Annotated in this window: 60 protein-coding genes, 4 tRNA genes and 1 pseudogene (1 of these 65 only partly in view); 32 read left to right on the top strand and 33 right to left on the bottom strand. The window is 66.9% G+C overall.

From position 1 onward, the window contains the following. Positions 1-171 precede the first annotated feature (171 nt). Positions 172-2,316, bottom strand: a complete 2,145-nt coding sequence (locus tag A5790_RS12190; protein WP_066844197.1) for a 3-hydroxyacyl-CoA dehydrogenase NAD-binding domain-containing protein — start codon at positions 2,314-2,316, stop codon at positions 172-174. Between the two features lie 28 nt (positions 2,317-2,344). Then, on the bottom strand, positions 2,345-3,556 hold the full coding sequence (locus A5790_RS12195; RefSeq protein ID WP_066844200.1) for an acetyl-CoA C-acetyltransferase: 1,212 nt from the start codon (positions 3,554-3,556) through the stop codon (positions 2,345-2,347). A gap of 203 nt (positions 3,557-3,759) precedes the next feature. On the opposite strand from A5790_RS12195, the pseudogene A5790_RS12200 reads away from it, so the two are divergent. Then, a pseudogene (locus tag A5790_RS12200) lies at positions 3,760-5,240 on the top strand (FGGY-family carbohydrate kinase). Positions 5,241-5,265: 25 nt separating this feature from the next. Then, positions 5,266-6,462, top strand: a complete 1,197-nt coding sequence (locus A5790_RS12205; protein WP_066844202.1) for a pyridoxal phosphate-dependent aminotransferase — start codon at positions 5,266-5,268, stop codon at positions 6,460-6,462. Here the strand turns inward: A5790_RS12205 and A5790_RS12210 are convergent. The 4 genes from A5790_RS12210 to A5790_RS12225 are packed head-to-tail and all read right to left on the bottom strand — an operon-like array spanning position 6,455 to position 8,966. Further along, positions 6,455-6,895, bottom strand: a complete 441-nt coding sequence (locus A5790_RS12210) for an SRPBCC family protein (RefSeq protein ID WP_064397507.1) — start codon at positions 6,893-6,895, stop codon at positions 6,455-6,457. The two genes, A5790_RS12205 and A5790_RS12210, sit on opposite strands and share 8 nt — an antisense overlap. Positions 6,896-6,953: 58 nt before the next feature. Continuing rightward, positions 6,954-8,033 carry a CaiB/BaiF CoA-transferase family protein gene (locus A5790_RS12215; protein ID WP_066844203.1) on the bottom strand — a complete coding sequence of 360 codons (1,080 nt, stop codon included), beginning with the start codon at positions 8,031-8,033 and terminating at the stop codon, positions 6,954-6,956. A gap of 10 nt (positions 8,034-8,043) precedes the next feature. Continuing rightward, complete coding sequence (locus A5790_RS12220; RefSeq protein WP_066844205.1) at positions 8,044-8,487, bottom strand: SRPBCC family protein; 444 nt, start codon at positions 8,485-8,487, stop codon at positions 8,044-8,046. A 38-nt stretch (positions 8,488-8,525) separates the two neighbouring features. Further along, positions 8,526-8,966 carry an SRPBCC family protein gene (locus tag A5790_RS12225; RefSeq protein WP_066844208.1) on the bottom strand — a complete coding sequence of 147 codons (441 nt, stop codon included), beginning with the start codon at positions 8,964-8,966 and terminating at the stop codon, positions 8,526-8,528. Between the two features lie 31 nt (positions 8,967-8,997). On the opposite strand from A5790_RS12225, the gene A5790_RS12230 reads away from it, so the two are divergent. From A5790_RS12230 to A5790_RS12240, 3 genes are all read left to right on the top strand, one after another. Beyond that, positions 8,998-9,441 (top strand): nuclear transport factor 2 family protein, encoded by a 444-nt coding sequence (locus tag A5790_RS12230; protein WP_066844210.1) that lies wholly within the window; start codon positions 8,998-9,000, stop codon positions 9,439-9,441. Between the two features lie 66 nt (positions 9,442-9,507). Further along, entirely contained in the window at positions 9,508-9,861 is a 354-nt protein-coding gene (locus A5790_RS12235) for a UBP-type zinc finger domain-containing protein (RefSeq protein ID WP_066844212.1), read from the top strand. A gap of 29 nt (positions 9,862-9,890) precedes the next feature. Further along, positions 9,891-10,079 (top strand): hypothetical protein, encoded by a 189-nt coding sequence (locus A5790_RS12240; protein WP_066844215.1) that lies wholly within the window; start codon positions 9,891-9,893, stop codon positions 10,077-10,079. A 1-nt stretch (position 10,080) separates the two neighbouring features. Here A5790_RS12240 and A5790_RS12245 read toward each other — a convergent pair whose 3' ends face one another. Genes A5790_RS12245 through A5790_RS12255 form a run of 3 tightly spaced genes read right to left on the bottom strand, consistent with a single transcriptional unit; the run spans position 10,081 to position 13,314 of the window. Then, entirely contained in the window at positions 10,081-11,067 is a 987-nt protein-coding gene (locus A5790_RS12245) for an NAD-dependent epimerase/dehydratase family protein (protein WP_066844218.1), read from the bottom strand. Between the two features lie 39 nt (positions 11,068-11,106). Then, the gene (locus tag A5790_RS12250; protein WP_066844221.1) at positions 11,107-12,669 is read right to left on the bottom strand and encodes an NAD(P)/FAD-dependent oxidoreductase; all 1,563 of its coding nucleotides are present in this window, start codon (positions 12,667-12,669) and stop codon (positions 11,107-11,109) included. A gap of 48 nt (positions 12,670-12,717) precedes the next feature. Continuing rightward, positions 12,718-13,314, bottom strand: a complete 597-nt coding sequence (locus A5790_RS12255; RefSeq protein ID WP_066844223.1) for a TetR/AcrR family transcriptional regulator — start codon at positions 13,312-13,314, stop codon at positions 12,718-12,720. Positions 13,315-13,385: 71 nt separating this feature from the next. Here A5790_RS12255 and A5790_RS12260 point away from each other — a divergent pair, with 71 nt between their 5' ends. Genes A5790_RS12260 through A5790_RS12270 form a run of 3 tightly spaced genes read left to right on the top strand, consistent with a single transcriptional unit; the run spans position 13,386 to position 15,149 of the window. Beyond that, positions 13,386-13,880 carry a DUF2834 domain-containing protein gene (locus tag A5790_RS12260; RefSeq protein WP_066844226.1) on the top strand — a complete coding sequence of 165 codons (495 nt, stop codon included), beginning with the start codon at positions 13,386-13,388 and terminating at the stop codon, positions 13,878-13,880. A gap of 25 nt (positions 13,881-13,905) precedes the next feature. After that, entirely contained in the window at positions 13,906-14,364 is a 459-nt protein-coding gene (locus A5790_RS12265; RefSeq protein WP_066844230.1) for an ester cyclase, read from the top strand. After that, complete coding sequence (locus A5790_RS12270; RefSeq protein WP_066844233.1) at positions 14,361-15,149, top strand: MBL fold metallo-hydrolase; 789 nt, start codon at positions 14,361-14,363, stop codon at positions 15,147-15,149. The genes A5790_RS12265 and A5790_RS12270 overlap by 4 nt, the downstream gene beginning before the upstream one ends. Here A5790_RS12270 and A5790_RS12275 read toward each other — a convergent pair whose 3' ends face one another. Beyond that, entirely contained in the window at positions 15,150-15,989 is an 840-nt protein-coding gene (locus A5790_RS12275) for an SDR family oxidoreductase (protein ID WP_066844236.1), read from the bottom strand. A 251-nt stretch (positions 15,990-16,240) separates the two neighbouring features. Here A5790_RS12275 and A5790_RS12280 point away from each other — a divergent pair, with 251 nt between their 5' ends. The 3 genes from A5790_RS12280 to A5790_RS26205 all read left to right on the top strand — a co-directional run bounded on the left by A5790_RS12280 (position 16,241) and on the right by A5790_RS26205 (position 18,222). Then, entirely contained in the window at positions 16,241-16,990 is a 750-nt protein-coding gene (locus A5790_RS12280; protein ID WP_066844468.1) for a cysteine hydrolase, read from the top strand. Further along, positions 16,975-17,676 (top strand): AmiS/UreI family transporter, encoded by a 702-nt coding sequence (locus A5790_RS12285; RefSeq protein WP_156656373.1) that lies wholly within the window; start codon positions 16,975-16,977, stop codon positions 17,674-17,676. Before A5790_RS12280 ends, A5790_RS12285 begins: the two co-directional genes overlap by 16 nt. Positions 17,677-18,117: 441 nt before the next feature. Further along, positions 18,118-18,222 (top strand): DUF2510 domain-containing protein, encoded by a 105-nt coding sequence (locus A5790_RS26205; RefSeq protein WP_231987777.1) that lies wholly within the window; start codon positions 18,118-18,120, stop codon positions 18,220-18,222. Positions 18,223-18,546: 324 nt separating this feature from the next. On the opposite strand, the gene A5790_RS12290 is transcribed toward A5790_RS26205, so the two are convergent. The 3 genes from A5790_RS12290 to A5790_RS12300 all read right to left on the bottom strand — a co-directional run bounded on the left by A5790_RS12290 (position 18,547) and on the right by A5790_RS12300 (position 18,845). Beyond that, positions 18,547-18,620, bottom strand: a tRNA-Phe gene (locus A5790_RS12290). 42 nt (positions 18,621-18,662) lie between these two features. Then, positions 18,663-18,739: transfer RNA gene (locus A5790_RS12295), tRNA-Asp, on the bottom strand. A 33-nt stretch (positions 18,740-18,772) separates the two neighbouring features. Next, positions 18,773-18,845, bottom strand: a tRNA-Glu gene (locus A5790_RS12300). 122 nt (positions 18,846-18,967) lie between these two features. On the opposite strand from A5790_RS12300, the gene A5790_RS12305 reads away from it, so the two are divergent. Beyond that, positions 18,968-19,040: transfer RNA gene (locus A5790_RS12305), tRNA-Lys, on the top strand. 18 nt (positions 19,041-19,058) lie between these two features. Then, positions 19,059-19,409 carry a hypothetical protein gene (locus A5790_RS12310; protein ID WP_082961691.1) on the top strand — a complete coding sequence of 117 codons (351 nt, stop codon included), beginning with the start codon at positions 19,059-19,061 and terminating at the stop codon, positions 19,407-19,409. A gap of 64 nt (positions 19,410-19,473) precedes the next feature. On the opposite strand, the gene A5790_RS12315 is transcribed toward A5790_RS12310, so the two are convergent. Further along, positions 19,474-20,508 carry an oxygenase MpaB family protein gene (locus A5790_RS12315; protein WP_066844239.1) on the bottom strand — a complete coding sequence of 345 codons (1,035 nt, stop codon included), beginning with the start codon at positions 20,506-20,508 and terminating at the stop codon, positions 19,474-19,476. 70 nt (positions 20,509-20,578) lie between these two features. Here A5790_RS12315 and A5790_RS12320 point away from each other — a divergent pair, with 70 nt between their 5' ends. Then, a complete protein-coding gene (locus A5790_RS12320; RefSeq protein ID WP_066844241.1) occupies positions 20,579-21,163 on the top strand; it encodes a TetR/AcrR family transcriptional regulator in 585 nt (194 codons plus the stop codon). A 6-nt stretch (positions 21,164-21,169) separates the two neighbouring features. Here the strand turns inward: A5790_RS12320 and A5790_RS12325 are convergent, their stop codons facing one another. The 3 genes from A5790_RS12325 to A5790_RS12335 form a co-directional block, all read right to left on the bottom strand. Beyond that, the gene (locus A5790_RS12325; protein WP_066844243.1) at positions 21,170-21,586 is read right to left on the bottom strand and encodes a PASTA domain-containing protein; all 417 of its coding nucleotides are present in this window, start codon (positions 21,584-21,586) and stop codon (positions 21,170-21,172) included. A gap of 158 nt (positions 21,587-21,744) precedes the next feature. After that, complete coding sequence (locus A5790_RS12330) at positions 21,745-22,167, bottom strand: hypothetical protein (protein WP_231987774.1); 423 nt, start codon at positions 22,165-22,167, stop codon at positions 21,745-21,747. A gap of 121 nt (positions 22,168-22,288) precedes the next feature. Then, positions 22,289-22,747: a hypothetical protein gene (locus A5790_RS12335; protein WP_066844245.1), complete on the bottom strand. Its 459-nt coding sequence runs from the start codon at positions 22,745-22,747 to the stop codon at positions 22,289-22,291. 212 nt (positions 22,748-22,959) lie between these two features. On the opposite strand from A5790_RS12335, the gene A5790_RS12340 reads away from it, so the two are divergent. From A5790_RS12340 to phoU, 4 genes are all read left to right on the top strand, one after another. Next, a complete protein-coding gene (locus tag A5790_RS12340; protein WP_066844248.1) occupies positions 22,960-23,958 on the top strand; it encodes an acyl-ACP desaturase in 999 nt (332 codons plus the stop codon). Further along, positions 23,955-25,115 carry a tRNA dihydrouridine synthase DusB gene (dusB, locus tag A5790_RS12345; RefSeq protein ID WP_082961692.1) on the top strand — a complete coding sequence of 387 codons (1,161 nt, stop codon included), beginning with the start codon at positions 23,955-23,957 and terminating at the stop codon, positions 25,113-25,115. Before A5790_RS12340 ends, dusB begins: the two co-directional genes overlap by 4 nt. Positions 25,116-25,300: 185 nt before the next feature. Beyond that, positions 25,301-27,418 carry an LCP family protein gene (locus A5790_RS12350; protein WP_066844251.1) on the top strand — a complete coding sequence of 706 codons (2,118 nt, stop codon included), beginning with the start codon at positions 25,301-25,303 and terminating at the stop codon, positions 27,416-27,418. Between the two features lie 94 nt (positions 27,419-27,512). Continuing rightward, the gene (gene phoU, locus A5790_RS12355) at positions 27,513-28,181 is read left to right on the top strand and encodes a phosphate signaling complex protein PhoU (RefSeq protein ID WP_066844254.1); all 669 of its coding nucleotides are present in this window, start codon (positions 27,513-27,515) and stop codon (positions 28,179-28,181) included. Between the two features lie 17 nt (positions 28,182-28,198). On the opposite strand, the gene pstB is transcribed toward phoU, so the two are convergent. The 6 genes from pstB to A5790_RS12385 form a co-directional block, all read right to left on the bottom strand. Beyond that, positions 28,199-28,975 (bottom strand): phosphate ABC transporter ATP-binding protein PstB, encoded by a 777-nt coding sequence (pstB, locus tag A5790_RS26210; protein WP_066844257.1) that lies wholly within the window; start codon positions 28,973-28,975, stop codon positions 28,199-28,201. A 9-nt stretch (positions 28,976-28,984) separates the two neighbouring features. Beyond that, complete coding sequence (gene pstA / locus A5790_RS26215) at positions 28,985-29,899, bottom strand: phosphate ABC transporter permease PstA (protein ID WP_066844260.1); 915 nt, start codon at positions 29,897-29,899, stop codon at positions 28,985-28,987. Then, the gene (pstC, locus tag A5790_RS12370) at positions 29,896-30,939 is read right to left on the bottom strand and encodes a phosphate ABC transporter permease subunit PstC (protein WP_066844263.1); all 1,044 of its coding nucleotides are present in this window, start codon (positions 30,937-30,939) and stop codon (positions 29,896-29,898) included. The genes pstA and pstC overlap by 4 nt, the downstream gene beginning before the upstream one ends. Positions 30,940-30,987: 48 nt before the next feature. Next, complete coding sequence (pstS, locus tag A5790_RS12375; RefSeq protein WP_066844481.1) at positions 30,988-32,121, bottom strand: phosphate ABC transporter substrate-binding protein PstS; 1,134 nt, start codon at positions 32,119-32,121, stop codon at positions 30,988-30,990. A 124-nt stretch (positions 32,122-32,245) separates the two neighbouring features. Further along, complete coding sequence (gene mshD / locus A5790_RS12380; protein ID WP_066844269.1) at positions 32,246-33,139, bottom strand: mycothiol synthase; 894 nt, start codon at positions 33,137-33,139, stop codon at positions 32,246-32,248. Then, positions 33,136-33,915: a response regulator transcription factor gene (locus A5790_RS12385; RefSeq protein WP_066844484.1), complete on the bottom strand. Its 780-nt coding sequence runs from the start codon at positions 33,913-33,915 to the stop codon at positions 33,136-33,138. The genes mshD and A5790_RS12385 overlap by 4 nt, the downstream gene beginning before the upstream one ends. Before the next feature lie 178 nt (positions 33,916-34,093). On the opposite strand from A5790_RS12385, the gene lmeA reads away from it, so the two are divergent. From lmeA to A5790_RS12420, 8 genes are all read left to right on the top strand, one after another. Further along, a complete protein-coding gene (lmeA, locus tag A5790_RS12390; RefSeq protein ID WP_066844487.1) occupies positions 34,094-34,891 on the top strand; it encodes a mannan chain length control protein LmeA in 798 nt (265 codons plus the stop codon). Next, entirely contained in the window at positions 34,888-35,310 is a 423-nt protein-coding gene (locus tag A5790_RS12395) for a thioredoxin family protein (protein WP_066844272.1), read from the top strand. Before lmeA ends, A5790_RS12395 begins: the two co-directional genes overlap by 4 nt. A gap of 29 nt (positions 35,311-35,339) precedes the next feature. After that, positions 35,340-35,432, top strand: coding sequence for an Ms5788A family Cys-rich leader peptide (locus tag A5790_RS26515; RefSeq protein ID WP_369816201.1), 93 nt, complete (start codon positions 35,340-35,342; stop codon positions 35,430-35,432). 107 nt (positions 35,433-35,539) lie between these two features. Beyond that, complete coding sequence (locus A5790_RS12400) at positions 35,540-36,016, top strand: DUF4395 domain-containing protein (RefSeq protein ID WP_066844275.1); 477 nt, start codon at positions 35,540-35,542, stop codon at positions 36,014-36,016. A 36-nt stretch (positions 36,017-36,052) separates the two neighbouring features. Next, positions 36,053-36,886 (top strand): sulfurtransferase, encoded by an 834-nt coding sequence (locus tag A5790_RS12405; RefSeq protein WP_066844278.1) that lies wholly within the window; start codon positions 36,053-36,055, stop codon positions 36,884-36,886. 1 nt (position 36,887) lies between these two features. Then, positions 36,888-37,190, top strand: coding sequence for a DUF1416 domain-containing protein (locus A5790_RS12410; RefSeq protein WP_059098314.1), 303 nt, complete (start codon positions 36,888-36,890; stop codon positions 37,188-37,190). A gap of 225 nt (positions 37,191-37,415) precedes the next feature. Beyond that, positions 37,416-38,045, top strand: coding sequence for an FABP family protein (locus A5790_RS12415; protein WP_066844281.1), 630 nt, complete (start codon positions 37,416-37,418; stop codon positions 38,043-38,045). Beyond that, a complete protein-coding gene (locus A5790_RS12420; RefSeq protein ID WP_066844284.1) occupies positions 38,045-38,353 on the top strand; it encodes a hypothetical protein in 309 nt (102 codons plus the stop codon). Before A5790_RS12415 ends, A5790_RS12420 begins: the two co-directional genes overlap by 1 nt. Here A5790_RS12420 and A5790_RS12425 read toward each other — a convergent pair. Together A5790_RS12425 and A5790_RS12430 are read right to left on the bottom strand one after the other, a co-directional pair. Continuing rightward, positions 38,350-39,195: an ABC transporter substrate-binding protein gene (locus A5790_RS12425; RefSeq protein ID WP_094294728.1), complete on the bottom strand. Its 846-nt coding sequence runs from the start codon at positions 39,193-39,195 to the stop codon at positions 38,350-38,352. The genes A5790_RS12420 and A5790_RS12425 overlap by 4 nt on opposite strands. Before the next feature lie 331 nt (positions 39,196-39,526). Further along, entirely contained in the window at positions 39,527-40,414 is an 888-nt protein-coding gene (locus A5790_RS12430; protein WP_066844287.1) for an aminodeoxychorismate lyase, read from the bottom strand. Between the two features lie 51 nt (positions 40,415-40,465). On the opposite strand from A5790_RS12430, the gene A5790_RS12435 reads away from it, so the two are divergent. Then, positions 40,466-41,545, top strand: a complete 1,080-nt coding sequence (locus A5790_RS12435) for a folate-binding protein YgfZ (RefSeq protein ID WP_066844290.1) — start codon at positions 40,466-40,468, stop codon at positions 41,543-41,545. Positions 41,546-41,667: 122 nt separating this feature from the next. Beyond that, on the top strand, positions 41,668-41,847 hold the full coding sequence (locus tag A5790_RS12440; protein WP_064395225.1) for a DUF3073 domain-containing protein: 180 nt from the start codon (positions 41,668-41,670) through the stop codon (positions 41,845-41,847). A 3-nt stretch (positions 41,848-41,850) separates the two neighbouring features. Here A5790_RS12440 and purM read toward each other — a convergent pair whose 3' ends face one another. Further along, on the bottom strand, positions 41,851-42,924 hold the full coding sequence (gene purM, locus A5790_RS12445) for a phosphoribosylformylglycinamidine cyclo-ligase (protein ID WP_066844292.1): 1,074 nt from the start codon (positions 42,922-42,924) through the stop codon (positions 41,851-41,853). Positions 42,925-43,032: 108 nt separating this feature from the next. On the opposite strand from purM, the gene A5790_RS12450 reads away from it, so the two are divergent. Both A5790_RS12450 and A5790_RS12455 read left to right on the top strand, forming a co-directional pair. Next, positions 43,033-43,476: a cupin gene (locus A5790_RS12450; protein WP_066844295.1), complete on the top strand. Its 444-nt coding sequence runs from the start codon at positions 43,033-43,035 to the stop codon at positions 43,474-43,476. Positions 43,477-43,501: 25 nt separating this feature from the next. Next, positions 43,502-44,458 carry an NAD(P)H-binding protein gene (locus A5790_RS12455; RefSeq protein WP_066844491.1) on the top strand — a complete coding sequence of 319 codons (957 nt, stop codon included), beginning with the start codon at positions 43,502-43,504 and terminating at the stop codon, positions 44,456-44,458. Positions 44,459-44,484: 26 nt separating this feature from the next. Here A5790_RS12455 and purF read toward each other — a convergent pair whose 3' ends face one another. Beyond that, the gene (purF, locus tag A5790_RS12460) at positions 44,485-46,014 is read right to left on the bottom strand and encodes an amidophosphoribosyltransferase (RefSeq protein WP_064348064.1); all 1,530 of its coding nucleotides are present in this window, start codon (positions 46,012-46,014) and stop codon (positions 44,485-44,487) included. Positions 46,015-46,202: 188 nt separating this feature from the next. Between purF and A5790_RS12465 the strand changes: the two genes are divergently transcribed. Continuing rightward, positions 46,203-46,760, top strand: coding sequence for a hypothetical protein (locus tag A5790_RS12465; RefSeq protein WP_156656374.1), 558 nt, complete (start codon positions 46,203-46,205; stop codon positions 46,758-46,760). Between the two features lie 9 nt (positions 46,761-46,769). On the opposite strand, the gene A5790_RS12470 is transcribed toward A5790_RS12465, so the two are convergent. Then, on the bottom strand, positions 46,770-47,156 hold the full coding sequence (locus A5790_RS12470) for a sterol carrier family protein (protein WP_066844301.1): 387 nt from the start codon (positions 47,154-47,156) through the stop codon (positions 46,770-46,772). Positions 47,157-47,172: 16 nt separating this feature from the next. Between A5790_RS12470 and A5790_RS12475 the strand changes: the two genes are divergently transcribed. Continuing rightward, positions 47,173-48,381, top strand: a complete 1,209-nt coding sequence (locus A5790_RS12475; RefSeq protein WP_066844305.1) for an MCE family protein — start codon at positions 47,173-47,175, stop codon at positions 48,379-48,381. 5 nt (positions 48,382-48,386) lie between these two features. On the opposite strand, the gene A5790_RS12480 is transcribed toward A5790_RS12475, so the two are convergent. From A5790_RS12480 to A5790_RS12500, 5 genes are all read right to left on the bottom strand, one after another. Continuing rightward, positions 48,387-49,178, bottom strand: coding sequence for an SDR family NAD(P)-dependent oxidoreductase (locus tag A5790_RS12480; RefSeq protein WP_066844308.1), 792 nt, complete (start codon positions 49,176-49,178; stop codon positions 48,387-48,389). Next, positions 49,175-49,798 (bottom strand): CPBP family intramembrane glutamic endopeptidase, encoded by a 624-nt coding sequence (locus tag A5790_RS12485; RefSeq protein ID WP_066844310.1) that lies wholly within the window; start codon positions 49,796-49,798, stop codon positions 49,175-49,177. The genes A5790_RS12480 and A5790_RS12485 overlap by 4 nt, the downstream gene beginning before the upstream one ends. Then, positions 49,798-51,522 (bottom strand): alpha/beta-hydrolase family protein, encoded by a 1,725-nt coding sequence (locus A5790_RS12490; RefSeq protein WP_066844313.1) that lies wholly within the window; start codon positions 51,520-51,522, stop codon positions 49,798-49,800. The genes A5790_RS12485 and A5790_RS12490 overlap by 1 nt, the downstream gene beginning before the upstream one ends. Further along, positions 51,519-53,825 (bottom strand): phosphoribosylformylglycinamidine synthase subunit PurL, encoded by a 2,307-nt coding sequence (gene purL / locus A5790_RS12495; protein ID WP_197696777.1) that lies wholly within the window; start codon positions 53,823-53,825, stop codon positions 51,519-51,521. The genes A5790_RS12490 and purL overlap by 4 nt, the downstream gene beginning before the upstream one ends. A gap of 69 nt (positions 53,826-53,894) precedes the next feature. Then, a protein-coding gene (locus tag A5790_RS12500; protein ID WP_156656380.1) for a serine hydrolase crosses the window boundary here: on the bottom strand, positions 53,895-54,924 show its 3' portion. Its footprint extends 5 nt past the window's final position; 1,030 of the gene's 1,035 nt are visible here — the last part of the coding sequence; its start codon lies off the right edge, out of view; it ends in the stop codon at positions 53,895-53,897.

Here is a 54,924-nt window from a genome sequence, read left to right on the forward strand (position 1 = left end):
CCAATCTAAGAGCCAGACACCAGGTGAAAAGGATTCAACCACCGCACTACGCGGCACCTCACCTTCACACTGACGCCAATCTAGCGAATCACCCACCCGTCAAAGCGGCGAGCGCCCACCGTTGCACGAAATCCGTACAACAGTGAGCGCTCGGCCCGATGGAGTTATGCGTCAGGTCAGCGACGCCGGCGGGTTGAACCGCTCGCCGTACTTGGCCGCGAGTTCCTTGGCGCGGGCCACGAAGGCCTCCTTGCCGACACCGCCAGGACCCTGGTAGCCGACGATGAACTGCGCCGAACCACCGGTGTAGGGCGGGAAGCCGATACCCATGATCGAGCCGATGTTCGCGTCAGCGGTCGACGTGAGCACGCCCTCGTCAAGGCACTTCTGGGTCTCCAGCGCCTCGGCGAACAGCATGCGATCGATCATGTCCTGCAACGGGATCGACGTGTTGCCGGAGTTGAAGGTCTCCTTCAGACCCGGCCACAGCCCGACGCGCTTGCCGTCGGCGTACTCGTAGAAGCCCGCACCCTTCAGCCGCGACGGCCGTCCGATCTCGATCATCTTCTCGACGACCGCCTCGGCCGGGTGCGGCTCGTACGTGCCGCCCGTGCTCTCGACGCCCTTGCGGGTGGCGACGGCGATCTTGTGCATCAGCTCGAGGTTGAGCTCGTCGGACAGCTGCAGCGGCGGCGCCGGGTAGCCCGCCTGCGAGCCGGCCTGCTCGATGCTCGCGGCCGCAACGCCCTCACCGAGCATCGCCAGCGCCTCGTTGACGAACGTGCCGATGACACGGCTGGTGAAGAACCCGCGGCTGTCGTTCACCACGATCGGGGTCTTGCCGATGGCCAGCGTGTAGTCGAACACTCGGGCCAGCGCCTCGTCAGAGGTCTTCTCGCCCTTGATGATCTCCACCAGCGGCATCTTGTCGACCGGCGAGAAGAAGTGGATGCCGATGAAGTCCTCCTGGCGCTTCACGCCGGTCGCCAAACCGGTGATCGGCAGGGTCGAGGTGTTCGATCCCAGCAGCGCGTTGGGCTCGACGATGTCCTCGATCTCCTGGAACACCTTGTGCTTAAGGTCCTGATCCTCGAAGACCGCCTCGACGACGAAGTCGACACCCTTCAGGTCCGCAGGATCGCCCGTCGGCGTGATGCGGGCCAGCAGCGCGTCGGAACGCTCCTGGGTGGTCTTGCCCCGCTCGAGCGCCTTAGCCTCGAGCTTCTCCGAGTAACCCTTACCCTTCTGGGCGGCTTCGAGGCTGACGTCCTTGAGCACCACGTCGAACCCGGCCTTGGCCGACACGTAGGCGATGCCGGCGCCCATCATGCCCGCGCCCAGCACGCCGATCTTGTTGATCTTGACGGGCTCGATACCGTCGGGCCGCGACGCACCGCCGTTGATGGCCTGCAGGTCCAGGAAGAACGCCTGGATCATGTTCTTGGCGGTCTGGCCCGTGACCAGCTCCGTGAAGTAGCGGCTCTCGATGCGGCTCGCGGTGTCGAAGTCGACCTGCGCGCCCTCGACGGCGGCGTTGAGGATCGCCCGCGGCGCAGGCATCGGCGCACCCTTGAGTTGCTTGCGCAGCAGCGCCGGGAACGACGGCAGGATGCTGGCCAGGCCAGGCGATGTCGGAGTGCCGCCGGGCATCTTGTAGCCCTTGACATCCCAGGGCTGGGTGTGCGCCTCGGGGTTGGCCTTGATCCACGCCTTGGCGGCGGGCACCAACTCCTCGACCGTGGGCAGCACTTCGTCGACCAACCCGGTGTCCTTGGCCTTGCCCGGCTTGAACCGGGTGCCCTGGCTGAGCACCTCCATGAACGCCTTCTGGATGCCGAACATCCGCACGGTGCGGGTCACGCCGCCACCGCCGGGCAGCAGACCCAACGTGACCTCAGGCAGACCGATGACCGAACCCTTGACGTCGGCGGCGATCCGGTGGTGACAGGCCAGCGCGATCTCCAGGCCACCGCCCAGCGCGGCGCCGTTGATGGCCGCCACGACCGGCTTGCCCAGCGTCTCGAGCTTGCGCAGGTCGGCCTTGATGGACTCGACCTCTTCGAACGCTTCGGCGGCGTTGTCCGGGCCGACGTTCATCATGCCCTTGAGGTCACCGCCGGCGAAGAAGGTCTTCTTCGCGCTGGTGATGACGACGCCGGTGATCGAATCCTTTTCCGCAACAAGCTTTTCGACGGCATTGTGCATGGATTCCTTGTAATGCTCGTTCATCACGTTGGCCGAGCCGGTCGGATCGTCGAGCGTCAGGGTGACGATGCCGTCGGCATCCTTGTGCCACTGAATGGTGTTCTCTGCCATGTTTTTTCCTTAAACCCTCAGACTCGTGCTAGACGCGCTCGATGATGGTGGCCACGCCCATGCCGCCGCCGATGCACAGCGTGATCAGCGCACGCCGTGCGTTGCGACGCTCGAGCTCGTCGACCATGGTTCCGGTGATCATGGCGCCGGTGGCGCCCAGCGGGTGGCCCATCGCGATGGCGCCACCGTTGACGTTGAGTTTCTCGTCGGGGATGTCGAGGTCCTTCTGGAACTTCAGAACCACCGAGGCGAACGCCTCGTTCAGCTCGAACAGGTCGATGTCGTCGACCGTCAGGCCGGCACGGTCGAGCACCTTGCGAGTGGCCGGCGTCGGACCGGTGAGCATGATGACCGGATCGGCGCCACTGGTGGCGGTGGCCACGATGCGTGCCCGCGGGGTCAGACCCTGCGACTGGCCCGCCTTTTCACTGCCCACGAGCACCAGCGCGGCGCCGTCGACGATGCCGGAGCTGTTGCCGCCGGTGTGGACGTGGTTGATCTTCTCGACGAAGTGATACTTCTGCAGCGCCACGTCGTCGAACCCGCCCATGGCGCCGACGCCGTCGAACGCGGTCTTGAGCTGACCGAGGCCCTCGAGCGTGGTGTCGGGGCGCATGTGCTCATCGTGGTCGAGAATCATCAGGCCGTTCTGGTCGCGCACCGGCACGACGGACTTGGCGAAGTAGCCGCCCGACCAGGCCGCGGCGGCTTTCTCCTGGCTGCGCAGCGCGTAGCGGTCGACATCCTCGCGGGAGAAGCCCTCGATCGTCGCGATCAGATCGGCGCCGATGCCCTGCGGGACGAATCCGATGCGGTAGTTCGTCTCCGGGTCCGAAGCCCATGCGCCGCCGTCGGAGCCCATCGGTACGCGGCTCATCGACTCGACACCGCCGGCGAGCACCAGGTCGTCCCAGCCGGACCGCACCTTCTGGGCGGCGGTGTTGACGGCCTCGAGACCCGAGGCGCAGAACCGGTTGAGCTGGAACCCGCCGGTGGTCTCGGGCAGCTTGGCCACCAGCGCCGCGGTCCGGGCGATGTCGCCGCCCTGGTCGCCGACGGGGGACACACAACCGAGGATGACGTCGCTGATCAGCGTCTCGTCGAGGTCGGGGTAGCGGCTGCGGATCTCCTCGATCAGGCCGACGACCAGGTTGACGGGCTTGACCTCGTTGAGTGCGCCGTTCTTGTTCTTGCCGCGAGGCGTACGAATCGCCTCGTAGATGAAGGCTTCTTCAGACATGAAGATATTTCCTGTTCAGATTGGGTTGCGGGATGCCTGTCCATCCGGACGGTAGTCCTCTGTCCCGCAGCCTAACAGCCTCGGCCAACCTGTTGGTTGGGCAACCTAGCACCGGTAACCCCGCGGGGCGTACCGTGCGGTCCCCGGCCAGGGCGTGACAGAAGTGCCCGCTCGTCCCCCGAACCGGCAGCTAACGTGACGATGTGGACGTCCTCCTTGGCATCGACATCGGCACCGGGAGCACGAAAGGCGTCCTGACCGACGCGGCGGGCACGGTACTGGCCGTCGAGACCATGGCGCACTCGATGGACCTGCCGCGCCCGGGGTGGGCGGAATTCGACGCAGAAGCCGTGTGGTGGCGCGAAGTCTGTGCCATCAGCCGCGCGCTCATCGCACGCATGCCCGCACGCGGGTCGTTGGCGGGCGTCTGCGTCAGCGGCCTTGGACCCTGCCTCGTGCTGTGCGACGACGACCTGCGACCTCTGCGACCCGCGATCCTCTACGGCATCGACACCAGGGCGGTCGCTGAGATCGCATCGCTCACCGAGGAATTCGGCGAACAGAACATCCTCGAACGAGGCGGCAGCCTACTGACCAGCCAGGCCGTCGGCCCGAAACTGGAATGGGTCCGCACTCACGAACCGGAAGTGTTCGCCGACGCGAGAACGTGGTTCAGCTCGAACTCCTACATCGTCGCCAAACTCACCGGCGAATACACCATGGACCACCACACCGCCAGCCAGTGTGACCCGATGTATGCCACACGTGCATTCGAGTGGAATCGCGAATGGGCGGAACGGATCTGCGCACACCTTCCGTTGCCCCGCCTCGCCTGGCCGGCCGAGGTGGTCGGCACGGTCACCGCCGCGGCGGCCCGCATGTCGGGAATCCCCGTCGGGACTCCGGTCATGGGCGGGACCGTCGACGCCTACGCCGAAGCGTTCTCGGTCGGGGTCCGGAAACCCGGCGACCTGATGCTGATGTACGGGGCGACGATGTTCATGGTGCAGATCGTCGCGGACTACCACTGCGACTCGACGCTGTGGACAACCGCCGCAGTGGAACCCGGCAACTACGCGCTGGCCGCGGGCACCGCGACCGCGGGCAGCCTGATCACGTGGCTGCAGTCCACGACTGGCAATGCGTCGTTCAAGGAACTGGCCGCTGAAGCTTCGGCGGTGCCGCCCGGAAGCGAGGGTCTGCTGATGCTCCGTACTTCAGCGGCGAGCGGACCCCGATCTTCGATCCGCACGCCCGAGGCGTCGTAGCCGGCCTGACGCTGCGGCACGGACGAGGCCACCTGGTTCGGGCCGCCTACGAGGGCATCGGATTCGGTGTGCGCGACGTGCTCACGCGCTTCGACGACGCGGCACCCAGCACCCGGCTCGTCGCCGTCGGCGGCGGACTGGACAGCCCGATCTGGCCGCAAGCGGTCAGCGATATCACCGGCCGTACGCAGTTGACGCCCGAACAGACCATCGGCGCCGGGTTCGGCGACGCGCTCCTGGCGGCGATAGGTCTGGGACTGGTGCCGCCGGACACCGATTGGACCCGGATCGCCGGCCGCATCGAGCCGGATCCGAGGCGTGCTGTGCTCTACGACGACCTCCACCGAACCTGGTGCGAGTTGTACCTGGCCAGCAAGACACAAGTGCACCGGTTGGCCGCCATGGACCCGCTGTGATCGCGACCGCATACCCTCGACGGCTATGACGGTTCGCCGGCTGCAGCCGTACGCGGTGACGATCTTCGCCGAGATGTCGGCGCTGGCTGCGCGCATCGGCGCGGTCAACCTCGGGCAGGGCTTTCCCGACGAGGACGGCCCGCCCGCCATGCTCGAGATCGCCCAGCGCGCGATCGCCGACGGCACCAACCAGTATCCGCCCGGCCTCGGTATCGCACCATTGCGTGAAGCGATCGCCGCCCAGCGCAAGCGTGCGCACGGAACCGAATACGACCCGGACACCGAGGTCCTGGTGACCGTCGGCGCGACTGAAGCAATCGCGGCCGCGGTCATCGGGCTCGTCGAACCCGGTTCCGAGGTGCTGCTGATCGAGCCGTTCTACGACTCCTACTCCCCCGTCATCGCGATGGCGGGCTGCCAGCGGCGCGCCGTCCCGATGATTCAGGACGGGCGTGGTTTCCGTATCGATGTCGACGGGCTGCGAAAGGCCGTCACACCCAACACCAAAGCGCTGATCGTCAACTCGCCGCACAACCCCACCGGGATGGTGGCCGGCGACAACGAACTGCGCGCGCTGGCCGAACTGGCCGTCGAGGCCGACCTGCTCGTGATCACCGACGAGGTCTACGAGCACCTCGTGTACTCCGACTTCCCCGGCCGACGGCATCTGCCGCTGGCCAACTACCCCGGCATGGCCGAGCGCACGATCACGATCTCGAGCGCGGCCAAAATGTTCAACGTCACCGGCTGGAAGATCGGATGGGCATGCGGCCCAACTGATCTCATCGCCGGTGTGCGCGCAGCCAAGCAGTACTTGTCTTACGTCGGCGGCGCACCGTTCCAACCCGCGGTGGCGCACGCCCTGAACAACGAGGACGCGTGGGTCGACTCGCTGCGGGAGTCCTTGCAGCGCAAGCGAGACCGATTGGGTGGGGCGCTGTCCGACCTCGGCTTCGAGGTGCACGAGAGCTTCGGCACCTACTTCCTGTGTGCCGACCCGCGTCCGCTCGGATTCAGCGACAGCGCCGCGTTCTGCTCCGAGCTGCCTCATCGTGCGGGTGTGGCAGCGATTCCGATGTCGGCGTTCTGCGACCCGGGCGCCGAGCACGCCGGTGCATGGAACCACCTGGTGCGCTTCGCCTTCTGCAAACGCGACGAGACCCTCGACGAGGCGATCCGTCGGCTCGCGGTGCTGCGGGCGGGCGGGCGAGAAGCTATGTAACCGCGGCCATCACCCGGCGCCGCAGATTCTCGGTCGCGACGTCGAGCACCATCTTCTTGGCGCGGCGAAGCAGGAACTCCGGAATCGGCGCCGCCAAGTCGATGATGATGTCGAAGCGGACCCGGGTGCGGTCCTCGCCGATGGGGGTGAGGTTGTACTCGCCGTGCTGCCCGCGTTGTTGCATCGTCGCCTTGGCGTCCCAGACCACCCAGTCCTCGCCCCAGTGGTACTCGAGGAACTCCTTGTCGGTGACGCCCATGATTTTGAACGTCGCCTTGACGTGATGCGGGCGGCCGTCGGGATGACGGTCGAGCACCTCGGCGTGCTTGTGAACGGGCGACCACGTGGGCACGGCATCGATATCGGCGAGTGCGTCCATGATCGCGTCTTTGGGCGCCTCGAAGACCACTTCCCTCGATGCCTGCACAGCCATGGGGCAAATCGTAGCTAACTCCACTGCCTAGCGCATAGGCTTTTCCAGCAAATTGGTATTACCAGTCAATATCAATTAGGTCAGTCGCATCCTGCGGAGGTGCCCCGACGGGACCGGCCGGGGTTCGCGAAAACCGAGGCGCCGGCGCGGCCTGGTCTACCCCGTTGGCCTGCACCAACGTTGACCGCGCACGCAAATGGTCGCTGCGCGCCGCCTCGGTCCACGTCAGCACCGGCGTGACACATGCGTCGGTGTCCGAGAAGATCTCGGTCCATTCGTCGCGGGTCTTGCTCGCAAAGCGCTCAGCGAACAGCCTGTGCATTTCTGGAAACGACTCGCGGTCCATTTGCGGTGGGAGCTCGTCGGCGCCGAGCCCGAGCCCGGCCACCAGTTGCGCGTAGAACTGCGGTTCGATTGCGCCGACCGCTACGTGCATGCCGTCGGCGGTCTCGTAGGTGCGGTAGAACGGGGCGCTGCCGTCGAGCAGGAACGACTCGCGTTCGTCGCGCAGGACGCCCGTCGACTTCATCGTCCACGCGACCTGCGTCAGCACGGCCACACCGTCGACCATCGCCGCGTCGACCACCTGACCCACACCGGAGTGCTCCCGTTCGTACAGCGCGGCCACGATGCCCAGCAGCGCGAACATCGAGCCGCCGCCGAAGTCGGCGACCAGGTTCAGCGGCACGACCGGTGGCCGGTCGCGGTATCCGATCGCCGACAGCGCACCGCTCTGCGACAAGTAGTTGATGTCGTGACCCGCGGTCTGCGCCAGCGGTCCGTGCTGACCCCAGCCCGTGATCCTGGCGAAGATCAGCCGGGGGTTGACCTCCGCGCAGTCGTCGGGGCCGATGCCGAGCCGTTCACACGTCCCCGGGCGAAATGCATCGATGAGGACGTCGGCCTTGGCTGCGAGGTTCAGCAGCGCGCCGGGATCCTTCTTGACGTCCAGGTCGACGACGCGCTTGCCGCGGTGCAACAGGTCGACGTCCTCGGGCGGCATCTGGAGCCCGCCGGGGCGGCGCACGCGCACCACGTCGGCGCCGAGATCGGCCAGCACCATTCCTGCGTGGGGTCCGGGGCCGATGCCGCCCAGTTCGATGACCTTCACTCCCGCAAGGGGCCCCGCAGTCGCCATGCGGGGCAGACTATCGGCGGCTCTTGACCTGGCGTACTCGTTTACGCAGCCCGTCGGTCGCCGTCTCCATCAATCCTTTGGCGCCCTTCTTGATCAGGAAGCCAGGCAACGGCACCAGCGGGTCGACCATGAGCTCGAAGCGAACCTTCGTCGTATCGCCGTCGGGGATGAGTGTGTACCGACCTTGCTGCGCGCGTTGCTGTTTCGAACTCTCCAGCGTCCAGCTCACCCCGTCGTCGTGCACGGTGTAGTTGAGCACCTGCTCGTCGGAGACGCCGACGATCTTGACGACCTGACGTGACTTGCTGGGGCGACCCTCGTCGTCGCGTTCGAGGACCTCGACCTTCTGGTGCGCCGAGGACCACTCGGTCAGCGACTCGAGGTCGGTCAGAACGTCGAGGATCTCCTGTGGTGTCGCCTCGATGACGACCTCGCGAGTTTCGGTGACAGCCATGCCGGTTTCATTGCCAACCCGACGGGCGTCCAAACCGGTCAGCTCCGCTTGAGCTTGACGACCTGCTTGCGCAGACCGTCGGTGGCAGCCTCCAGACCGCCTTTCATCGCACGCTTCATCACGAACCCGGGAATCGGCACCGCGGGGTCGACGGTGATCTCGAAGCGGACCTTCGTCTTGTCGCCGTCGGGGGTGAGCGTGTACGACGCGCTCTGGGTTTTGAGCTGGCTGGATTCGATCAGCGTCCAGCTGGCCGTGTTCTCACCCCATGTGTACTGCACGACCTGTTCGTCGGTGATGCCCATGGTCTTCAACTTCAGCCGCACGCGGCCGGGCCGCCCGTCGGCGTCCCTGTCGAGGACCTCGGCGCCCTGGTGCTGGGGGGACCACTCCGGTGCGGACTCGACGTCAGCGATGACGTCGAGGATTTCGGCCGGGCTCGCGTCAATCACGACCTCACGGGAATCGCTGGTAGCCATGGCGCGACATTAACCCCGTTAGGTTGTCCGCATGGAACTTTGGGAGCTTTGCGCGCGGGAACGCATCAGGGACACCCTCGCCCGGTACAACTGGTCGGGCGACGCGCTGCGGCTGCCCGAACTCGCCGCCGCCTTCTGCGAAGACGGCGTCCTCGAGGTGCGGGGCACCGAACCTGCACAGGGCCGTGCCGCGATCGTGGACTATCTGGGCGGTGCCGTCGCCGCGCCGAACGCGGCCGCCTCCGAGTCCAACGTCAAGCGCATCGTGCGCCACAACGTGACGAACATCCGCTTCACCGATGTGACGCCCGAGGAAGCGCGGGTCTCGTGTTATTTCACGGTGTTCACCGAGATCGGCCTCGACCACTACGGCCGCTACCGCGACGTGTTCGCGCCGGTCGGCGACGACTGGTTGATCCGCCACCGGTTCGTCTCCACCGACTGGAGCGCACCCAATTCCACGATGGCGCGGTAGAAATCGGCAGAACCTCAAGACAATTCGGCTCCTACGAGCCCGCGGTCATAGGTAGGCTCGCCGGCTATGGACGCTGCAGTGGACCCGTCCGTCCCACCGAGCGGGACCGGATGCGCCGAGTGTGACGCGGTGGGGGGCTGGTGGGTGCATCTGCGCCGATGTGCGGCATGCGGTCACATCGGGTGCTGCGACGACTCGTTGGCGCGGCACGCCTCGGCACACTGGCGTGAGACGGGGCATCCGGTCATCCGCTCGTTCGAACCGGGTGAGGATTGGTTCTGGAACTACGCCACGAACGCCTACTACGACGGACCACAGCTCACCGCGCCCGAGTCCCGTCCCGAGGGCCAGCCCTCTCCCGGTCCTCGCGGCAGGGTGCCTGCGGATTGGGCGGCGCAGTTGCGCGCCCGCAGAGACTGAAACGCCCGCTCGGCGGGTATATAGCGCCGGTGAGCGATGACAAGAAGGACAATCCCGGCACCGTCGAGACCGACGCCGGACCCTCGAACGCCGACGACGACGTGCAGAGCGACCCGGCACGGGGCACCGACGCCACTGACGAGGAAGGCGTCGACTGGTCTGACGAGGGTGGTGCGACACCGATCGGCCCGGCCGACACCGGCGATCACACGCAGTGACTCAGCGCAGCGAGTCGGCCAACTCCGTGAGCGTCTGCGCGGAGGTGTATTTCGGCTCCCAGCCGAGCTGAGTCTTCGCCTTGCTCGTATCCATGACCACCGACGTGCGGCCGATGTGCAACCACTCCAGCGCCGACGGGACGAACGGCAACCGGGCGACGACTCCTGCCGCCGCGGTGACGGCGACCTTGGGCACCGGTATCGGCCGAGCGCCCAGTTCGCGTGCGACATCGGACACGGTGATCAGCCCGTCGCCCGCGATGTTGTAAGCGCCCGGCTCCGCCGACGTTGTGGTGGCAGCGGCGGCGATGGCGGCTGCGACATCGTCGTGATGCACCAGCTGCAACGGTATGCCCGGATCGGGGACCGGCACCTTGAGCAGCGGAAGCGCGTCGGACATGCGCTTGACCGGGCCGGGCAGATGCGTCCACGGCATGGCGTCGGCCAGCGCCGGCGCCTTGGGACCGGCGACGATGCAGGGCCGCAGCACGTACACCTCCAGCGATGTGCCGCCAACGATGTCGGCCAGCGCCGCCTCGCACTCGGCCTTCTGCTCGGAGTAGTAGTGCTCGGGTGACCCCCGAGGCGGCACGTCTTCGGTGAGCGGAACCGGGTTGTCGCCGTGATAGCCGTAAGCGGCGACCGACGACGTGTACACCAGCCGCTGCGGACGTTCGGTGGCCACCGTCGCCTCGAAGACGTTGCGGGTGCCGGCCAGGTTGATGCGGGCGCTTTCCTCCCGTGACCCCATGATGATGAAGGCCAGATGGACTACGACGTCGGCGCGTCCGACCAGCGCGTCGACAGCCTCGCGGTCGAGGATGTCGCCCTGGAGGTAACTCGTCTTCGACCAACCGTGCTCGGCCGGGTCGAAGGGGCGACGAGCCATTCCGATGATCTCGTCGACCGCCGCGACGCTTTCGAGCGCTTCTACTGCCGATTTGCCGATCTCCCCCGTGGGCCCCGTGACGGCCACCGTGATTCCCATGCACGCCGCATTCCCGGTGCGGGCCGGTGAGAAACGGGCTCAGCGCATATCGGCCAGCGCCTGCTTGGCCGCGTTGTAGCCGGGGACGAACGTGATGCCCGGGCCGCCGTGGCAGCCGGCGCTGCCGAGGTACAGCCCGCCGATCGGAATCGGTTGGTCCACATAGCCTTTGGGGCCCGGTCGGTTCGGCCCCATCTGGTCGGGATGGATCAGCCCGTGGCAGTAGTCCCCGCCCGGAGCGCCGAACATGGTGCCCATGTGTTTGGGCGTGAACGTTGTGTGCCGGAGGATGAGGCTCTCGAAGTTGGGGGCCAGCCGGGTGATCTTGTCGATCACCCGCCGGCCCATTTCGACTTTCATCTCGCCGTAGCCGTGTTCACCCTCCTGGATGGGGAACCACAGCGAGAACGCCGAGGCCGCATGCTTGCCCGGCGGCGCCAGCCCGGGGTCGTTCACCGACGGGATCTGCAACGCGATCGCCGGGTCCGCGGGCACGACGCCGCGCCTGGCGTCCTCCCACTGTTGTTGGAGTTCCTCTGGGGTGCTGAAGATTCCGATGTTGGACTGCATGGCGGGGTCGTTGAGCAGCTCGTAGGGCGGCGCGAACTCCGGAATGCCGTCGAGCGCGAAGTGCATCTGCAGATAGCTGCCCCGGTGGTCCAGCCGTGAGAAGCGGTCCCGCACATCCGCGGGCACCGCGTTGGGGTCGACGAGGCCGTTGACCGTCAGATCGGGAGCGACGCCGGAGATGACGATCGGCGCCGACAGCGCTGTGCCGTCCTCGAGCCGAACTCCGGTGACATTGCCGGCGGCGACGGTGACCTCCGTGACCTTGCTTCGCAACCGCAGTTCTCCGCCGTTGGCAGTGAACACCTCGCACAGATGCGACGTGAGGGCTCCGATGCCGCCTCGCAGTTTCTTGACCAGTAGCGCGTTCTCGTCGGGGACGGCGAAGCCGTAGGCGAGTGCGGCGGCCGTGCCCGGCGTGGCCGGTCCCCGATAAGTGGTGTTGCATGCCAGCAGCGACAGCATGCCGCGCAACGCACCGTTCTTCTCCTTGTCCGGCAGGTAGCGGTCGAGCACGTCGGTGACCGAGCCGAACAGCAGGTCGGTGATCGTCGATCGCTCGAATTCGTTTGTCGCGCAGGCATACATCTCGTCGAGTGACTTCGGGGGCTGGCCCGCGTCGAACCGGCCCAACGCCCGAGTGGGCGCCTGACACCACGCCATCAACCCGGCCATGCCGTTGACGGCCTCTGCACCGTGCACCTCGTTGATGTGTGTCAGGAGCTTCACCGGGTCGGTGTAGTAGACCAACGGTTCGTCACCCACGCCTCGCAGCGACACCGACATCACGTCGAGGTCGACTGTGGGCAGCGAGTCGAGTCCGAGTTCGCGGCTGACCACCGCCGAGGTCGGGATCTGGACCGAGCCGGCGATCTCGAACTTGAACCCGTCGAACAATTCGACCGTGGACGCCATGCCGCCGGCGTAGAGCTTCGCGTCCAGGCAGAGGGTGCGCACACCGGCCTTCTGAAGCACGGTCGCCGCGGTCAACCCGTTGTGCCCGGCACCGATGACGATGGCGTCGAAGTCGCTCATGGGCTGAGGCTGACAGCTGTCCCAAGTTTTGTCAATAATGACAAAACGTCATCCGGTGATGCCTTCGGCCAGCGCGCGAAGGGCCTCGCCGGTGAGCCGGGACAGCTCGGGAAGCGAGCGCTCGTCACCGAGCATCCACACCTCCATCGCGCCGAACACCGCGGCGGCGATGCACCGGGCGGTGACCGTGATCCGCATCCGCTCGTCGGTGTTGGCATCGGATGGAAGGGCCTCGGCGAGGTGTTCGGCGATCACCTCGGCGAAGTCGGCCTCCACCTGACGCATGTGCCGCACCACCCGCCCGGGTTCGAGCTCCTGCGCGCGCAGCGCGGCGGTTTGCGCGACAGCCCAGTCGTCGTACGGGCGGGCCATGATCGCGCTGTGCACCGCCTCGACGATCGGCTCCTGGGGATCGCGGGCGGCCAGCGCCGAACGGAACCAGTCCAAGCCGGCGTAGTCGGCGAACAGCAGATCGTGTTTGGACGCGAAGTGGCGATAGAACGTCCGCAACGACACACCGGCATCTGCCGCGATCTGTTCGGCCGACGTCTCCTCGACTCCCTGCGCGAGGAACCGCACGACCGCCGCTTTCCGCAGCGCTTCACGGGTGCGCTCGCTGCGCGCGGTCTGAGCCGGACGGGGCATGTGCTGAAAGTACCCGAAACAAGTTATGTCAATATTGACAAAACTCCGCCTTATGGTGAGAAACTCCGATCATGGTTTCGTTGATCATTCACCTTGTCCTCGGGTTCGCGACGCTGGCCGTCATCGTCAAGGCGAACCCTGCGATCTTCGCGCGCTACACCTCGGGTCCGCGCGTCACGAAGCTCGAGCTGTTCTACTACGTCGCCGGAATTGCCTCGGTCATCCTCGGCTACTACTTCAACAACCAGTTTGTGGCCGAGTACGCGCCGGCAGGTGGGCTGCACAACTTCGTATGGGGTCCGGGCAGCTGGTCGGAGTTCATCGCGCTCGGCTACGACAACCCGGCCGCCAGTTCCGCCAGCCAGGACTACACGATCATGAGCCTGCTGTTGTTCCCCGCGTGGTTGCTCGTCGACGGCCGCAGGCGCGACGTCAAACACGCCTGGCTGTACCTGGGCTTCATCCTGTTCGCCAGTTCGGCATTCGCCTGGGCGTTCTATCTCGCAACGATCGAGCGGCAGCACCGGCATCAGTCGATCGCCGCGGAGGTCACGTCACCGGCCTGACAACGCCCGGTCGTACAGTGCGTTCATGACCACCGACGCGCTGCGCCAACGCCGACTCGAGGTGATCCGTGTGCACATGGACACCGAGGTCACCAAGGAGTTCGACGCCACCCTCGCGACGTTCAAGAACGAGTCCGGGGGACGGCCCCACTACGAGATCATGGCCACCGGCCAAGTCTTCGACGGCGACGACGAGGTCATGGCCTACTACCGGAGCACGCGCACCGCGTTCCCCGATCAGCGCCACGACAACGTCCGGTTCCACGTCGCCGACGACGCCGTGATCGTCGAATTCGACTTGCTGGGAACGAATCTGGGCGAGTTCTACGGACTGCCGCCGACAGGTAGGGCCTTCCGGGTGCCGGTGGCCGCGGTGTTCTTCTTCGAGGACGACCGCATCGTCAACGAGCGGATCTACTTCGACTCCGCGAGCCTCGTGACACAGATCGGCCGCACCGAGTTGCTCACCGGAGCCGCCCCGTGAAGGTTCACCATCTCAACTGCGGATCGATGCATCCGTGGGGCGTCCCCGTCCTGGTCTGCCATGTCCTTCTCGTCGAGACCGACAACGGGCTGGTGCTCGTCGACAGTGGATACGGGTTGGCCGACTGTGCGGAGCCGGCACGCCGAACCGGTCCCACCCGCCGCCTGTTCCGGCCGTTCTTCGACCCCGACGAGACCGCCGTGCGGCAGGTCGAACGGCTGGGCTATCGCCCCGAAGACGTCCGCCACATCGTGGTCACGCATTTCGACATCGACCACATCGGCGGAATCTCCGACTTCCCCCACGCCGAAATCCACTGCACCGCCGCGGAAATACTGGGAGCAATGCACCCGCCGACTCGGGGTGAACGCTTCCGGTTCCGATCGGCCCAGTGGGAGCACGGTCCCGAGATCGTCGAGCACACTCCCGCCGGCGAGAGATGGCGCGGGTTCGCCGCGGCCAAGGAGCTGACCGAAGTCTCGCCGGGCATCGTGCTGATGTCGCTGCCCGGCCACACCCGCGGACATGCCTGCGTGGCCGTCGACGCGGGCCATCGCTGGCTTCTGCACTGTGGGGACGCCTTCTACCATCCCGACACCATCGGCGGCCCGCCGCGGATCCCACCGGTGCTCGGCGCGTTCGAGAAGGTCGCCGCGTTCGACCGTAAACAGGTGCGCGACAACCACGCTCGGCTGACCGAGCTGTACCGACGCGGCGAACCCGATCTGCTTCTGCTGTGCTCGCACGATCCGGGGCTGCTGCAGTACGCGAAGGAGACCGCGTAACTACCTCGCGGCGCGCTTGCGCAGCGATGCCTCCATGCGCTCGAGCACGTCGAAGTAGCGCGTCGGTGCGATCCGGGCGAGGGCGTCGAACATGTAGGCGTCCGGCCCGACGAGGATTCGGGACTTGCCCGCCTCCACGCCGCGATGGATGATCTCGGCCGCCTTGTCGGGATCGGTTCTGGTCATCGCCGCGAACTCCGCGACCACCTGGTCCTTGGTGGGTCCGCCCGGCTCGTCGCGGAATCGACCGTTGCGCACGATGTTGGTGTTCACACCTCCGGGGTGCACGTTGACGGCCGACACGCCGGTCCCCCGCAACTCCTGGCGCAACGAGTCCGTGAACCCGCGGACCGCGAATTTCGCTGAGCAGTAAGCGCTTTGGCCCGGCATGCCGACCAAACCGAAGACGCTCGAGGTATTGACGATCACGCCCTCGTCCTGCTCGACGAGAATGGGCAGGAACGCCCTGGTGCCGTTCACCACACCGTGGAAGTTGATGTTCCACAACCAGTCGTCGTCGTCGACGACGGCGTCGAGCACCGTGGAGCCCAGCGCGACACCGGCGTTGTTGAACACCGCCCCGATCGGCCGGGGCGCCCACGCGCGCACCTCGGCGGCGAAGTCGCGTTGCGCCTCGGCGTCGCTCACATCCAGGACCCTCAGCAGTGCCGGGCCCCGCAGCGACGCCTCGGTCTCCTTGAGCCCCTGTTCGTTGACGTCGGCGATGGCCACCGGGCAGCTGTACGACGAGAGCCGCTGCGCCAGTGCGCGTCCGATGCCGGATGCCGCGCCGGTGATGACCGCGGTTCGACCGCTGATCGTCCTACGCTGCTTGCTCATGGCGACTCCCTGCTCTGGTGGTACACGAAGGTACCGATACGGTACGCGTAGGTACCGCGTATGACAAGGGCGGTCCGGTCCCGCGCATTCGGTGCGGGCAGCGATGAACTCGCGCCGATTCTAAGTGTCTGGCCGCGCTTTCCCTCGTGGGACGCTCACGATGCGCACGTTCCCTTCGTGTAAACACCGGCGACCGTGGACATTTCACTGCCGCCCGCGATACCTGTCCACCCACGAGAAAGGTGAACACCTTGACCGCCACCATCAACGCCCCGTCACGGCTGACCCCCCTGGAGCCGGTCGCGCTCGATCCCGCGAACTTCCCGCCCACCAACGTCGACTCCATCCCGCCCCTGGCCGCACACTGGCAGGAGCTCGACTTCCGCGAGATCCTGAGCCGGCCGGCCGCCTTCCTGTCGGTCAGCCAATCCAACTCGCTCTACAAGCCGGGCGGTGTGCAGTACGCGGAAGGCCACGCGCTGCGCGGAAGCCTCGACGCGACGGTGAAGGCGGTGAAGGCGGCGCGCAAGGCACCGAACTTCCTGTCGTTCAACTGGATCGGGTTCTCGGTGTTTCGCAAGGACTATCCGCAGACGGCCTTCGACCGCGTCCAGTATGAGAGCTGGACCGGTCACATCGACGCGACGCCCGAGCAGATCGCCTGGGACAACGCGCTCGTCGACGAGCTGCGCGAACTGGTCGAGCCCGGTGACAACGAGCTCTACGAGAAGGCACTTCAGACCGCGTTCGTCGGCACCGACCTACCGGGTGCGCTGATCCGGCAGAAGATCGAGGTCGTCGTCATCACCGGAATCCACCTGGACTGGTGCATCGAAGGCAACGGCCGCGCCGCGCGCGACCACGGGCTGCTGCCCATTATCATCGGCGACGCGACCGGCACGGCGCGTCCCGACCAGGAGCCTGCGGCGTTCCAGCGCATCAACGAGTTCTTCGCCCCGGTGATCTCGTCCGATCGGTTCGTGGAATGGGTGGGCCGCTGATGGGCAACGTGGGTCTGCTCCTCGTCGGCGTCGCCCTGTTCGTCAACGGACTCGTCTCCATCGGCGTGGTCAAGCCGAGAAGCGCCGCGCCTATCAACCTGTTCGTCGGCGCGGCGCAGGTCGTCCTGCCCACGCTGATCCTGGTGCAGGCGGGCGGTGACGCCGACATCGTCAACGGGACGTGGCCGAGCCTGCTGTTCGGGTTCACCTATCTGTGGTTCGGCCTCATCCAGATCTACGATCTCGAGCCGCAGGGCTTCGGCTGGTACAGCGCGTTCGTCGCCGCGATTGCGGTGTTCTATGCGGTCAACAGCATCGGAACCGACCCGGTGTTCGCGGTCATCTGGGCGACGTGGGCGGTCATGTGGACGCTGTTCTTCGTATTGCTCGGCCTGGGGATCAGCCGGGTCCGGTCGTTCGACCTCGGCCACTTCACCGGATGGGTGCTGATCCTGCTCGGCATCCCGACGTGCACGCTGCCGGCGATCTTCCTGTTGAACGGCGCCTGGACGGTCACACCGGTGGCCGGGGCCGCGGCTCTTGTCGCGCTGGTGGTCGGAGCCACCCTGTCGGCGGTCCTGGCGCGGCGAACGGCGCGGACGGACGAACCGGTGCCGGTTACTCAGCCGGCCCCTGTCGAGGTCGTGCCCGCAGACGAGGAGCGGGCCGTGCCCCAACCGGTGTGACAGCTAATGAGATGGCCGGCGGCTTCGGGAAACCGGAGCCGCCGGTTGCCTTGTGGGGTGGAAACCCAGCGATGGCCGACGTGCACGAAGACTGTGGGGCGATTGGGAGTCACCCCCAACGGGGTATCTGCGATACCGAAAAGCGATTCAACTGCGGGCAGGGAGGCCGAAGCGATGGCCGTGGCTGATCGAGGTCCGCGGGGCACAGGCCCTAAGGCTGTCCTGAAGGTATTCGGAATCATCGCTGTGATGGGCCTACTGGTCAACGTAGTCATAGCTGCGCTCAAGCATCTTGCGAAGTTACCGGTACCTTCCTTCCTGACAGTCATTGTGGGCTGGCTAATCCTGTTTGCCCTTGTGGGTGTCGTGGTGTCCGGAATCGTTGTGTTAGTGCAAATCGCTTCACGACCGACACCGCCGCCTTCGACTCAACAGGTTCATATGCAGGATCGTCCGCCAGGTCGGTATCCGGACCCGAACGACCCCAAGTTGCAGCGGTATTTTGACGGCCGGAACTGGACCTCGGGTACCGCGCCTCGCGAGTAAAGCTGGCCGACCCGATTGCGTCTTGGCGCCCGACGTCAAGCGAGATGGTTTTGACGGTGACGTCAGACTTTGTGTGGGGGAGATTCGTTTGGGGGTAGCCGACTGATGGCGGCGGGTGCGGGACCGGCTGCGTCGGGGGCCCGCCGCAAGGCGGTCGTCGGTGCAGCCGTGGCGTTGAGAGCACAGCCCTCTGCCGATGATCGCCGGTTCCAGCCGAGATTGCCTGCGCTGGGGGAAACTTCCTCGCGAGCGGGTGCCCATCGAAGTGTCGACGTGTTGGATCGAGCGCGTGGAGGGGGAACCGAGGCAGAATTGCCTCTAACGTGGCCAGGGCCGGGATCGAACCGGCGACCTTCCGCTTTTCAGGCGGACGCTCGTACCAACTGAGCTACCTGGCCCGGAAGGCACCGCTCGGGCGTAACCCAGATGCCTCGCCGCAATGGCGACCCTGACGGGACTCGAACCCGCGACCTCCGCCGTGACAGGGCGGCGCGCTAACCAACTGCGCCACAGGGCCTTGCTTGCGTCCCATCGTACGGGTCGCTGCGTGTACCCCCTACGGGATTCGAACCCGCGCTACCGCCTTGAAAGGGCGGCGTCCTAGGCCGCTAGACGAAGGGGGCCCAGCCGAATCTCTCCGGGGTACTCGCAACGCGATGACGTTGGGAGCTTCGATAGCTTAGGTTATCGGCACCCGAATCCTCAAACGAGGGCGACGCGGGTCACCCAGTATCCTGTCCATCGCGCCCCTATAGCTCAGTTGGTAGAGCTACGGACTTTTAATCCGCAGGTCCCAGGTTCGAGCCCTGGTGGGGGCACTGCGGTAAATTCCGCCCATGACACGTCTCCGTGTCCGCGTGCTCGCCACGCGCATTCTGGTGGCTCTCGCCATAGCGGGGGCCATCGTGGCGGGCGTCGTCGTGGTCGCAAATGTGCCGATCGTGTCGAATGCCTGGTCCACCGCGACAGAGCCGGCGTATGTGATTCCGGCGGAGTCGTCGATGTGGCGCTTCACACCGACTCAGATGAATGACGGCTCGGGTGACTGGTGGGTCTACGGACAGGACGACCGCAACTACTACTACTTCACGGGGTCGGGAGAACCGCCCTACCTCGTCATGTCCAAAGCCGAGGCGAACGCGTGCGCCGGATTCGAGAGCACGAACCATCTCACCTGGTGTCGCTGATCGGGGCCGTCGTATCGATTAGCAGCACAAGCACATTCAAGGCCTCGGTGCGATAAGAGCCGAATCAAACCTGCGGGCAATAGAACTGCGGCTGACCGCGGTACTCGACCGGCGGGAGGTTGCGCGCCGGCGTCTCGACCAGCGGCGCGTCTGCCGGCAGCCGACCCGTGGCACGGTCCATCGCGGAACGCTTGCGCGGATGCATCAGCCACCGCTTGGGCAGCACCTTGGTCGCCAGCGTCACGACATCGCAGAAGCGCCGGTGCAACCACTCCTGTCGACGCGACCAGGTGTAACCCATCAGCTCCCGAACCGGCGGATCGTAGAGGGCGACGGTCATGAACGTCAGAAAGCGCTGCATCACTTTGAGGTTCAGCCGCCACAACGGATCCGGAATCCACTCCAGCGAAGGGTGTTTGGGCATCGTCGAGAGATCCATCACCTCGCGGGCGGCCCAGTTGTTCTCCAAGACGTTGTTGCACATGTGATCCCAGTACTCCTGAAATTCTTCCCACGTCTTGGGCACGGGCCGCATGCTCATCCCGTACATCCGGTACCAGGTGATGTGTTCGTCGAACAGCTGCCGCTTCTGGTCCTCGGTAAGCCCGCCGCCGAACTTCTCGGCGGCCAGCAGGGTCGACTTGAAGAACGTCGCGTGCGCCCAGTAGAAGACATCGGGGTTGAGCGCGCTGTACCGTCGGCCGCGCTCGTCGGTGCCCTTGATGCCGATGTGGTAGTCGCGGACCTCCGCGCCCGTCTTCGGTGCGCGATCACCGTCGAACACCACGCCGCCGATGGGGTAGATCGAACGCAGCAGCCGCGGAATCCGCTCCAGGAAGAAGATCGAGTGCTCCTGCACCGCGGCGCCCAACTGCGGGTGCATGTTCTGCATCGAGCCCGCCCAGGTGCCCTGGAACAGGCCGGTCCACTGACCGAAGTACCGCCACGTCAGCGAGTCGGGGCCCAGCGGCAGCGACGGTGCGTCGTAGCCGCCGGAGGTCACCGGACAGCCCGCAGCCAGCGAGGAAGCGTCGTCCTGCCCTCCCGAGGGGTGGCGCTCCCGGGACACGGGGCACGTTTCAGACGTATCTTGAGTCACTGGTGTACTTCCGTCCGGAGGTAGCAGGATTTCTGACTACGGGCGTTGTCATAGCGAGCTTAGGAGGGATGTGCCTTCGGGTCAAAGACGGGGGCGATGGTCGGGCGTGCCGTTGCAGGACCGTCAGGTGCTTCGCCGCGACGAACTCATCGCCGCGGGAGTGGAGCTTCTCGGTGCCGCCGAGGGCTCGTCCCTCACTGTCCGCGCCGTATGCCGGGCGGCCGGGTTGACCGAGCGCTACTTCTACGAAAGTTTCACCGACCGCGACGAATTCGTCCGCGCCGTGTACGACGACGTCTGCGCCAAAGCCATGTCCACTTTGACCTCCGCCGAAACCCCGCGCGACGCCGTCGAGCGGTTCGTCGCCTTGATGGTCGACGACCCGACCCGGGGCCGGGTGCTGCTGCTCGCGCCGGCCAGCGAACCGGCGCTGACGCGGTCGGGCGCCGAGTGGATGCCCAGCTTCATCGAGCTACTGCAGCGCAAACTCACCCGCATCACCGATCCCGAACGCGCGGCGATGACCGCCACCGGGCTGATCGGGGCCCTGACCGCGCTGTTCACCGCCTACCTCAACGGCAGGCTGGCCGCCACGCGAGAGCACTTCATCGACTACTGCGTCGAGATGCTGCTCGGCCGGGTGTCGAGCTACTAGACCGGCCTACTCGTCGGGCGTGACCGGTGCTTCCAGCTCTTCCTGCTCCTCGTTGGCGGCTTCCTCTTCGGCCTTGGACTTGGCCTCCCGGCCGAGCGGATTGGCAACCGACGCACCGGGATTCGTCGCCGTCGCATAACCTCCCGCACAGTTCAGCGCGAGGTGAACCTGGCTGCCTGAAGCGTCGATGCGAAGAAACGACGCGTCCCAGGCGTTGGTGACGATGCAGTCGCCTTGATCGAGTTTGTCCCCCACGCGGGCGGCGACCACCGCCGTGCCGCCCTCCTCCTCGATCGCCGAGACCGCGTCGGAGTAGGTCTGGCCCACGACGTCCGGTACGGCTGCTGCCATCGCCGTGCCGAACAGCGCCATCGCCGACATCGCGGCGCCGACCGCGCCGATCCCCAACATTCGCATTCGCATCGTCTGCTCGCCTCCCTGAGTGTGCTCCGGGGCGGCGCTGACGCGCGGCCGTCTACCCCGGGGCGTGGATTCCACGCCACCCTCACGGGGCGGTGTGAACGTAGCGATGCGTCGAGGTTGACGGCGGGTGAAAACCGTTGCGGACTATGAAGAGTGCGTTAATTGTCTGGCGTGACGGGCGATTCCAGCTCGCTCAGTTCCTGCTTGGCAGCTTCCTGCTCGGCCTTGGACTTGGCCGCTCGCCCGAGCGGATTGGCAACGGAGGCACCGGGATTGGTGGCGGTCGCGTATTCGCCGGCGCAGTTCAGCGCGACAGACATCTCGTTCGAGTCGGCCTCGCTGATCCGCAGGAACGACGAGTCCCAGATGTTGGTGACGATGCAATCGCCGAGGTCGAGCTTGTCGCCGACCCGGGAGGCGACCACTGCCGTCCCGCCGGCGTTCTCGATCTGTTCCTGAGCGTCGGAATACTTCATGCCCACGACGCTGGGAGCGGCCGAGGCAACACCCGAACCCAAGACGACAGCCGACGCCGCAAGGCTCATCGCCGACATGAAGCCGATGGAGAGGATCTTCTTCACGTGCCCCAACCTCCGTGTCCAGGCGATGACCGCCGTGTAAAAGCTGGTGGCAGTCTATTGCGGTTCGGTATACACCGCCACCGGAGCAAGCGCCGGTTGTGGAGGTCGGACGGGCGAGAACTCAGTTGTCCGGCGTGACGGGTGCGGCCAGTTCCTGCTCTTCCAACATCGCCGCCTCGCGCGCGGCTTTCGCCTGCTGACGTTGCTGCGCGGCCTTGGCGTCGCGGCCGACGGGGCTCATCGCGGAGTTGCCCGGCGCGCCGGGCGCGGCGACCGCGGCATTGCAGTTCAGGGCCACCATGACATCGCTGTTGGAGACCGGGCGCCCCCGCGAGTTGGGGCGGCGAACAGCGGCATCCCACGCGTTCGTCACCAGGCAGTTGCCTTCGTCGGCGCTGCTCCCGACCCGCGTTGCGACCACGGCGTTGCCGCCGTACTGCTGGATGATCTTCTTGGCGTCCTTATAGGGGCGGTCGACGACGTCGGGCACCGCGGCGGCCTGGCCCGCTCCCATGAGCGCGGTACCCGCCGCTACCGCGGCGACGGCCGCGCCTGCCCACAGATGCCGCAACTTGAGCAACGCCCGTCCTCCGAGTCTCCGGTGATGCCGAATTCAGGGCGTAAGTGTTTGCCCGACGGGGATACTACATCGACGGATGCGTCTCATGAGGCGGTTGTGACACTGTTGCGCGGAACTTGATGTCACCGGGGGACACAGATATATTGAGTGCAACCAACGGGTACAGATATCTAATGGGTGGGGCTCTCGCACGCGAGAAGGAGTAAGGATCAATGCACGAGAATTTGACTGACCTACATCTGCTGCATGAGCTCGAACCTGTCGTCGAGAAGTACCTGAACCGGCACTTGTCGATGCGCAAGGACTGGAATCCGCACGACTACATCCCGTGGTCGGACGGCAAGAACTACTACGCACTTGGCGGCCAGGATTGGGACCCCGAGCAGTCGCAACTGTCGGAAGTCGCCCAGGTGGCGATGATCCAGAACCTGCTGACCGAGGACAACCTGCCGTCGTATCACCGCGAGATCGCGATGAACATGGGCATGGACGGCGCATGGGGCCAGTGGGTCAACCGGTGGACCGCCGAGGAGAACCGGCACGGCATCGCACTGCGCGACTACCTCGTCGTCACCCGGTCGGTCGACCCCGTGCAGCTGGAACAGCTGCGCGTCGAGCAGGTCACCCGAGGCTTCTCCCCGGGCCAGAACCAGCAGGGCGACCTCTTCGCGGAGAGCCTCTTCGACTCGGTCATCTACGTGACCTTCCAGGAGTTGGCGACCCGCGTCTCGCACCGCAACACCGGCAAGGCGTGCAACGAGACCGTGGCTGACCAGCTGCTGGCTCGGGTGTCGGCCGATGAGAACCTGCACATGATCTTCTACCGGGACGTCTCCGAAGCCGGCTTCGACATCGCGCCCGACCAGGCGATGCACTGTCTTCACCGCGTGCTGCGCAACTTCAAGATGCCCGGTTACACGGTTCCCGAGTTCCGCCGCAAGGCCGTCATCATCGCCGTCGGCGGTGTCTACGATCCGCGTATCCACCTCGACGATGTGGTGATGCCGGTGCTCAAGAAGTGGCGGATCTTCGAACGCGAAGACTTCACCGGTGAGGCCGCGCGCATGCGCGACGACCTCGGTGTGCTGGTCGAGGAGCTGGAGGAGGCCTCGCAGAAGTTCGAGGAATCCAAGCAGCGTCGCCTCGAGCGCGAGGCGCGCAAGGCCGAGAAGCTCTCCGCGAAGAAGGTTCTGGCCGCCTCGCCCTCATGACGGTCCTGGCCGACGAGCGCGAACTGCTGATCGGCCCGATACGGCTCCGCAGCCCGGTCGTACTGGCGCCGATGGCCGGTGTGACCAACGTCGCGTTCCGCACCCTGTGCCGCGAACTCGAGCTGGCCAAAGCGGGCACGGTCAGCGGCTTGTACGTGTGCGAGATGGTCACAGCGCGAGCTCTGGTCGAGCGGCATCCGGGAACCATGCACATGGTGACGTTCGCGCCCGACGAGACCCCGCGTTCGCTGCAGCTGTACTCGGTCGATCCTCAGAACACCTACGCCGCGGCGAAGATGATCGTCGACGAAGGTCTGGCCGACCACATCGACATGAACTTCGGCTGCCCGGTGCCCAAGGTCACCCGGCGCGGCGGGGGTGCTGCCCTGCCGTACAAGCGCAGGCTGTTCGGGCAGATCGTCGCCGCGGCGGTCCGCGCGACCGAGGGCACCGAGGTCCCCGTGACGGTGAAGTTCCGCATCGGGATCGACGACGGGCACAGCACCCATCTGGACGCCGGCAGGATCGCCGCCGAGGAGGGCGCCGCAGCGGTGGCCCTGCACGCGCGGACCGCGGCTCAGCGCTACTCCGGCAAGGCGGACTGGGACCAGATCGCGGCGCTCAAAGCGCACGTCACGGGCGTACCCGTGCTGGGCAACGGCGACATCTTCGAAGCCCCCGACGCGCTGGCGATGATGTCGGCCACCGGATGTGACGGTGTGGTGATCGGTCGCGGCTGTCTGGGCAGACCCTGGTTGTTCGCCGAACTGTCGGCCGCGTTCACGGGGCGTCCCGCACCCCCACCGCCCACGCTCGGCGAGGTGGCGTCGATCATCGTGCGTCACGGTGAATTTTTGGCAGCCCATTTCGGTGAGGACAAGGGCATGCGCGACATCCGCAAGCATGTCGCCTGGTACCTGCACGGATTCCCCGCCGGCGCCGACCTGCGACGGGCGTTGGCGCTGGTCAAATCCCTTTCCGAGCTCGAGGAACTGCTCAGTAGGCTCGATGCCGACGTGCCATTCCCCGACGCCGCAACCGGTCCACGCGGCCGCCAGGGTTCTGCTGCCTCGGTGGCATTGCCGGAGGGCTGGCTCGCCGATCCCGACGACTGCACGGTGCCCGCCGGTGCCGAGGTCATGCACTCCGGTGGGTAGCCGTCTCCCAGTCGTCTCCGTCCTGAGACGACTCTGACATCACATCTCTCAGGATGTCTCAGTACGATATGAGTCTCGTTCGTAATGCGCTCCCGTCGCGGAGTCACCCAAGTGCCGTTGCAATGGCGCGCGGTGCCGTGTTCGCCCCTGAGCTGCACATGTCGAGAGTCGGAGGCCGGTAGGACATGAGTGACGGCGATAACGCCACTCCTGGCCCTCCCGACCCCACCGACGGTGACAACCGGTGGCTGACCCGCAGCCAACGGCCCGCGCCGGGCGCTGCGCCCTGGGAGCGTGCGGACCTTCCTCGCCGGCAGGAGCCGTCGGAGGCCGAAGCTGCCGAACCCGAGTCCACGGGTAACCACACCGACGGCGTGACCGTCGCCGACCTCATCGCCAAGTTGTCCGGTGACGGCGCGGTGCTCCCCGAACTGCGGCGTCGGCGCCGCCGCGCACCAGAGCTTCCCGAGCCGCCGGCATCCCCCACCGAGATCATCGCGGCGGTGCCCGACGCACCGGCAGGGCCGGACTCACCGGCTGGCCCCGGCGAACCAGCCGGACTGTACGAACCGGAGCCGTCCGCTTCCAGCGAGGACAACGACTGCGACACCGAGATCCTGCCGGTCATCCGCCCCGGTGCGGAGCTGCCCGACCTCGCGCTCATTCGCAGGCCCAGCCGGGTGCCCGCGGCGCATGCGGCCACCGCCAGCAGGCCGGCGAAGCCCCGCAAGCGTCGGCGCCGCACGCTCATCGCCGGACGCGCGATCGCCGCGCTGATCGCCGTGCTCGCACTCGCGATGACCGGCGGGGCGTGGCAGTGGCAGTCGGCGAAGAACAACATGATGAACCGGATCTCCGCGCTGGATCCCGACTCTCGCGACATCCTGGACCCCAACGCGCAATTCGGTGACGAGAACTTCCTGATCGTCGGGGTCGACAGCCGGCTCGGCGACAACAGCGACATGGGCGCGGGCACCACCGAGGACGCCGCGGGCGCGCGCTCGGACACCGTCATGCTGGTGAACATTCCGGCGAACCGGGAACGTGTTGTGGCGGTGTCGTTTCCGCGGGACCTCGCGATCGAGCCGATGAAGTGCGAACCCTGGGATCCCAAGACCGGCAACTACGGTCCGATCACCGACCCCGACTCGCCGATGTACGGCGCCGAGGAGGTCTACACCGAGTACAAGCTGAACTCGGCGTACGCCGTCGGCGGACCCAAGTGCCTGGTCAGGGTCATTCAGAAGATGTCCGGCCTTTCGATAAACCGTTTCATGGCAGTGGATTTCGCGGGATTCTCAAAGATGGTGGATGCCCTCGGTGGAGTCGAGGTGTGTAGCACCACGCCGCTCGAGGACTACGAGCTCGGAACGGTGCTTCCCCACGCGGGTCGGCAGATGGTCGACGGACACACGGCTCTTCAATACGTGCGCGCCCGCCAGGTGACCACCGAGACCAACGGCGACTATGGGCGGATCAAACGCCAGCAGCTGTTCTTGTCGTCGCTGATGCGCTCGATGATCTCCAAAGAGGTGTTCTTCTCGCTGTCCAAGCTCAACAACGTGGTCAACATGTTCATCAACGACAGCTATGTCGACAACATGGACACCAAGGACCTCGTCACGCTCGGCCAGTCGATCCAGGGCATCGCCGCGGGCCGGATCACGTTCCTGACCGTGCCGACGACCGGCTACATGGACGAGTACGGCAACGAGCACCTGCGCGAGGAAGACACCCGGGCGATCTTCGACGCGATCATCAACGACGATCCGCTGCCTGAGGAGAAGAACGCCGACAACACCCCGGTGCCCGGGACGCCCGAATCGTCGACCAGCGCCCAGCCCGAGTCGGCCGCGCCGACCCATGACGCCGCGCCGTCGGGTGAGCTCGTGGACGCGATCACCACCGATCCGGCCGACATCACGGTCCAGGTATCGAACTCCACCGGGGAGAACGGTCTCGCCGCGACCGCGGCCAGCGAACTGCAGACCCACGGTTTCAACGTCACCTCCCCCGACGACTACCCGGGTCCGCTGGATTCGACGACGGTGTTCTTCTCACCGGGCAACGAAGAGGCGGCGGCCACGGTGGCGTCCTCCTTCGCCAACGCCAAGGTGGAGCGAACTACGGGGATGGGCGACACCGTGCGCGTGGTGTTGGGCAGCGACTTCCACACCGTCACCCCGCCGTCACCGAGCGGCTCCCCGGTCCAGGTGCACGTCGTGCGCGGGTCCAGGAGCACCCCGACGCAGCTCCCGGAGGATCTCGCGGTCACGAACGCAGCCGACACCAGCTGCGAGTAATCGCGCCGGTCACGGCGTTTCAGCAGGTCGGGTTCACCTTTCGTTCACCGCTCGCTTCATGCCGTTTCGGTGGCGATGCCCGTAGGGTGGAGACATGCGTACTGCGTATCACGAGCAGTTGGAGGCTCTGACCACCCAGCTCGGAGAGATGTGCGGGCTGGCGGGCGCGGCGATGGAGCGCGCCACCCAGGCCCTGCTGCAAGCCGATCTCGTGCTGGCCGAACAGGTCATCACCGACCACGAACAGATCGCCGCGATGAGCGCACGGGCCGAGGAGTCGGCGTTCGTGCTGCTCGCGCTGCAGGCGCCGGTGGCGGGCGACCTTCGGGCCATCGTCGGCTCGATCCAGATCGTCGCCGACGTGGACCGGATGGGTGCCCTCGCGCTGCACGTCGCCAAGATCGCCCGTCGCCGTCACCCCCAGCATGCGCTGCCCGAAGAGGTGAACGGATACTTCGCCGAAATGGGCCGTCTTGCTGTGGAATTGGGCAACAGCGCCCAAGAGGTCCTGGTGACCCGCGACCCCGAGAAGGCCGCGCGCATCGGAGAAGAAGACGATGCGATGGACGACTTGCACCGCCACTTGTTCACGGTGTTGATGGATCGGGAGTGGAAGCACGGCGTGGCGGCCGCAGTGGACGTGACCCTGCTCGGTCGCTTCTACGAGCGGTTCGCCGACCACGCCGTCGAGGTCGCCCGGCGGGTGATCTTCCAGGTCACCGGTAAGCACCCCACCGAAGTGGATATGCCCGCGTCGCGGTGACGCGGGCGTCGGGCGACTCAGCCGAAGCGCCCTGAGATGTAGTCCTCGGTCGCCTTCTGGGACGGGTTCGAGAAGATCTTCTCGGTGTCGTCGATCTCGATGAGCCGGCCGGGCTTACCTGTGGCCTCGAGGTTGAAGAATGCGGTCTGATCGCTCACCCGTGCCGCCTGTTGCATGTTGTGCGTGACGATGACGATCGTGTACTCCTGCTTGAGGTCGGAGATCAGATCCTCGATCGCCAGCGTCGAGATCGGGTCGAGCGCCGAGCACGGCTCGTCCATCAGCAGCACGTCCGGCTGAACGGCGATCGCGCGGGCGATGCACAGCCGCTGCTGCTGCCCGCCGGACAGTCCGCCGCCGGGCTTGTCCAGCCGGTCCTTGACCTCGTTCCACAGGTTGGCGCCGCGCAGCGACCGCTCGGCCACCTCGTCGAGCGTTTTCTTGTTGCGCACACCTTGAAGCTTGAGTCCGGCGACCACGTTGTCGCGAATCGACATGGTGGGGAAGGGGTTTGGCCGCTGGAACACCATGCCGATGGTCTTGCGCACACCGACCGGGTCGACTCCCGCTCCGTAGATGTTCTCACCGTCGAGCAGCACCGAGCCCTCGACGCGCGCACCCGGGATGACCTCGTGCATGCGATTCAGTGTTCGCAACACAGTGGATTTACCGCAGCCCGACGGGCCGATGAAGGCGGTCACGTTGCGGGGCGGGACCGCCAGCGAGACATCGGCCACGGCGTGAAACGCGCCGTAGAAGATGTTGACGTCCTTGAGATCTAAGCGCTTGGCCATCGAAATCTCCTAAACCTTTTTGGGGGCGAAGACCTTCGCGAGAAATCGCGCCCCGACGTTGAGTAAGGCGATCAGCAGGATCAAGGTCAGGGCGGCGCCCCACAACCGATCCGTGGGAACGGGATTTGCACCCGCACCCGCCGAGGTCTGGTCGTACATCATGCCGGGCAGCGAACCCATGAAGCCGTCGAACATGTCGAAGTTCATCGCCTGCGAGTAGCCGACGAGGACCAGCAGCGGTGCGGTCTCACCCATGACGCGCGCCAGCGCCAACATGACTCCCGTGACGATGCCGGATAGTGCAGTTGGAATCACAATGCGGACAATGGTTTTCCACTTCGGCACGCCGAGGGCATAGCTAGCCTCACGCAGGTCCATCGGCACGATGCGCAGCATCTCCTCGGTCGCGCGCACGATAACCGGGATCATCAGCAGCACCAGGGACAGCGACACCGCGAAGCCGGACCGCGGGAAGCCGAACGTCGCCACCCACAGCGCGTAGATGAACAGCGCCGCGACGATCGACGGTACGCCGGTGAGGATGTCGACCATGAACGTGGTCACCTTGCCGAATCGTGTTCCGCCGCCGTACTCGACGAGATAAATCCCTACAAACACACCGATCGGAATAGAGATGGCTGCACACACCAAACCCTGCAGCAGCGTGCCCACGATCGCGTGGTACGCCCCTCCGCCCGCCTGGAACGCCGTCATACCCGCTTGTGAATGCCAGAACCACTGCGGCGATGTCAACGCGTTGAAACCCTTGACGACCACCGAGTAAAGCACCCATAGCAGGGGAACCAGGGCGACCAGAACGCTCAGGGTGACCAGAATTGTCGCGACGTTGTTGGTCATCTTGCGGCGAAGGCTGACCCCTTGGAAGGTGGTCGCCTTGACCGGCCGGTCCAGTGTCGACGTCACTTTGCACCCTTCCCGGCGACCGCCGCACGTGCCAACGAGTTCACCACGAACGTCAGCACGAACAGCACCAGGCCGGCGGCGATATAGGCGCCCGCCTTGTACTGGTCGTTGAATTCGCTTGCGGTGGCCGCGATCAGGCTCGCAAAGGTGTAGCCACCGTCAAACAGCGACCACCCGAACGCCTGCTGTGTTCCGCGCAGGATGATCAGCAGCGCGATGGTCTCGCCCAGCGCACGGCCGAGGCCGAGCATCGCCCCGCTGATGTAACCGGACATGCCGAACGGCAGTACGGTCGTGCGCACCACTTCCCAGCGGGTGGCACCCAGGGCCAGCGCCGCCTCGATCTGGCCCCGCGGTGTCTGGATGAACACCTCGCGCGTGACCGCGGTGATGATCGGAAGGATCATCACCGCCAGCACGATTCCCGCCGTGAAGATCGTCCCGCCGCCTGCCACCGACGCCGTCCCGGTCTTGAAGAGGAACAGCCAGCCGAGGTTCTCGTTCAACCACAACGCAACCGGTTTCAGCACCGGGGCCAGGACGTAGAGCCCCCACACGCCGTAGATGATCGACGGCACCGCGGCCAACAGGTCGACCATGTACGCCAGCGGACCCGCGACCCGACGCGGTGCGTACTGGGTCAGAAAGATCGCGATGCCAAGGGCCACAGGCATCGCCAGAACGAGCGCGAACACCGACACGAATACCGTCACCTGCAACAGGTCGAGGATGCCGAAATGCATCGCCGACGTGTCGGTGGTCTTCCAGGTGCCGCCGTAGAGGAAGAAGTTCTCCTCGTTGCGCGCCAACGCCGGGATCGCCCGCCACAGCAGGAACGCCCCGATGGCCGCGATCAGTGCGACGATGAAGGCGCCCGAGCCCTCCGCCAGCCCGCGGAAGATCCGGTCGCCGACACGCTCTTTGGCGTTCCTCGACGGGTTGCTGCTTATCGGGGTCGGCTCGGGAAAGGGTGAAGCGAGCGCTTCACCCGATCCCGCGTCGGACGGATTGGGGATTGTCACCTCGAGCCTATCGGTCATCGGTCCCAGGACCCATCCTCACCGTATCCTCGGCGGCGCGCCACGAAACTAGGCAATCGCTTCGATGGATGTCAGGAGTCGTTCCTTGAAGCGGTCCGGCAGCGGCACATAGCCCGCGGGCGAGAGGTTCTGCTGGCCGTCGTTGGCGGAGATCGTGAGGAACGACTTGACCGCCGCGGCGGTTTCGGGGTCGTATCCCTTCGAGCAGACGATCTCGTACGTGGCGAGCACCAACGGGTAGGCGCCGGGCTCCTTCGTCCCGTACAACGAGTTCAAGTCGAGCGTCAGGTCGTTGCCCTCCGCGGCGAACGTCGCAACGTCGATCGCCTTCTTGGCCGACTCATCGGTAAGCTCGACCGCGCCTGCGCCACTGTCGATTTGGGCGAACGGCACCCCGCCCTGTTCGGCGAAGCCCTTCTCCACGTAGCCGATCGCGCCGCCGGTCGCCTGCACGGCCTGCACGACGCCTGCGGACTTCTGGGCGCCTTCGCCGGCACCGCCCTGGAACTCGCTGCCCTCGCCCTTGGTCCAACTCTGAGGGGCCGCGGCGGCGAGGTACTTCTGGAAGTTGTCGGTGGTTCCGGAGGAGTCCGATCGGTAGATGGGCGTGATGCCGATGTCCGGCAGGTTGGTTCCGTCGTTGAGCGCAGCGATCGCGGGATCGTTCCACTTGGTGATCTGTCCCTGGAAGATCTTCGCGAGCAGGTCGGCGTTGAGAATCAGCTTGTCGACGCCTTCGATGTTGTAGGCCAACGCGACTGGGCCGAAGACCAGCGGAAGGTTCCATGCCGGGTTGCCGTCGCAGCGCTGCGCGGCCTGCTGGACCTGATCGCCCGACAGAGCCGAATCCGATCCGGCGAAATCGACCTGACCGGCGATGAACTGCTCGCGTCCGGCGCCGGATCCGGTGGGGTTGTACGACAGGTTCTTACCCGGGCAGTGCTGGCCCCAGACCTTGTTGAACTCGGCGATCGCGTTCTGTTGAGCCGTCGAACCTTCGGCCGTGACGGAGTTCTTGCCGCCGCATTCGACCGACGACGCCGCCCCGTCACCGCCCGTGGTCGCAGTGGTCCCGGCGTTGTTGTCGCTGCCACACGCCGACAGGGTCAACGCCGCGATCGCGGCCACCGAAAACGTGGTCAGCAGCGGGCTGCAGGTGGTCTTTCCAAGGTTGAACTTCACGAGTCCCACTTTCGAATCGGACGGCTTGAACTCCCTGGCAACGTATGCGGCGCCGGTGGACGAATCGCGGATGACAGGTGAACGGGCGGTGAACACGTTCAGTTAGTTGGCCGTGGTTTCCCAGCTAGCGGTCGGAACGCTGCGCATAAGCGGCATCGACGGAGAACACCGTGAAGCCGAGCTTTCGGTAGGTGTTCACCGCCGCGGAGTTATCTGCTTCCACGTAAAGCATCACGGCGGAATCCGCACTCCCCGACAGTCGCTCGGCGAGGTGATGGAGACCGGTCAGGGTCAGCACTGCGCCGAGGCCGCGACCCTGGGCCGCTGGATCGACGCTGACGACATAGACCTCGCCGAGGTCGGCGTCGTGGATCTTCGTCCAGTGAAATCCGAGCAACTCATCGGTGTCCTCATCGACGGCCAGGAACAAACCGTCGAGGTCGAACCACGGTTCGCCACGGCGCTCGTCGATGTCGGCCTGAGTCCATCCACCCTGTTCGGGGTGCCAGACGAAGGCCGCGTTGTTGACCCGCAGCAGCGCGGCGTCGTCTGCCGGGCCTGAATAGGTGGTGATGCGGACACCGTCGGGTGTCGGTGTCGGCGGCAGATCGGTCAGCGGACGCCGCATCTGCAGGAGTTCGCGCACCACCGTCAGCCCGAGCGAGGCGGCGGTCGCGCGTGCCGCCTCCAGGTTGCCGTGCGCCCACACGCGGGCGTCGTCTCCGCCCTCGGCGAGGCCCTTCCGCACCAGCGCCGCACCGATCCCGCGACGCCGCGAGCGCGGGTGCACGACCGCTTCGGCCATCACCGACTCATCGTCCCCCGTGAGGTTCAGATAGCCGACGATGTCCTCGTCGTCGCGGGCCACCAGGTGGCGGGTGCGGTCGTGCGGCAGTTCCCGCAGCACCTGCTCGCCGACCGGGGCGACGCCGTCCGCGGAGGTGGCGGCCTCGATCAGTTCATGGATGCGACGCTGCTCGTCGCCGGAGAGTTCGGTGCGCCAGAGAAGTTCCGTCACGGGCTTCGCAGCGGGTCGGCCAACGCTTCGGCGATACCGTCCGGCGTCTCGAGGTCCACGCCGTCGATGTCGTCGGGGACCGCGGCTTCGGGGGCGGACGCGCGCCCGCGAGCCGGTCGGACCGCTTTGTAGCCGACGTTGCGCACCGTGCCGATCAGCGATTCGTACTCGGGACCGAGCTTGGCGCGCAACCGTCGCACGTGCACATCCACCGTACGGGTGCCGCCGAAGAAGTCGTAACCCCAGACCTCCTGCAACAGCTGCGCGCGGGTGAAGACCCGGCCGGCGTGCTGGGCCAGGTACTTGAGCAGCTCGAATTCCTTGTAGGTCAGGTCGAGGGGGCGACCGCGAAGGCGGGCGGTGTAGGTGCCCTCGTCGATCACCAGTTCGCCGAGGCTGATCTTGCCGACGTTCTCCTGGTTGGCCACTCCGCCGCGGCGTCCGACGAGCAGCCGCAGCCGCGCGTCGATCTCGGCGGGCCCGGTGCTGGGCAGCAGGATCTCGTCAAGACCCCACTCGACGTTGACGGCCACCAGTCCGCCTTCGTTGACGACGGCCACCACCGGCACCGAGGTGCCGGTCGTGCCCAGGAGCCTGCACAACCCGCGAGCCGCGGCGAGGTCGGTACGTGCGTCGACGATCGCGACGTCGGCGCTGCCCGCCTCCAGAAGCGACGACACCTCGGTCGGCGCGGTGCGCACCGTGTGAGCGAGAAGCGACAGCGACGGCAGCACAGCCTCAGGGTGTGGGTCGACTGTCAATAGCAGTAGATCCAACTGGCCCTCCAACAGCCATAGGGACCTCGCCTGGACATCTTTGTCGGTCGGTGACTTCCCAGATTCATGCTCGACATGCGCCCGTTACCGGGGCGATGGTTTTCTAACGATAGCGTGCAACCCGCTCTTCAGCTGCGTCGAACGAAGCGTTGAGCCCGCCGTGGGCCAGAATGTGCGGGTGCGCAAGCTGGTGCTCGGGGTGTTGGCGACGGTGCTGGCGGTCGCCCTGTGCGCCGTCGGAGCCGATTTCGGAGCGGCGATCTACGCCGAATATCGGCTGGCCAGAAGCGTGCGCACCGCCGCTGACCTGCAACACGACCCGTCGGTGGCGATCCTCGGGTTCCCGTTCACCACCCAGGCGGCCGACCGTCATTACGACGAGGTCGAGATCAGGGCGAACGGCGTCGGCAACCGGGTGGTCGGCAAGGCGTCGTTGGAGGCGACGCTGCACGACATCGATCTGCCGGGCGATTCGTGGCTCGTCGAACCCGACGCCACGCTGCGGGTCGGCAAGGCCGAGAGCCGCATCATCATCGACTCGACGCATCTGGGCCGGTTCATGGACATCCCGGATCTGCTGGTCGAGGCGCCGACGGGAGAGAGCAACGACGCCACGGGCGGCACCACGGAATCGGGTATCTCCAGTAACAAGGGCGTGGTGTTCACGGGAACGCCGACGAAAGCCGACTTCCACGAGAGGGTGAGCATCGCGGTGGACCTCGAGGTCGCCGGACCGGACCAGACGACGTTGGTGATGACGGCCACCGGCGTGCTGACCGGCCCCGGCACGGCCGATCAGGAGGTGCCCGACAACAAGGAGGACGCCGTGCTGGCCGCGTTCACCGCGAGCCTGCCCGGACAGAAGTTGCCGTTCGCGCTGGCGCCGACCGCGCAGGGTGCCCGAGGCTCGGACATCATCATCGAGGGCATCGCCGAGGGAGTATCCGTCGCGCTCACCGAGTTCCATCTGTCATGAACTCTTCCTGGGTCTTGGCGATCACCGTGCTCATCGCGGCGCTCGGCGTGGCTTTCGTGATCGGGCGGCTGCTCACGCTTCGAGCGGGCTTGCGCGCAGCGAGCGAGGACGCGGCCAACGTCGACACCAGCGACCTCGGGCTGTCGACGACCGGACCGACGGTCGTGCACTTCTCCGCCGAGTGGTGCGGGCCGTGCGCGGCGGTGCGCACGGTGGTCGACGCGGTCTGTGCGGAGCTACCCGCGGTCGCCCACATCGAGATCGACATCGACGCCAACCCGGAGGCGGCGCGGCGTCTTTCGGTGCTCTCGCTTCCCACCACCATCCTGTTCGACAGGGACGGTCGGCCCCGCTATCGGACTCACGGTGTCCCCAAGGCCGCTGACCTGCGCTCGGCTCTGGAACCGCTGTTGGCTTGATCACCGTGTCGATTGGTAAGCTGTCCGGCGTGTCCGCCCGCCTCGAGCCGATGCTCACCAAGCGCCGCGCAGTCGATCTGTGCCGCGTTGCGGGTTCTTGCTGTTGTTGTCGCAGCTGCTGAGTAGCCGCGCCCTTCTTCGCGCCGCACTCGGGAGCGACCCCTGTGGTCCTTCCCAGCCCAGTCCAGCCCATGACCGCAACAGGAGCGCACGAATGCCAACGACAGATATGTCGACAACACGAAGCCGGACATCTGACCAGGTGGACGTGCGCGGGCCGCGGTTCGCCGCCTGGATCACGACCGTCGTGCTGGTGGCAACTCTGCTGCTGTGGCCGGTGAGCCCGGTGGCCTCGGCGGTCGTGCTGGGCCTGCAGGTGGCGGTGTTCGCCGTCGGGGCATGGCGCGGGCCGCGTTCACATCCCTACGGCCTGATCTTCGCTCGGCTCGTGGCCCCGCGGCTGGGATCCGTGAGCGAGAAGGAGCCGGTGGCGCCGCTGATGTTCGCGCAGTTCGTCGGGCTGGTCTTCGCGGTGGCCGGCGTCGTCGGGTTCGCGACCGGCCTCGGGCTGCTCGGTCTCATCGCCACCGGCCTTGCGCTGGTGGCGGCGTTCCTCAATGCGGCCTTCGGCATCTGCCTGGGCTGTCAGCTCTACCCGCTCGTCGCGCGCGTTCGAAAGAACACAAGCGCACCGTCACCCGCATAGAACTTCAAACCTGAAGCAACCGAAAGGATTTCCTCTATGGCACGCTCCGACGTCCTGGTCACGGCCGACTGGGCCGAGAGCAATCTCAACGCACCGAACATCGTGTTCGTCGAGGTCGACGAAGACACCAGCGCCTACGACGACGGCCACATCGAGGGCGCGGTCAAGATCGACTGGAAGACCGACCTCCAAGACCCGGTGCGTCGCGATTTCGTTGACCAGGAACAGTTTTCGAAACTGCTGAGCGAGCGCGGCATCTCGAACGACGACACCGTGGTCCTGTATGGCGGCAACAACAACTGGTTCGCCGCGTACGCCTACTGGTACTTCAAGCTGTACGGGCACCAGGACGTCAAGCTGCTCGACGGCGGCCGCAAGAAGTGGGAGCTCGACGGACGACCGCTGTCCACCGAGGTGGTCAAGCGACCCGCGACCAGCTACACCGCCAAGGCCCCCGACAACAGCATCCGCGCCTTCCGCGACGAGGTGATCGCGGCGATCGACAGCAAGAACCTTGTCGACGTGCGCTCCCCCGACGAGTTCTCCGGCAAGATCCTGGCTCCTGCGCACCTGCCCCAGGAGCAGAGCCAGCGACCCGGGCATATCCCCGGCGCCATCAATGTTCCGTGGAGCAAGGCGGCCAACGACGACGGCACCTTCAAATCCGATGAGGCGCTGGAGAAGCTGTACGCGGAGGCCGGGCTGGACGGTGAGAAGGAGACCATCGCTTACTGCCGAATCGGTGAGCGCTCGTCGCACACCTGGTTCGTGCTGCAGGAACTGCTCGGACACAAGAACGTCAAGAACTACGACGGCAGTTGGACCGAATACGGCTCCCTGGTGGGGGCCCCGATCGAGTTGGGAAATTGATATGTGCTCTGCCCCGAAACAAGGCCTGACGTTGCCCGCCAGCGTCGACTTGGAGAAGGAGACGGTGATCACCGGCCGCGTTGTTGACGGGTCGGGACAGGCCGTCGGCGGCGCGTTCGTGCGCCTTCTGGACAGCTCTGACGAGTTCACCGCCGAGGTGGTCGCGTCGGCCACCGGTGATTTCCGGTTCTTCGCCGCGCCCGGCACGTGGACGCTGCGCGCGCTGTCGAAGGTCGGCAACGGTGACGCCGTCGTCGCGCCCTCCGGCGCGGGCATCCACGAGGTCGACGTCAAGGTCGCCTGAGCGTTTCAGCTCGAAACTGAACTTGTGTGCGAAGATCCGCGCGGACTCCGCACACAAGTTCAGTTTCGGCGCACGAGGCCATGCGGAGGCTGGTGCACTCTGCCTTCGGCCGCCGACTAGACTCGTGCCCGTGGTGCTGTTCTTCGAACTCCTGCTCGTAGCCGCGACCCTGGTGATCACCTGGTTCGCGTTGTACGCGGTGTACCGGCTGATCACCGACGAGTCGTGACGTCCGGAGACGACGCAGTAGCGGCCGCCGCAGAACGAGCGAAAACGACCGCCGCGCGCAACATCCCGGCTTTCGGTGATCTTCCCGCACCTGCCGACACCGCCAATCTCCGCGAGGGCGCGAACCTCAACGACGCGCTGCTGGCGCTGCTGCCGCTCGTCGGTGTCTGGCGCGGCGAAGGCGAGGGGCGCGGCGCGGACGGTGACTACCGGTTCGGCCAGCAGATCGTGGCCTCCCATGACGGCAGCGACTACCTGATCTGGGAGGCGCGCTCGTGGCGCCTCAGCGAGTCGGGCGACTTCGAGGGGCACACGCTGCGCGAGTCCGGCTTCTGGCGCTTCGTCAACGATCCGGCCGACCCTTCTGAATCGCAGGCCATCGAACTGCTGCTGGCCCATTCCGCGGGCTATATCGAGTTGTTCTACGGCCGCCCCCTGTCCCAGTCGTCGTGGGAACTGGTCACCGATGCGTTGGCGCGCAGCAAGTCCGGGATGCTGGTCGGTGGCGCCAAACGGCTGTACGGCATCGTCGAGGGCGGTGATCTGGCCTACGTCGAGGAGCGTGTCGACGCCGACGGCGGCCTGGTCCCCCACCTGTCGGCCCGCCTGTCGAGGTTCGCCGGCTGATGCGCGCGATCATGTTCTTCGCCGGCATTGCCGCGGCCGCAGCGCTCGCAGGTTGTGCGTCCGAACCACCGGACGAGCAGCAGCCCACCACCTCACCAGCTCCGGCGCAGACCACCACGTCCGAAGCCCCCGCCCAGACCACCACGTCCGAGACCCCAGCCGGTCACGGTTCACTGGCGCAGTGTTTGAGCGACCACGGCGTACCCGCTGCGCCAGGACCTGCCGGCCCGCCACCCGGTGTCGACGCCGAGGCCTGGAACGAGGCCATGCAGGCGTGCGCCACGTTCGCGCCCGGGCCCGCCGGCTAAGCCAGTTGCGGGGCCTTACCCGCATCCGCCAACCATTCGCCGCGCAATTGCGCCAGCGTGCCGTCGTCGCGTAGCGAGTCCACGACCGAGGAGATGCACGCGGTCAACCCGCTGCGTTTGGCGAGCACCAAACCGAACTGCTCCGCGGCTTGGTCCCCTGCGGGCAGCTGGCCGACCATCATTCCGTCGCGCAACTCGCCGACGATCGCGAACGCGGTCGGCAGATCGGCGATCAACGCGTCGATCTCGCCGTCGGAGAGCGCGAGTTTCGCGTCGCCGTTGGTGTTGTACACCGTGACCGCGCTGCTCTTGCCGACTGCCAGCGCGGCGGTGTGGCTGGTGCTGCCGACCTGCGCTCCGAGCCGCAGCATTTTGAGGTCATCGAGACTTTTGACGCCGGCCGCAGGCGAACCCTTGACGGTGACGACGGCTTGGTTCACGTCGAAGTACGGCGTCGAGAAGTCGACGGCGGCCCTGCGCTGTTCGGTGATGGAGAACTGGGTCAGGTTGGCGTCGAACGATTTCGCGCCCGCGGCGATGGCTTCTCCGAATGGCACCCGCACCCATCGCACGTCAGTCGCGGCGTAACCGAGCCGGTTCGCGATGGCGTACGCGAGCGCCGATTCGAAGCCTTCCCCGTTGGCCGGGTTGTCGCCCATGTACCACGGCGGGTACACCGGCCGATCGGTTCCGAAGGTGAAGATGCCCTTGTACAGGGTCGCCAGCTTGTCTTTATGACAGTCCCGCAGGCCCGGCGAGCTGTAGGGCTCAGCGGTGGGCGCACAGGCCGTCACGGCCGCGAGGGCGGTCAGCAGCACGCCGAGCTTCTTGACGATGCGCATGGGCCGCATCATCGCCCGGCGCACGTGGGAAGCGCGAGTCCAGGCGTGCAACGGTTCGCTACCGATTCGGCCATCAGATATGGGGCGGCCCCCGAGCCGTGTGTTCCTGGCGGACAAGACCGAGGGGCTCGGGGGCCGGGTGACTGCGGGGAATTCGCCAGCGCGCGCAGGACGCGAAGAGCCGTCAGCTCATTCCCCTGGCGCTGCTAGCTCGCAGCCACCTCACAAGTCCATAAGTCACTCAAAATTCCGGACCACCTCCTCTCCTGTGTACGAGCGACGCTACCCGCGCGTGCAAGAGGCGACAACCGGATTACGGGCCATTCAGCGCTCAGCGATCACACACGATCGCGGCGTCGACGAGTTCGGCGAACTCGGCCGCCAGCGGGCTAAGCGTCAGCGGTGTCCCGTCCAGGGTGTGCACCCGCGCGGCCAACGTGATGCTCGACACCAGCCAAACACCCTGTGCGGTATGCAGATCCGCTGGTCGCAGCGAGCGGTAGTCGCAGTCGTAGCCCTTGTCGCGGGCGACGTCGAACAGCGCCTGCTGCGTGGTGCCGCGCAGGATCGGAAACCACGGCGGTGGTGTGAAGAACGCGATATCGCCCGCACCGGGCTCGGACTCCGCGGCGATCACGACCGTCGAGCGCGGACCCTCGAGGATGAACCCGTCGGTGCCGACGAAGATCACGTCGCCCGCGCCGCTGCGTTCGGCATGTCGCAACGCGGCCATGTTCACCGCGTACGACAGCGTCTTGGCACCGGCGAGCAGCCACGGCATCTCATCCGCGCCGTCGGAGGCGAGTCCGCGCGCCAGCGTCAGCGCGGCAAGGCCGTTGCGGCGCACCTCGGTCACTCGCGCGGGTAACGACCCGACCGTCGCGAATGCCGTCGGGGGCGAACCGCCTTCCCGTCCCCTGCTGTACACCAACCGCAGCACGCCCTCCTCGCCGGTCTGCGACGTCCATTGGGCCACGGCCGCGGACACCGCGGAGCGCCAGCGCGGCAGGTCGGGGTCGGGCAGGTCGATCATCCGCGCCGACTGGGTGAGCCGGGACAGGTGGGCTTCGAGCAGGCATGGCCGACCATCGCGGATCAGCAGTGTCTCGAAGACGCCGTCGCCGCGCACAGCCGCGAGGTCGTCGGCGTGCAGCAGCGGCGCCGCGGGGTCGTGCAGTCGCCCGTCAAGGGTCACCACGACCCCGGGTTCGCCAGCCATGGGCCCACAGCGTAGCCGTGGGCCGTCGCGCGCCGAACGTAGAGTTGACCTGTGACATCTTCTGGACCCGCCGTCCCTGCTCCCGACACCGGACCCGATGCAGGCGCCGTATGGCATTACGGCGATCCGCTGGGTGAACAACGCGCCGCCGCCGACGCCGCCGTCGTGGTGGACCGCTCGCATCGCGCCGTACTCACGCTCACGGGCGCTGACCGCAAGGCGTGGCTGCACAACCTCACCACCCAGCACGTCAGCGAGCTGCCCGACGGCGCGGTCACCGAGAATCTCAGCCTCGACGGGCAGGGCCGTGTCGAAGATCACTGGGTGCAGACCGAACTCGGCGACATCACCTATCTCGACACCGAACCGTCGCGCGGTGAGCCGTTGTTGGGCTACCTGCGCAAGATGGTGTTCTGGTCCGACGTCGCGGTCGAACCTGCCGATCTGGTGGTGTTGTCCCTGTTCGGGCCGCGGTTGGGTGATGGTGGGGTGCTCGGCGCGCTGGGTGTCGCTTCGCTTCCGGCGCAGCAGACGGCTGTCGCGCTCGCCGAGGGCGGCTTCCTACGTCGTCTCCGCGGCGACGGAGTCGAACTCGACCTGGTTATCCCCCGTGACCAGGTGCAGCCGTGGCTGCGGCGGCTCACCCACGCCGGGGTCCGGCCCGCCGGGGTCTGGGCGTACGAGGCGCACCGTGTCGCCGCGCTGCGGGCACGCCTGGGGGTGGACACCGATGAGCGCACGATCCCGCACGAGGTGGGCTGGATCGGCCCCGCCGTGCATTTGGACAAGGGCTGCTACCGCGGACAGGAGACGGTCGCGCGGGTGCACAACCTGGGCAAACCGCCCCGAATGCTGGTCCGGCTGCACCTCGACGGTTCCAGCGACCGACCGGCCACCGGCGACCCGGTGCTGGCCGGCGGCCGGACCGTCGGGCGTCTCGGCACCGTCGTCGACCACGTCGACGAGGGGCCGGTGGCGCTGGCGCTGCTCAAGCGCGGCCTGCCCGCGGACACCGAATTGACCGTCGACGGCGTGCCGGCCGTCATCGACGCGGACTCGCTTCCGCCACCCGACGTCGCGGGCGCCGGGCGGCGGGCGGTCGAGCAGCTCCGCGGCGGGGCGCGGCCGTGACGAGGCCCTGCCAGCGCCGCGAGGCCAAGCACGCTAAAGTGTTGGCAGGACGATAAAAAACAGATCAGATCGGAGCCGCCTAACAATTGGGCCGCTCCGTTATTGCGCGAGGGGGTCCCCCCATGGGCCGCGGCCGGGCGAAGGCAAAGCAGACCAAGGTTGCTCGTGAGCTTAAGTACAGCTCACCACAGACCGACTTAAAGCGGCTTCAGCAAGAGCTGTCGGGCGCTTCCGAGAACGACCTGAACGGCACCGATCCGGTGGCCGACGAGTGGGTCGACGAGGACGACTGGCGTCGCTGACCCCTAAAAGCGCGGGTGCTGACCCACGAGATTGGCTCGTGGGCCGTCCTTACCGCCCTTTTTGACCGTTCCCAGCGTCCAGCAGTTCAGGTGGCGCGCGGTCAGGATCGCCAGGGCGCGGTCGGTGTCTTCGGGCGCGACGATCGCGACCATGCCGACGCCCATGTTAAAGGTCCGCTCCATCTCGACGCGCTCGACCCGCCCGCGCTGCCCGATCATCGCGAACACCGGTGCCGGAGTCCACGTGCCACGGTCGATTTCGGCGACCAGACCATGCGGGATCACGCGCTCGAGGTTTCCGGCCAACCCGCCGCCGGTGACATGGCAGAACGTGCGAACCTGGGTTTCGGCGGCCAGCGCCAGACAATCCTTGGCATAGATCCGGGTCGGCTCCAGAAGCTCCTCGCCCAGAGTGCGGCCGAACTCTTCGACATGGCCGGCCAGGTTCATCCGGTCGATCTCGAGCAGCACCTTGCGCGCCAGCGAGTATCCGTTCGAGTGCAAGCCCGTCGAGGCCATCGCGATCAGCACGTCGCCGGGCTTGACCCGATCAGGGCCGAGCACGTCATCGGCCTCGACCACGCCCACCCCGGTCGCCGAGATGTCGTAGTGGTCGGGCGCCATCAGACCGGGATGTTCGGCCGTCTCACCGCCGAGCAGTGCGCAACCGGCCTGCAGGCAGCCATTGGCGATGCCTGCCACTAGTTCGCTGATCCGCTCGGGAACCGTGCGGCCCACCGCGATGTAGTCCTGTAGGAACAGCGGTTCGGCACCGCAGACGACCAGATCGTCGACGACCATCGCGACCAGGTCGATTCCGACGGTGTCGTGCTTGTCCATGGCCTGGGCCACCACCAGCTTGGTGCCGACTCCGTCGGTGGAGGAGGCCAGCACCGGCTCCCGGTAGCCGCCGCGCAGCGCGAACAGTCCGGCGAAGCCGCCGATACCGCCGCGCACCTCGGGTCGGGTCGCCTTCTCGGCGAGCGGTTTGAGGAGTTCGACGGCGCGGTCACCGGCTTCGATGTCGACCCCGGCCGACGCGTAGGAGATGCCGGCAGGTTCGGCGCGTTCGGTCATCGCGGTAAAGGCTACCGGTGTTCGCCGCGCCGCGGTAACCGCCTACGGCGGTCCCCACTCCGGCCGAGATGTCGCGCGGTTGCCCACGGTGTGCCAATCTGACCGCTCATGACAACAGTTCGCTGGTCCGCCTCTGCCCTGTGCGCGTCGGTGACGGTCGCCATCGCGTTGTTCGGCCAGGCCGAAGCGGCCGCGACGCCGACGTCCGGCATACAAGCAAGGACGCTCTCGGAGGCGACGGTCGACGGAATCGACTACGTCACCCGCGAGATCACCATCGCGCCCGGCGGCAGCACCGGCTGGCACTATCACGACGGCCGGGTGTACGGCGTGATCCGCGAGGGCACGCTCACCCACGACGCCGCGGCTAACTGCGCGCCCGACGGCGTCTATCCGACGGGCGCACCGATCACCGAGGGCACCGGTCCTGGCAATGTGCACATCGGCCGCAACCTGGGCCCCGCGCCGCTGGTGATGTGGGTGCTCTACATCAAGCCCACGGGCACACCGCTGTCGGTTGACATGCCCGATCCCGGTTGCGGGTTTGCCTGACGCCCAAACCGGCGATCCCGGCGGGGTGACTGACGAGATCCGTTGCTTGGTGACCGGAGCGACCGGCTACATCGGTGGCCGGTTGGTGCCCGCGTTGCTCGACCGCGGCCACACGGTACGCGCGCTGGCGCGCAACCCCGACAAACTCGACGCTGTGCCGTGGCGCGACCGTGTCGAGGTGGCACGCGGCGACCTCGGGGACGCCGACTCACTGCGAGAGGCGTTCGCCGGCACCGACGTCGTCTACTACCTGGTGCATTCGATGGGTAGCTCGTCCAATTTCGTCGACGAGGAGGCGCGCTCGGCCCGCAACGTCGTTGCCGCCGCCCGCGATGCGGGCGTCAAGCGACTGGTGTACCTGAGCGGACTGCACCCCGCGGGAGCCGACCTCTCCCCGCACCTACAGTCGCGGACCGACGTCGGCGAGATCCTGCTCGAGTCCGGGATCGAGACCGTGGTCTTGCAGGCCGGCATCGTGATCGGTGCGGGTTCGGCGTCGTTCGAGATGATCCGCCACCTGACCAACCGGCTGCCGCTGATGACCACGCCGAAGTGGGTGCACAACAAGATCCAGCCCATCGCGATCGACGATGCGTTGCACTATCTGGCGGAGGCCGCCACGGCGCCGGTGCCCACGTCGCGCACGTGGGACATCGGCGGGCCGGACGTCTTCGAGTACGGCGAGGCGATGCAGGTGTACGCCGAGGTTGCGGGACGCAGACGCCGCTTGATGGTCGTATTGCCTTGGCTTACACCGACAATCGCGAGCTGGTGGATCGGGTTGGTGACCCCGCTTCCTGGTGGGCTGGCGCGGCCGCTCGTGGAGTCGCTGGAGTGTGACGCGGTGATGGCCGACCACGACATCGACGGCGTCATCGCGCCGCCCGACGGCGGTCTCACCGGTTACCGGGAAGCAGTGGCCAAAGCCCTGAAGCGGGGGCCGTTACCGACCGATCCGCACTGGGCGCACGTGGGGACGTAGTTACGGCCGACGGTTACGCACGGCAGCTACGGACGACGAAGCGCCGAGACGTTGTCGTTGCCGGACTGCAGCGGGATACCGCTCTTGGCGGCGGTCGAGAGCATGTGTTCGATCACGTTCTTGCCCAACGCCGATTCGCCCGGCAACTCGATCGGGTACTTGCCGTCGAAGCATGCGCTGCACAACCGCGATGCGGGCTGCTCGGTGGCCGCGATCATGCCCTGCTTGGAGATGTAGCCGAGCGTGTCGGCGCCGATCGCGTGGCGCACCGCCTCGAGCATCTCGTTCTCGTCGTCGACGGCGTTGGCGATCAGCTCGGCCGGGGTGGCGAAGTCGATGCCGTAGAAGCACGGCCACTTCACGGGCGGGGAAGCGATGCGCACGTGCACCTCGACCGCCCCCGCCTCCCGCAGCATCCGGATCAGGGCACGCTGGGTGTTGCCGCGGACGATCGAATCGTCGACGACGATCAGGCGCCGCCCGCGGATCACTTCCTTGAGCGGGTTGAGCTTGAGCCGGATGCCCAGTTGGCGGATGGTCTGGGACGGCTGGATGAAGGTGCGCCCGACATAGGCGTTCTTCATCAGGCCTTGCCCGTACGGGATTCCGGACTCCTGCGCATAGCCCACCGCGGCGGGTGTGCCCGACTCCGGCACGCCGATCACCAGGTCCGCCTCGACCGGCATCTCCCTGGCCAGCCGGCGCCCGATGTCGACGCGCGTCGCGTGCACCGATCGCCCGGCCAGCGTGCTGTCGGGCCGCGCGAGATAAACGTATTCGAAGACGCAGCCCTTGGGCTCGGGGCTGGCGAAGCGGGTGGATCGCACCCCGTCGGCGTCGATCGCCAGCAGCTCGCCCGGTTCGATGTCGCGGACGAAGGAGGCGCCGACGATATCGAGCGCCGCGGTTTCCGACGCGACCACCCAGCCGCGGTCCAACCGCCCCAGCGCCAGCGGCCGCACCCCGTACGGGTCGCGGGCCGCATACAGCGTGTTTTCGTCCATCCACGTCAGACAGAACGCGCCGCGCACCGTAGGCAGCAGTTCAAGGGCGGCCTGCTCGAGCGTCGAATCGGCCGCACCGTGGGCCAACAGAGCGCCGAGGATGTCGGAGTCGGTGGTCGCCACCGGAGCGCCCCTGGTGTCGAGCAGCCCGGCCTCACGGGCCCGGGCCGCCAACTCGGCGGCGTTCACGAGGTTGCCGTTGTGTCCCAGGGCCACGCCGGTACCGGCCGAGGTGTTGCGGAACACCGGCTGGGCGTTCTCCCACGTCGTCGACCCGGTGGTCGAATAGCGACAGTGCCCGATCGCGACGTGGCCCTCCATCGCGGCCAGCGTCTGCTCATCGAACACCTGGCTCACCAGGCCCAGATCCTTGAAAACCAGCACCTGAGAGCCGTCGGCGACGGCGATGCCCGCCGCCTCCTGCCCGCGGTGCTGCAAGGCGTACAAGCCGTAGTACGTGAGCTTGGCGACCTCTTCACCCGGCGCCCAGACGCCGAATACGCCGCACTCTTCGCGGGGTTCGTTATCCGTATCCGTCTGCTCGCCGGTCACGATAGGGCTGCTCCGAGGGGAGGGTGGTTGATGCCACGAGTCTACGGGCATTCCTGAACAGCTTCGCACCTGCGGGGCGTGTCGTGGGACATGTCAAGGACGGCCGTCGATAGTCACTTTCCACGTTCGCACCCCACGCCTATCGTGACCCCCTTGAACATCCGGGCCGACAATTGGTGGAAGCGACCGTGACCGCGACCGAGGTGGCCGTTGCCGGCCCCGGACATGCCCAGGACACCGACGATGTGCAGGGACCCCCGTGGCGCCCGGCCAACCGGATCGCGGCGGTGGTGCAGGCCCTGCTGGGGGTCTGGGTACCGATCGGATGCGTGGCGTTGACGCGGCAGGGCTGGCAGTCGTACGGCGGCGGACGCGCCAAGCACGACGCGTACGGCATCTGGTCGGTCACCGAATTTCGCCTCGACGGGGCGTTGCGCCCACCGATGACCACCGACAAGCAACGTTGGCAGCGTGTGGTCTTCGACCAACCCGAGCTGGTGACGTATCAGCGGATGGACGGCGAACTGGTCTCGGCGCCTGCGGTTTTCGACGACACAGCGGGCACGCTCGAAGTGCCCGGCACGGTCACACTAACGGTCGAGCGGCTCACCGGGGACCAGTTGCGCCTTCACGGGCACCTCGACGGCAGGCCGGTCGCCATGTCGTTGCGGCGATTGGACCACAACAGCTTCCCGCTGCGCACCCGCGGCTTCAACTGGGTTCAGGACTATCCGTACTTCCGGTGACGTCGCCGGTCAGAGTCGCAGTATTGGTAGCCAGTCGGCGATCTCACCGGCGCGTGAACCCGACATGACCAGCGTGCCGTCTGCTGCCGCGTCGGCCATGGTGGCCAGGCCGGTCGCCAACAGCAGCCACGTTCGCGGATCGGTTTCGACCACGTTGGGCGGGTTACCGCGCCGGTGCGCCGGGCCCTCGATGCACTGCACCGCGACGAACGGCGGCACGCGAACCTCGACGCTGGAACCCGGCGCCGACGCCGCGAGCGTGCGCGCCGTCAACCGGACCGCCTCGCCGAGTTGGGTGCGCGACGGTGCCGCCTGCGAGTCATCGCGCAGCCAGTCGGCGAGCGCTTCCACCGCGGCGCGGGTCTTCGCCGGATCGGCTGTATGACGGGCGGCCATAACCTACTGTCTCAAAGTGTTTGTCGACCGTCACAAGCCGCCGTACAAGGTGGCCGGTGCGGTGCTGTTGATCGTCGCGACCGTTGCGGCGAGCCTGCTCTACCTCCAGTTCCGCGGCGACCTGAGCCGCAAGGCGCAGCTGACCGTGCTGTCGCCGCGCGCGGGTCTGGTGGTCGAACGGGGAGCCAAGGTGACCTACAACGGAGTCGAAATCGGCCGGGTCAGCGCAATCTCCCATGTCGACAATGCCGCAGGGAAGCCGGCGGAGTTGTCGTTGAACGTCAATCCGCGCTATCTGGAACGCATTCCGGCAAACGTGACGGCCGAGATTCGGGCCACCACCGTGTTCGGCAACAAGTACGTCTCGCTGGAGTCTCCGGACGATGCCTCGGCACAACATATCTCGGCCGGGGCTGTGATCGAGGCATCCGCGGTGACGACCGAGTTCAACACGGTCTTCGAGACGGTCATCGCGCTCGCCGAGACGGTCGACCCGATCAAGCTGAACCAGACGTTGGCGGCGACGGCCGAAGCGCTGAGCGGGCTGGGCGGCAGCGGTTTCGGCGGCTCGCTGGTGAACGGCGACCGGATCCTCGACGACCTCAACGCACGGATGCCGGCCATCCGCAGCGACACTCGCCTGCTGGCCGATCTCGCCGAGGTCTACGCCGACGCGTCGGTGGACCTGTGGGACGGATTGCGGAACGCCGCGGCCTCCGCCCGCACGTTCAACGAGCACCGCACCGACATCGACACCGCCCTGATGGCAGCACTCGGTTTCGCCGACGTCGCGGCCGACACCATCGAACGCGGCGGCCCCTATCTCGTGCGCGGCGCCGCAGACCTGGTGCCGACGGCACAGCTGTTCGACCACCACAGCCCCGCGATCGTGTGCACCATCCGCAAGTACGCCGAAGTGCAGCCCCGAGTGGCGAAGACGTTGGGCGGCAATGGGTATTCGCTGACAGGCGGTGGCGGCATCCTGGCCGGCGCAGGCAACCCGTACATCTACCCGGACAACCTGCCGCGGGTCAACGCGAGGGGCGGGCCGGAAGGCCGGCCGGGCTGCTGGCAGGACATCACCCGTGACCTGTATCCGACGCCGTACCTGGTGATGGACACCGGTGCCAGCATCGCCCCGTACAACCACCTCGAACTCGGCCAGCCGATGTTCATCGAGTACGTGTGGGGCCGCCAGATCGGCGAGCTGACCATCAATCCCTGAGAGCCTCAGTCGGGGAAGCCGAACAGTTTCACCACGCCGTGGTCGCGCCCGGCGGTGTAACCGCCGTCGACCGCGATCGCCTGACCGGTGACGAACGACGCATCGGGTGAGACGAGAAACGCTGCGACCGACGCGATCTCGTCTGGCCTGCCGCGCCTCTGCAAAGCATGTTCTTCGGTGATGGACTGCAGCGGGCCCTCCATACCCTCCAGTCCCATCACGCTTTCCAGCATCGGGGTGTCGATGAAACCGGGGCAGATGGCGTTGGCGCGGATACCGCTGGGGCCGTAGTCGACTGCGATGTTCTTGGTCAGGATCACGACACCCCCTTTGGCGGCGTTGTAGCTGCTGCCGCCTGCCGTGCCCTCCAGCCCTTCGACGCTGGCCAGCGTGACGATCGACCCGCGCTCACCGTCTGCCCGCGGTTGTTGGATCATCTTCGCCAGGGCGGCCTTGACCACCAGGAACGTCCCGGTGAGGTTGACCGCGATGACGCGGTCCCACTCGGCGCGCTCGAGCAGGTGTACCGGCCCGCCGCCGGCCACCCCAGCGGCGTGCACGACACCGTCGAGGCGACCACGCACCGCGGCGAAGACGGAGGCGACCGCGGTCTCGTCGGTGACGTCGGCGCTGACGAACTCGAAACCGTCGCCCGGGTTCTCGCGCGGCTCGACCACGTCCGCGCCGATCACGGTGCCGCCCTCGGCGAGCAGGCGCCTCGCGGTGGCCAGGCCGATACCCGATGCCGCACCGGTCACGACGAAGGTTCGCGAACGGGCTCGCCCTGCTGCGCTCATGACCGGGACTCTATGCGCCGCTGCACGGCCAGCGCCGCCAATGCCGCGGCTTCGTTGGCGGCCAGATGGGCCAGCATCGGCGCCACGACGCTGCCCGACCGCGCGTGCAACCACCCGAACAACCAGCCCGCGACGCCGGTGAACAGCACGGTGCCCAGCACCGGGTTGCGCGTGATGCGGGCGTCCATGATGTGCCAGAGACCGAACGCCACCGCTTGCAGCAGGCGCCCGCCCGCAGGCGGGAACGCGGTCTCGGCGGTGTGGCCCAACGTGGCGCGGTAGGCGACCTCCTCGGGCCAGACGGTGCCGATCGGGATATCGAGCGCCATCCACCGCACGGGATGGTCGGGCAGTTCTCGGGCGCCCATTCCGCGCCGCACCGACGGGATCGCGGTGCCGACGGCGACTCCCAACGCGATCGGCGCGGCGGCGGCCAGCCCGTAGCGGAGGCCCGACCACAGCGCCGGTGGGCGCAACCCGAGCGGAGGACGCGCGAGCGCGTAGACGCCTGCGCCCAACGCGGCATTCCACATCGGATGGAACCGCACCCGGGGCGCGATGAAGCTCCATCCCACCAACGCGACCGCAACGGCGAGCGCCCGAAACCTCCCTGCTCCCATCAGTATTCGGGCCCGTCCTGGGACTCGGTCTTGCTCAGGGCGGTGCGGATCCGTTCCGTGTCCTCGGGAGTCCACCCTGGCGGCGGCGCGACCGCGGCCCACCCGTCGAGCACCAGGTCGCCGTAGTTGTGGCCGTGGCCGCCCGGCACCGAACTCGCATTCGTCATATCGGCGGCGACCTGTCCGAAGGTGACGATCGGATACCACCGCATCGATGCGGTGCGGTCGATGCCGGGCGGTTCGCGCAACCAGTCCGGCCGGGTGAACAGAAGGTCGGTCGACCACCACACGACCGGATCGGAGGGGTGCTGCAGGAACAACACACGCGTACCCTCCCACGGCGTGGCGGCCACCTTCGCGATCTGCGCGGGATCGGTAGCTTGCGAGAAGCGCACGGTGCGGCCGTTGTCGTAGCGAGGTTCGACTTCGGGGGTTCGGGGATCACGCCGCGCGGTGATCGCGCTCCACAGCGGGCTCGCGTTCGGCGGGCCCACCCACAGCACCGACGAGAAGCCCATCCGCGAGATGTCGGGCAGCCAGTCGAACGCACCCTGGCCCGCCATCGAGCCGAGGCTCTCCCCGTAGAGCACGAGCTTGGGTCGCCGGTCCCGCGGAAGTTGTTCCCAACGTTGATGGATGGCGTCGATCATCATGCGCCCGGATTTCATCGACTTCTGCTGGTCGCCGAGGAAGGAGATCCAGCTCGGCAGGAAGGAGTACTGCGAACCCACCAGAGCGGTGTCGCCGTTGTACATCATCTCCAGCGATCGCGCCGCAACGGGATTGATCCAGCCGGTGCCGGTGGTGGGAACGATCACCAGCAGCTCGCGTTCGAACGCGCCCGTACGCTCGAGTTCGCTGAGCAACACCGCCATCCGCTGCTCGTCGGTGTCGGCGGTCTGCAGGCCGACGTACACGCGGATGGGCTCCTTGGCGGATGTGCCGTTCAGCTCGGTGAGTTCCTCGGCGTCCGGCCCGGTCGCCACGAAGTTGCGACCCTGATAACCCAGGGTGTCCCAGGCTGCGAACGACTCCGGGCTGCCTGACTTCTCGGGTTCGAGCGGCTGGACGACGCCTGCCCTGGTCGTGGTGTTCTGGGGCTGGAACACGCGGTTGGCGCCGGCGAGGAATCCGCGGACGAGCACCCCGTTGATCAGCATGATGGCGAGCACCACGACGATCGCGGTGCCGATGAACAACGCCACTTCGTCGTGTAGATGCCACCGGCGGATGAAGAACCGGGCCATCGTCTTGATGATGTCGAGCAGTACGCGGGCGGTGGCCACACACGCCGCGCCGACGAACGCCGCGAGCACCAGCGTGCGCAGATATCCGAACGTGGTCGGACCTTCCATGCCCATCACCGCCGACACCTGTCGCTGCCAGGCGGCGGCGGGGATCACCATGAGGATGCTGGCCCCGAGCGCCAGCATCACCGTGGCACTCTTGGCCACCCACAGCACTCGCTTCGGCGGGGGCCACCAGTTGACCCGTCGTAACACGAAGCGGCGCAGCATCTTTGCGATGAAGACGCCGATACCGTAGCCGATGGCGGCGTTGATGCCGCCGATCAGGCCCGCGAACAGCCAGTCCCGGGGTAACAGCGAGGGGGTCAGCGACAGGCAGAAGAACAGCGCGCTGAACGCGATTCCGACGAAGTCGAGGCGGAGCAGGCGCCACGCCCAGACATATATGGGGTGTTGTTGTCGGGTGGTCTCACTCACCCGAACAACCTGGGCAGCACGCTCTCCGACGTGCTGCGCAGGTCCTCCAGAGTGACGGTGAACAGGCCCTGAACCTCGACCGCGGCCTCTTCATCCTGGCCGGCCTGGTCCACCACGCCGATGCGCGTGGCGGGCAGTCCGCGAGCCTCGCACATCGCGCGGAAGCGGCTCTCTTCGGTGCGCGGCACCGCGACAAGGACCCGTCCCGCCGATTCGGAGAACAGGAAGGTGAACGGGTCTGTGCCGCCCTGCCATTCCTCGGGAAGCACGATGCGGCAACCGGTTTCGCCGCGAAGCGCGGCCTCGACGACGGCCTGGATAAGGCCGCCCTCGGACAGGTCGTGCGCCGCGGAGACCAGGCCGTCGCGCGACGCGGCGGTGAGCACCTCGGCGAGCAGTTTCTCGCGCGCGAGGTCCACCTTCGGCGGCAACCCGCCCAGGTGATCGGCGGTGACCTGCGCCCAGATCGACCCGTCGAACTCGTCGCGGGTGTCGCCCAGGAGTATCAACGTCTCGCCGGGTTCATCGCCGAAGCCGGTCGAAATGCGACGTTTGACGTCGTCGATCACCCCGAGCACACCGACCACCGGGGTGGGCAGGATCGCGGTGGTGCCGGTCTGGTTGTAGAAGCTCACGTTGCCGCCGGTGACCGGAATCCCCAGCGCCGCAGCGCCGTCGGCCAACCCGCGCACGGCCTGGCTGAACTGCCACATGACGCCGGGATCCTCCGGTGAGCCGAAGTTCAGGCAGTTGGTCACCGCGACCGGTGTCGCGCCGGTGACCGCGACGTTGCGGTAAGCCTCGGCCAGCGCCAGCTGCGCGCCGGTGTAGGGGTCGAGCGCGGTGTAACGACCCGACGCGTCGGTCGAGAGAGCGATGCCGCGGCCGGTGGTCTCGTCGACACGCAGCAGGCCGCCGTCGGCGTCTTCGGCCAGCACGGTGTTGCCCCGCACGTAGCGGTCGTACTGCTCGGTGATGAACGCGCGGCTGCACAGGTGTGGACTGCCAAGCAGCGCAAGTAGAGTCGCCTTGAGCTCGTCGCCCGTCGACGGGCGCGGCAGCTTGGCGGTGGTGTCGGCGTTGAGCGCGTCCTGTGTCTCGGGCCGCTGCACCGGCCGCTCGTAGACCGGGCCTTCGTGCGCGACGGTGCGCGGCGGCACGTCGACGACGGTCTCGCCGTGCCAGGTGATCTGCAGGCGATCGCCGTCGGTGACCTCGCCGATGACCGTGGCCAGCACCTCCCACTTACGGCAGACGGCCATGAACTTCTCGACGTTCTCGGGCGTGACGACGGCGCACATGCGTTCCTGCGACTCGCTCGACAGGATCTCGGCGGGCGTCATGTTCGCCGCGCGTAACGGCACCGCATCCAGCTCGATGCGCATACCACCGTCGCCGGCCGATGCGAGTTCGGATGTGGCGCAGGACAATCCGGCTCCGCCGAGGTCCTGGATGCCGACCACGAGGCCGCCTGCGTACAGCTCGAGACAGCACTCGATGAGCACCTTCTCCATGAACGGGTCGCCCACCTGGACACTGGGCAGCTTCTTGCGTCCGGCAGCACCGCTCTCGTCACCGCCGAACGTCTCGGACGCCAGCACGCTCACGCCGCCGATGCCGTCGAGGCCGGTGCGGGCGCCGAACAGGATGATCTTGTTGCCGGTGCCGGACGCGAACGCCAGGTGCAGGTCCTCCTTGCGCAGCACCCCCACACACAGCGCGTTGACCAACGGGTTGCCGCCGTAGGACGCGTCGAACACGGTCTCGCCGCCGATGTTGGGCAGTCCCAACGAGTTGCCGTAGCCGCCGATGCCGCGTACCACCCCGTCGACGACGCGGCGGGTGTCGGGTGCGTCGGGCGCGCCGAAGCGCAACTGGTCCATCACCGCGACCGGGCGCGCGCCCATGGCCATGATGTCGCGGACGATGCCGCCGACGCCGGTGGCCGCGCCCTGGTAGGGCTCGATGTAGGACGGGTGGTTGTGTGACTCGACCTTGAAGGTGGCGGCCCAGCCGTCACCGATGTCGACGACGCCGGCGTTCTCGCCGATGCCGGCCAGCATTGTCTTGCGCATTTCGTCGGTCGTGGTCTCGCCGAAGTAGCGCAGGTGCACCTTCGACGACTTGTACGAACAGTGTTCGCTCCACATCACCGAATACATCGCCAGTTCGGCGTCGGTCGGCCTGCGGCCCAGGATCTCGCGGATCCGCTGATACTCGTCGTCCTTGAGGCCGAGTTCGCGGAAGGGCTGGGGATGGTCGGGGGTGGCGGCGGCTCTGTCGACGGTGTCTACAGTGTTCAAGGCATGGGTTAGCTCCGACGTCACGAGTCCATTCTAGGTTGTCCGCCGTCTCAGGCACCCGACACGCGCTCAGCCCCAGATCCGGGCGAGCGCGTCGGCGAGAGCGCTCGGATCCTGCGTGTCGCTGTTGCAGCTCACCGCCACCGACGTACGCCGGTCGCGATCGATCCGGAAGTCGGTGACAAAGCCGCCCCAGGCTCCGTCGTGGCCGAGCGCGCCGTTGGCGTACTCGTAGATGCCCGCACCGTACCGGTCGCCGTCTCCGGTCTCGACCGCCCCGGCGAGCTGGGCGTCGAGCAACGTCCGGCCGCCGACTTCGCCGGTGCGGTAATTGTCCGCCCAGCGCACCAGCTGGCTCGGCGCGGTCTGGATCGACCCGTCACCGACCTGTAGCCATGCGGTGCGCGCTGGCGTGAATTCGCCGTCGGCACCCGTATAAGGGACCGCGGCGCCGGGGACCGGAGCGGCGGGGTCGAGGACCATGTCCAGCTCGAGCGGCCAGAAGATCCGCGCCGACAGAAATGCCGAGAGCGGTTGCCGCGCCGTCCGTTCGACGATCTCGGCCAGCAGCACGTAGTTCGAGTTCGAGTACTCGAACGCCGTGCCGGGCTCGAAATCGAGTTCGGTCACGGCCCCCAGCGCCCTCAGGGTGTCGGCGTTTGTGGTGCGGTCGGTCAATGTGAAACCGGCGTCTTCGAGCAGCCCCATGTAATCGGGGATCCCGCTGGTCTGATGCATCAGCTGCCCGATGGTGACGCCGGCGGCCCACGGCGGAAGTCCCGCCACGTGCGTCGCCAAGGTGTCGTCGAGCGCGAGCTGGTGCCGGTCCACCAGCAGCAGGACGGCGGTCGCCGTGAACTGTTTGGAGACCGAGGCGATGTCGAACGCGGTGTCAGTGGTCAGATCGGCGCCAGTGGCGATGTCCGCGAGGCCGCGGGCTCCGGCCCAGACCACGGCGCCCTCGACCCCCACCGCCGCGGAGCACCCCGGCGCCCCGTCTGCGACACCGTCGACCAGCACTCCCTGGCTGCGGGCGGGGCGATCGTCGGATTCGACCGCTGTCTCGGCGGGGGGTGCGGGCGCTTCGGCTGCGCAGGCG

This window comes from Mycobacterium sp. 852002-51152_SCH6134967, assembly GCF_001667105.1.
Classification (GTDB): Bacteria; Actinomycetota; Actinomycetes; order Mycobacteriales; family Mycobacteriaceae; genus Mycobacterium; species Mycobacterium neumannii_A.

What these genes read in the sequence shown, in the direction of transcription:
- A5790_RS12220 (WP_066844205.1), bottom strand. Translation starts at nt 8,487, where the DNA reads ATGGCTGTCACCGAAACTCGCGAGGTCGTCATCGAGGCGACACCACAG.
- A5790_RS12450 (WP_066844295.1), top strand. Translation starts at nt 43,033, where the DNA reads ATGACAACAGTTCGCTGGTCCGCCTCTGCCCTGTGCGCGTCGGTGACG.
- A5790_RS12420 (WP_066844284.1), top strand. Translation starts at nt 38,045, where the DNA reads ATGCGCGCGATCATGTTCTTCGCCGGCATTGCCGCGGCCGCAGCGCTC.
- A5790_RS12230 (WP_066844210.1), top strand. Translation starts at nt 8,998, where the DNA reads ATGGAACTTTGGGAGCTTTGCGCGCGGGAACGCATCAGGGACACCCTC.
- A5790_RS12440 (WP_064395225.1), top strand. Translation starts at nt 41,668, where the DNA reads ATGGGCCGCGGCCGGGCGAAGGCAAAGCAGACCAAGGTTGCTCGTGAG.
- A5790_RS12190 (WP_066844197.1), bottom strand. Translation starts at nt 2,316, where the DNA reads ATGGCAGAGAACACCATTCAGTGGCACAAGGATGCCGACGGCATCGTC.
- A5790_RS12235 (WP_066844212.1), top strand. Translation starts at nt 9,508, where the DNA reads ATGGACGCTGCAGTGGACCCGTCCGTCCCACCGAGCGGGACCGGATGC.
- A5790_RS12340 (WP_066844248.1), top strand. Translation starts at nt 22,960, where the DNA reads ATGCACGAGAATTTGACTGACCTACATCTGCTGCATGAGCTCGAACCT.
- A5790_RS12215 (WP_066844203.1), bottom strand. Translation starts at nt 8,033, where the DNA reads ATGGCGACTGCGGGGCCCCTTGCGGGAGTGAAGGTCATCGAACTGGGC.
- A5790_RS12265 (WP_066844230.1), top strand. Translation starts at nt 13,906, where the DNA reads ATGACCACCGACGCGCTGCGCCAACGCCGACTCGAGGTGATCCGTGTG.
- A5790_RS12400 (WP_066844275.1), top strand. Translation starts at nt 35,540, where the DNA reads ATGTCGACAACACGAAGCCGGACATCTGACCAGGTGGACGTGCGCGGG.
- A5790_RS12405 (WP_066844278.1), top strand. Translation starts at nt 36,053, where the DNA reads ATGGCACGCTCCGACGTCCTGGTCACGGCCGACTGGGCCGAGAGCAAT.
- A5790_RS12195 (WP_066844200.1), bottom strand. Translation starts at nt 3,556, where the DNA reads ATGTCTGAAGAAGCCTTCATCTACGAGGCGATTCGTACGCCTCGCGGC.
- A5790_RS12410 (WP_059098314.1), top strand. Translation starts at nt 36,888, where the DNA reads ATGTGCTCTGCCCCGAAACAAGGCCTGACGTTGCCCGCCAGCGTCGAC.
- purM (WP_066844292.1), bottom strand. Translation starts at nt 42,924, where the DNA reads ATGACCGAACGCGCCGAACCTGCCGGCATCTCCTACGCGTCGGCCGGG.
- A5790_RS26205 (WP_231987777.1), top strand. Translation starts at nt 18,118, where the DNA reads ATGCAGGATCGTCCGCCAGGTCGGTATCCGGACCCGAACGACCCCAAG.
- A5790_RS12480 (WP_066844308.1), bottom strand. Translation starts at nt 49,178, where the DNA reads ATGAGCGCAGCAGGGCGAGCCCGTTCGCGAACCTTCGTCGTGACCGGT.
- A5790_RS12245 (WP_066844218.1), bottom strand. Translation starts at nt 11,067, where the DNA reads ATGGGAATCACGGTGGCCGTCACGGGGCCCACGGGGGAGATCGGCAAA.
- A5790_RS12485 (WP_066844310.1), bottom strand. Translation starts at nt 49,798, where the DNA reads ATGGGAGCAGGGAGGTTTCGGGCGCTCGCCGTTGCGGTCGCGTTGGTG.
- A5790_RS12395 (WP_066844272.1), top strand. Translation starts at nt 34,888, where the DNA reads ATGAACTCTTCCTGGGTCTTGGCGATCACCGTGCTCATCGCGGCGCTC.
- A5790_RS12205 (WP_066844202.1), top strand. Translation starts at nt 5,266, where the DNA reads ATGACGGTTCGCCGGCTGCAGCCGTACGCGGTGACGATCTTCGCCGAG.
- A5790_RS12425 (WP_094294728.1), bottom strand. Translation starts at nt 39,195, where the DNA reads ATGCGCATCGTCAAGAAGCTCGGCGTGCTGCTGACCGCCCTCGCGGCC.
- A5790_RS12350 (WP_066844251.1), top strand. Translation starts at nt 25,301, where the DNA reads ATGAGTGACGGCGATAACGCCACTCCTGGCCCTCCCGACCCCACCGAC.
- A5790_RS12310 (WP_082961691.1), top strand. Translation starts at nt 19,059, where the DNA reads ATGACACGTCTCCGTGTCCGCGTGCTCGCCACGCGCATTCTGGTGGCT.
- pstC (WP_066844263.1), bottom strand. Translation starts at nt 30,939, where the DNA reads ATGACCGATAGGCTCGAGGTGACAATCCCCAATCCGTCCGACGCGGGA.
- A5790_RS12430 (WP_066844287.1), bottom strand. Translation starts at nt 40,414, where the DNA reads ATGGCTGGCGAACCCGGGGTCGTGGTGACCCTTGACGGGCGACTGCAC.
- dusB (WP_082961692.1), top strand. Translation starts at nt 23,955, where the DNA reads ATGACGGTCCTGGCCGACGAGCGCGAACTGCTGATCGGCCCGATACGG.
- A5790_RS12325 (WP_066844243.1), bottom strand. Translation starts at nt 21,586, where the DNA reads ATGCGAATGCGAATGTTGGGGATCGGCGCGGTCGGCGCCGCGATGTCG.
- phoU (WP_066844254.1), top strand. Translation starts at nt 27,513, where the DNA reads ATGCGTACTGCGTATCACGAGCAGTTGGAGGCTCTGACCACCCAGCTC.
- A5790_RS12285 (WP_156656373.1), top strand. Translation starts at nt 16,975, where the DNA reads ATGGGTGGGCCGCTGATGGGCAACGTGGGTCTGCTCCTCGTCGGCGTC.
- A5790_RS12250 (WP_066844221.1), bottom strand. Translation starts at nt 12,669, where the DNA reads ATGAGCGACTTCGACGCCATCGTCATCGGTGCCGGGCACAACGGGTTG.
- A5790_RS12470 (WP_066844301.1), bottom strand. Translation starts at nt 47,156, where the DNA reads ATGGCCGCCCGTCATACAGCCGATCCGGCGAAGACCCGCGCCGCGGTG.
- A5790_RS12275 (WP_066844236.1), bottom strand. Translation starts at nt 15,989, where the DNA reads ATGAGCAAGCAGCGTAGGACGATCAGCGGTCGAACCGCGGTCATCACC.
- A5790_RS12255 (WP_066844223.1), bottom strand. Translation starts at nt 13,314, where the DNA reads ATGCCCCGTCCGGCTCAGACCGCGCGCAGCGAGCGCACCCGTGAAGCG.
- A5790_RS12225 (WP_066844208.1), bottom strand. Translation starts at nt 8,966, where the DNA reads ATGGCTACCAGCGATTCCCGTGAGGTCGTGATTGACGCGAGCCCGGCC.
- A5790_RS12210 (WP_064397507.1), bottom strand. Translation starts at nt 6,895, where the DNA reads ATGGCTGTGCAGGCATCGAGGGAAGTGGTCTTCGAGGCGCCCAAAGAC.
- A5790_RS12260 (WP_066844226.1), top strand. Translation starts at nt 13,386, where the DNA reads ATGGTTTCGTTGATCATTCACCTTGTCCTCGGGTTCGCGACGCTGGCC.
- pstB (WP_066844257.1), bottom strand. Translation starts at nt 28,975, where the DNA reads ATGGCCAAGCGCTTAGATCTCAAGGACGTCAACATCTTCTACGGCGCG.